The sequence below is a fragment of the Lysinibacillus sp. Bpr_S20 genome, assembly GCF_023337835.1.
Classification (GTDB): Bacteria; Bacillota; Bacilli; order Bacillales_A; family Planococcaceae; genus Lysinibacillus.
In genome coordinates this window covers 57,672-115,342 of the sequence record NZ_JALNLQ010000012.1, presented here as the reverse complement: position 1 = coordinate 115,342, position 57,671 = coordinate 57,672, and the positions used below count along the sequence as shown (strand labels likewise).

Here is a 57,671-nt window from a genome sequence, read left to right as displayed (position 1 = left end):
CAATGCTGGTCTAGTCGCAGGGGGATCATTGCTTGTCGATTATATTTTAACCGTTGCGGTAAGTGTGTCTGCTGGGACAGATGCTATTACTTCGGCATTTCCAAGTTTGCATCCCTATAACGTGGTAATCGCTGTGTTTTTTGTGATTTGTTTAACGATTTTAAACCTACGTGGAGTTACAGAATCTGCTTCCATTTTAGCGTATCCAGTTTATTTATTTGTAATTGTGATGTTGATGTTAATCGGGGTAGGGATTTATAACGTAGTAACAGGGCAAGTTCCTGCACAGTTGCACCCAAAGGTTGGTACACCAGTTGCAGGTATCAGTCTATTTATCTTATTAAAAGCATTTGCATCGGGAAGCTCAGCTTTGACTGGTGTTGAAGCAATCTCAAATGCTATTCCTAATTTTAGAGATCCAGCGCCGAAAAATGCGTCTAAAACGTTATTGGCCATGGGTAGTATTTTAGCAGTGCTATTTATAGGTATTGTGAGCCTAGCTTATTTTTATGGAGTTGCTCCAAATGGGAAAGAAACGGTTGTTTCACAAATAGCGGAGGCAAGTGTAGGTCGTAATATCTTTTATTATATCGTGCAAGGAACAACAGCGATGATATTAGTGCTTGCTGCGAATACAGGTTATTCAGCCTTTCCTTTACTGGCTGTCAACTTATCGAAGGACGGTTTTATCCCAAGAATATTCCAGATTCGTGGGGATCGACTTGGTTATTCCAATGGCATAATGATGCTTGGTTTAGCTGCCATTGTTTTAATCATGTTATTTGATGGAACAACAGAGCATTTGATTCCACTTTATGCAGTTGGTGTATTTATTCCGTTTACTTTAGCGCAGGCTGGAATGATGAGAAAATGGTGGCGTGAAAAACCAAAAGGTTGGCTTGCTAAATTTACAATCAATACGGTTGGAGCGATCATTTCCTTTATTGTAGCGATGATGTTTTTTGTGACAAAATTGCCGCAGGTATGGCCAGTGTTTATCTTTTTACCAATTATTATTTGGACGTTTCACCGTATTAAACAGCATTATAAAACAGTTGGTGAACAACTTAGATTAGATTATGAGGAATTACCGGATGTTGAGGGGAATGTTTTCATTGTACCTGTTGCTGGTATGACGAAAGTAGTCGAAAACACATTGCATTATGCGCAGTCATTAAACGTTGATAAAATTATTGCCTTTTACGTAGCCTTCGATCAAGCAGATGCCAAAGCGTTTGAGGAGAAATGGAAAGCTTGGCAGCCAAATATACGGCTTGTCACATACTATTCGCCCTATCGAAGTATTACGCAGCCGTTGATGAAGTTTATTGATAAGGTTGAACATCAATGTATAAAATCAGGCTACCAAGTAACAGTGATCATTCCACAGTTTTTACCGAAAAAAGGGTGGCATCATATGTTACACAATCAATCGAGTTTATTAATTCGTACATCGCTGTTATTTCACAAAAATATCGTCATTATGACAGTGCCATTCCATTTATCAAAATAATGACTAGCAAGCTCGAAAATTGTCTGATATAATCATAACGTAATTGTAAAACACGAACGTTTGCAATTGAAATTTACTAGAATGACAGTAAATTCCGAAAAAATAGACTTTACTATGTGTAAGATATAGGCACATACCGAATAAAGTACCATTTTTGGAAATGACGCCAAGGCGTGATAAATATTAGGAATTTCTTTAATGGTTCAACACCAAAAGTTGAGAATGACTTTTGTTAAAATGTATACTATGTAAATTAGTTGATTGGAGTGAAGGCTGGGCGACTCCTTGGGGATTAGCGATAGGGGAACGAAGGCTAAGAACATCACATCCTGTGATAACGCCTTCGTGACCAACCTCGTGTTGGCCCGAGACCCTGGAGCGAGCATAGCGAGTGAAGCGGCTCATCGGACGCCCCCAGGAAGCTCTGCTCTGCGCGAAAGCGAAGCGTCAGCGGCAAAGCGCCCAGTCGGAACGGAAATCAACCACACGTTTTGGTGATGATACAGTTTAATACTATTTCACTCATATAATAGCAAGAATACGGCTTGCAAGTTTCTACCGATTTACCGTAAATAAATCGACTATGGGTAGCAATGCTTTAGAAGACTGCATATCGTATGTTTTCTATTCGTTTCGACGTTTTTACGCTGAATGCTTTGCTCCACTCGTAGATGATTGGAATCAAAGTATTCAGCGTTTTTTATTACTTGCATTACTTCTGGCTTTTGCCTGCATCGGAATGTAAGTCGCTCATAATGAGTTATTACTATAAGAAAGAAGGATAACAAGAAAATGAAGTTATTACACGAAAAAATTATGCAAGAGGGTAAAGTTTTATCTTCATCTGTATTAAAAGTAGATTCATTCTTAAATCATCAAATTGACCCAATGCTTATGAAGGAAATAGGCCATGAGTTTGCAAACCGTTTCTCTGATCAAGTCATTACAAAGATATTAACAATTGAATCTTCAGGTATTGCGCCGTCTGTCATGCTAGGTCTTGAAATCGGTGCTCCTGTGGTGTTTGCACGTAAACGTAAATCATTAACACTATCAGATAATCTGTTCTCTTCAAAAGTACATTCTTTCACCAAGAATGAAACAAACGATATTTCAGTATCACGTAGTTTCTTAAATGAAGATGATAACATTTTAATTATCGACGATTTCTTAGCGAATGGGGAAGCTGTCAAAGGTTTGCTTGATATCGCCGCTCAAGCTGGTGCAAATGTTGTAGGTGTCGGCATTGTGATTGAAAAAGGCTTCCAAGACGGTGGGAAATTATTACGCCAGCAAGGGGTTCGCATAGAATCATTAGCAATTGTAGATTCTCTTGAGGATGGCAAAGTAACATTTGCTGCGGAGGCTAATGCGTAATGAATACCGTTAAATCGACGACGCTAGCTATTCAACATTTACTTGCGATGTATGCTGGAGCCATTTTAGTGCCACTGATTATCGGTGGAGCAATTGGCTTTGATTCAACACAAATGACGTATTTAGTAGCGATTGACATTATGATGTGTGGGATCGCAACGCTTTTACAAGTGTATTCAGGTAAGTTTATCGGTATTGGTTTGCCAGTAGTACTAGGCTGTACATTTACAGCAGTTAGTCCAATTATTGCAATCGGTACAAATCCTGAACAAGGTATTACTGATATTTATGGATCTATTATTGCATCAGGTATAATCGTTATGATTATTGCAGGCTTTTTCGGTAAGTTAGTAAAATTCTTCCCTCCAGTTGTTACAGGCTCGGTTGTGTCGATTATAGGTATCTCATTACTACCAGTAGCTTTAAACAATATGGCAGGTGGACAAGGGGCAGCAGATTTTGCATCTGGCTCTAATGTAACCTTAGCGTTTATTACATTGGTCGTTATTTTAGTCGTTTATCGATTTTCTACAGGCTTCGTCCGTGCAATTTCCATTTTAATCGGTTTAGTTGCGGGGACAATCCTAGGAGTATTTATGGGGAAGGTTGATTTTAGCCCAGTGTCAGATGCTGCCGTAGTACACATGGTGCAGCCATTCTACTTCGGGATGCCAACATTTAATGCATCTGCAATCATTACAATGACACTTGTAGCAATGGTTTCTTTAGTAGAATCATCAGGGGTTTATTTTGCGCTAAGTGATATTTGTAAGAAAAAATTAGATTCAAAAGATTTATCACGTGGGTACCGTTCAGAAGGTCTGGCCTCTGTGATTGGCGGTATTTTCAACGCTTTCCCATATACAACTTTCTCACAAAACGTGGGACTTACACGTATGTCGGGCGTAAAAGATCGCAAAGTCATTTACATCACAGGTGGTTTACTAGTAGCACTTGGTTTCCTACCAAAAGTCGCAGCGTTAACTACGATTATTCCAACACCAGTACTTGGTGCGGCAATGCTAGCGATGTTCGGTATGGTCATTACGCAAGGTATGGGCATGCTAGTACCTGTTATGAATGAATCAGCAGAAAACGCTATGATTGCTGCAATTGCAGTCAGCCTTGGTGTTGGTGTATCAGTTGTACCTGGAATTTTCGATGCACTACCAGAAAGCGTTTCTCTTTTAACATCTAACGGTATCGTCTGTGGTTCGGTTACAGCGATTATCCTTAATATTTTATTCAACATGATTGGGCCGAAGCATAAGGAAGACCCTATGCATGGGGAAGCTTAAAATAATTTAATACATTCATCAAAATATACAATATATTTTGATGAAAAGAACGTTGTCACCTCCTTTAATCTATTGATTTAGATTTGAGGAGGTGGCATTTTTTATGCGGGATACGATGGGCAATAAGGAAATATTTCGAAGTCGTTCGGAGATGGACGGCTTTTTTAATTCATTTGTCCTATGTTGAATTCTATTTGTAAGTGTAACCAAGCAAGGGTATAAATGGGTGGTTATAGTTCACCAGCAATAGCTAGTTGTCTCATTTATTTCATAATGTTATCCTATATAAAGGTAAAAATGGCTATTGTAAAGTATCTGTATATAGAATATTATGAAACTTGTGGAAAGGGAGGGTATAAATGAATTTAAAGACTGCTGAAGAAGTTATTAAAGAACTACAAGTAACTATGAAGTCACATATGTGTCAAGAAGAAAGAATGAAATTAGAAGTTTGGCTTAAAGAATATTACATAGATGAACTAATCAAAAAGAAAATACAATAAAATTTGGGGGCACTTCTTTTCGGAGTGTCTTTTTTATATCCATCACTGTCGGTCGTTCCTGACATTGATGGACCTTCTACAAAGTACTATCTAACGGTAGCAGCTATGGCTCTGTGACTATGGGGAAGCATACAAAATGTCATCTACTTCTATAGTAGGTGACATTTTTTTTAAAAAGTAAATGTTTAAATTCTTATTGTTGGGGAATGAAGGAAATAGCCGCATTTTAATTTCTTTGAGCAGATTTAGCCGAAATGTGACGAGGCATATTCGATTGGAATGCAGGTCGATATCACAACATATATTTAGAGTATATAAAACTACTTTTTGAAAGGTCTCTTACAAATGAAGAGTATATTTTTGATTGTAATACTTCAATTAGTTTATGTGCCTTTTTTAACGTTACGTACAATATTTTTAGTGAAAAACATTACGTTCCTTGCTGCCATATTCGGGATGCTGGAAATGCTAGTGTATGTATTTGGCCTTTCTCTTGTCTTTAATGGAGACCAAAGTATTTTAGCGATGGTTGTTTATGCTGCTGGTTTTGGTTTAGGTATTTTCCTCGGTGCTAACATTGAGCGGAAACTGGCCATTGGCTATGTCTATGCGACGATCAATACACAAAATAAGAATGAAGAGCTTGTAAAGTTTCTTCGTAATGAAGGATTTGCTGTGACAATCTATATTGGGGAAGGTAGAGATAGTAATCGCTATAAATATGAAATCTTAACAAAGAGAAACCGTGAGACGGAATTGTTCCAAATTGTTGAGCATTATGAACCGAATGCTTTTATTATTTCGTACGAGCCTAAATCATTTAAAGGTGGATTTTTGCTAGATCGAATGAAGGTAAAACACAAATAGTTGCCCCAAACATTGCCCTTTTGTTTATATGCAGAAGGGCATTTTTTTGTTCATCACCAAAAGTTGTGGATGACTTTGTTAAAACGTCTATTATGTAAATAAGTCGGAACGGAAATCAACCACACGTTTGATGATGATCCATTTTTTGTATTGTATTCACACAATTTATAGAGAAATTTAGCGACCAAGCTCGATAAAAAATAGTAGTACTATTACACCGACAGACGTGAACAATAACATGTTCAATTCGATTTTTTCATACTATAAAAACATGCTAAGTCTCGGAGGGGGGTTTTATGTATTTTTTTACGAAAGGCTTGGTCATTGTTATAGGAAGTGCCGCGGTATCATTAGGAATTAATTTATTCTTAACACCCTATCAAATTTTAGATGGGGGAGTTGTAGGGATAGCGCTTATTTTACACTATATATATAAGCTTAAAATAGGTTTAATGATCATCATTATTAGTATTCCAATCTTTGTGATTTCTTGGTATAAATACAGAGCTTATTTTTACAATAGTATACATGGATTAATCGCATCTTCACTTAGTATCGATTTATTAAAGCCCGTTCGGAATCTTATTCAGGTAGACGCTATCTATAGCGCTATATTTGGAGGGGTGCTTATGGGTTTTGGTGTGGGCTTGATGCTTAGATTTCAGACAAGCACTGGTGGTACAGATTTGATTGCACAATTTCTAAGTGATAAAACCGGAATTAATGTCGGGATACTTATTTTCGTGATAGATTCAATCGTCATCGTCATTGGGGGACTGCTTTTATCTTCTAATACATTATTGCTTTCGATTATTACAATTTTAGTAGTAGGAATTACGACAAGTATCATGACTAGTCGTGTTTAAAAAAATAGCTTCAGTAGGACTGAAACTATTTTGGAATTCGCTATCGAGAGCTTTTCATCATTCTTTTTTTAGGGTGTGCAGGCTTTACTTCTGCAATTAATATGGCGAGTAAAATCATGACAGCACCTACGACCATACGACTAGTTAATACCTCGTGTAAGAATATAACGGATAGTATCATGCCGAAGAAAGATTCTGTAGACAGGATAATTGCAGCCTTTGTAGCAGATGTATATTGGTTCGCAATATTTTGAAAAAGATAGGCGAGCGTAGTTGAAAAAATGGCTAAATAAATGATTGAATAGATAGCTTCTTTTTCAAGAGTGGTCGGGATATCGCCTTGACTGACTACGACCAAGATACCTAAAACAGATGCTGTGATAAATTGAATAATCGTGAGAGCAATGGCATCTTCCTTTTGTACAAAAAGGTTTGTGCAAAAAATATCAAAAGCGAAGGCGACGGCACATGCTAAGGAAAGTGCATCTCCAATATTCATTGTTAGCGAGCCTTGCAGAGAGAGCAAGCCGATACCAACAATAGCTATAATCGAACCGATAATCTCATAGCCATCTATACGGCGCTTGTAAACCGCAAACGCAATTAATGGGACAATAATGACATTGACAGCGGTTAAAAATGCATTTTTAGAGGGTGTCGTATATTGTAATCCTACTGTCTGAAGGGCAAAAGCAATATACAAAATGCTTCCTAATAAAATACCTTTCCAAATAACCGATTTTGAGGCATTTTTTAATCTAGCACCGAATAAGACCGTCAATATAATGGAAGCTAATAAGAATCTACCTGCCATTACTTGATAGGCTGTTAAATATTCCAATGCAATTGCCGTTATGACAAAACCGCTACCCCAAACGATTGCAGTGACTAATAGCATACCATCAGCTATGTATTGTTTCATTATTCTTCCTCCTAACTTCAATAGAATAGCATGAGATGGGAGAAAATAGGTTGATTTTAATTCTAAAAATTCAGGCGTTTTTTTGTACTTATTCCAAAGCTGTCATTCAACATTCGTTTTGCTATGTAATAAGTACAATTTAACGGCTGCAGCTATACGCTCATAAAAAACATAATCATTTTCTAAAGGTGCTACTAGCTGACGTATTTTTGACAGACGATAACGGATTGTGTTTGGATGACAGAAATGAGCAACGGCTACTTCTTTAATATTTCCTTGTTTTACGACATAGGTGATAGCGGTTTTCATTAAATCTGGATCAGCCTCTTCTATAAGTAGGGGACCGAGATAGCTATTTACATAGTCCATAGCAAATTTAGCGTCCTTACGATGCAATTCAATTAACAACCAATCGGAAGCAAGGTTCTCATAGTGACATATAGAAGTTGTGTTAATTTCAGCCATGATACGTGCATAAAAGGCTTCACGAACAGCAATAGGGAAGTCTGTTTGTGTTACGTGACAGCGGCTATAGCCAAAGGTCAATGAATCCGTTGAAATTGCATACATCGTTAGCCATTCATTGAGAAGTTTTTCAAATCGAAAATGTTGGGATGGATGGGTCATTACAATAAAGAGGCTCTTTTTATAGGTACAAATCATCCCCAATTTCAATAGAGGCTCTAATTGAAAAAAAGATTGCATCCATTGATTATTTACGTGATCTTGCAATTGAATATTAGCAACAAATACATATTTTTCAAAAGGTTTATTGATTTGCTGTAAAATTGACTGTATCTGCTCAGCAGTTAGTTCTTCCTCCATAAGGCGTCGCATGATTGTATCTAAAAAGAATGAATAATCCTGCGTTTTTGCATAGGCCATCGTTTCTAAAATAATCTTTTCAAAAAATTCATCTCCGCCAAATCGCAATATCGGGAAATTTTGTTCATCTGCATAAGCGATTACTTCCTCTGGTAAATCCTTATAAATAACAGGTTTATAAGCTAGAGCGCTTGCGCCTAGTTCAATAAGGTTTTTCACGGCATTCCATAAATATTCAGGTGTTTGCTTTGCGAATAATAAACTGCTTAAAACAACACTATTCGGTGAAAAAACCGTTTCTCTCACCGTTTGGATATCAGGTGAAAATTCGAAGTCTAGAATTTCCACATTTTGAACGGGTTTATGTAATCCATTGCGACCAGCAACGACAGTAAAATCTTTTGTAATAGGCAATTGTAAAAAGTTCTCTACGTTCATTAGGCTATCAAACAACCTTTCTTGTAATTGAGCTTTTACTTCTATGACTTATTATAACTGATAAAACACAGTGAAATAGCGATAAGGCAATTCGAATCGTTGATCAATTAGCCAATTAAAAAGAATCTGCTGAAGTTCTACAGACAAAGTCCGGAAAGCAAGCAGATTCTTTCACTTTTATCAAATTTAGATGTTAGCGAAAATATTAGGTTTTCTATTTTTCATCGGATTCGTTTGTTCAATAGCGTAACCAACGTTAAGAATACGACCTTCTTTAAAGGCTGGACCAATGATTTGCAGGCCTACTGGTAAATTATCTTTAAAGCCACAAGGAACGGAAAGGGCAGGTAACCCTGTTAAGTTACTCGGGCCTGTAAAACGAATGATATTATCAATTAAATCAACTTTTTCACCATTTAAATAGGCAAAGTCATCACCAATAGTACTTGCCACTACAGGTAATGTAGGCGTAATAAGTACATCAACCTGCTTAAAAATCTGTGTGAACTCTTGTTTTATTTGTCGTCGTACCTGTTGAGCTTGTAGGTAATCAACGGCAGAAGGTAATTCACCTAGCTCAAATAACAGACGAATATCATCTCCGAAATCCTGTGGTCTTTTCTGTAAATCAGAATGATGGATAGCAGCTGCCTCCGAAAGGGAAGTAACGAGCTCTGCCCATTCTGCATATTGCAAGGATGGGATGCGAACGATTTCAACCTTGGCTCCTTGATTTACTAAGCTTTGAATACTTGCTCGAACAGCCTTTTCTACATCTGAATCAACGCGGTTAAAGAAATATTCTTCGTTGATGCCGATGACTAAGTCCTTCACATTGCCTGAAATTTGCTGTACATAATTTTCTGTTGGCACGTCTGTACAAGTAGGGTCTCTATGGTCAAATCCAGAAATAACCTCAAGTAAGCCAGCTGCGTCTTTTACTGTCTTTGTCATTGGACCTATATGGTCTAAGCTCCAAGCAAGAGGGTAGCAGCCATATTTACTGACACGTCCATGAGTAGGCTTTAAGCCGACAATCCCACAGGCTGATGAAGGGATTCGAATAGAGCCAGCTGTATCTGTACCTAATGATGCAACGCTTGCCCCTGCTGCAACTGCTGCGCCAGAGCCGCCACTAGAACCACCAGGAATTTTATCTAAGTCCCATGGATTGCGAACGGGTCCGTAATGAGGGTTATTATTCGTGATGCCCCATGCGTACTCATGCATGCTTAATTTACCTGTGAAAATAACACCGGCATGACGAAGCTTTTCTACAACCGTCGCATCATAATTTGAAACGAAGTCCTTATGAATCTTTGATGACATCGTTGTTATCTTATCTTTAAAGTACAAATTATCCTTTAGTGCCATAGGAATTCCGTGATACATTCCTCGATACTGTCCATTCAAGATTTCTTTTTCTACCAGTTGTGCTTGTGCTAAGGCTTCTTCACGATAAAAAGCCATATATGAATTAATTTTAGGCTGACTTTCTTCAGCAAAATCTAAAATTGCTTTCGTTAATTCGACAGGAGAGAGTTTTTTAGTTTCAAGTAAAGGTGCTAGCTCTTCAACAGATTTTAAGTGTAAATCAGTTGTCAATGTGGTCACCTCCAGGGATGCTACGGATAGCGATATCAGCATCATCAATAGCGATGCCTTCTAAATTACCACGAAGGGATTGCATACCTTCCCAACGTGCTTTTAGAAGTTCAAGGTGTTCAGATTTTGGTGTAATTCCTTTGTTCTCCAATAATTGTTGAATCGACAAACTCATTAACAGGATCCTCCCTTGAAAATAGTTTTTATCTAAATAGGTCTCCCTATAAAGAACAGATTTTTTATTATAAAAAATCATCGCCATAGAGTGGGATAAGCTCTGATGCTTCCCTGGAGTTGGAGATAATTAATTATTTCACGATAAAAATAATAAATTCTTGCAAAAGGTAATAAAATACTATTATTACAAGCATACACTATTTACAATATATATCAATGAATTGATTGAATATATAATTTATTGCGAAAAATATACTACTCTATCAAGTAATTAAGAGTACTTTTAATAGAGCGGTGTTAACTATTGAAAAGGAATTCTAGTGCTAGAGCCACCTCTTTTTACATATTATTCACAGTACATTTACAACCAAAGCGTACAATAGATCCTAATAACCAATTTAAGAGGTGCGAAAATGGAGTCTGTTGTGAGACAAAGCATAAAAACAAGTAATTTATTTTCTTATTTAAAGTATTTATACGGGCAGCATCAAAACAATACGCTCTATATAAAACGTTTAAAAGCATTGAAGCAAATTATGCAGGACAAGAATTTACATACTTATTTTCAGCCTATCGTCGATTTACAGACGAGGCAGACGCTTGGTTTCGAGGCACTAAACCGTCCGGAGCCTTCGGAATTGTTTAATAGCGTCGATCAGTTTTATGAATTTGTTGGGCAAACGGACTGTGTATTTTTATTTGAATGCTTTTGTCGTAATCTTTCATTACAGCGTTTTAAAGAACGACTGCATAGAGAATGGATAAACGAGAGTTTTTTAGTATTTGTCAATATACATCCTAATGTGTTACTAGATAAGAACTACCATAGTGGTGAAACCTTGCAGTTATTAAAGGAGCTTGGCATAAAACCACAGCAAGTAGTGTTTGAGCTAACTGAACGTAGTGCTGTGATAGATTTTGTAGAGTTTGAACGTGTATTATCACATTACCGATCACAGGGCTATCGAATTGCAGTGGATGATATGGGTTCAGGCTATAATAGCTTGAAAACACTTATTTATTTAAAGCCAGAGTTTATTAAACTAGACCGTTCCTTAATACAATTTATTGATAAAAACAGCGAGCAGCAGCAGCTTGTTACATTGCTGATGCGATACGCAGAGCAGGCTGAGACCAAAATTATTGCAGAGGGTATTGAACGTCAGGAAGAGCTTCATTATTTACATGATATTGGAATCCACTACGCGCAAGGTTATGCGATAGGGAAACCCGCAAAGGAAATACAATTGGGGAAAATAAGGATGGATGGCCATGAAGATAGGGGAAGTCATAGAAAACGTTCCTTGTATTGATGAATTCGTGAAAAATCAAGAGGTGGATTTACTGTTTACAAGTAATCCGTCATTACGTAGTGTGGTTGTTGTTCGAGATGACAAACCAATTGGGCATATTACACGTACACATTTCTATCAAAAAATTGGTACACGCTATGGCTATAATTTATTTATGGGACGGCATAATCAGCTTATTATTAAAGAGAATCCTTTAATGGTAGATCGCAATATACCAATAACAGAAGTCAGTACGTTAGCAATGTCTAGACCTCCAGAGGACTTATATGATGATGTGATTGTAACGAGAAATGACTTATATTATGGTGTAGTCAGTATTCGAGAGCTATTGTTAAAGCTCGTAGAGACACAAGTAGCTATTGCTAGTTTTTTAAATCCATTAAGTAGTCTTCCTGGCAATAAATTAATTGATGAAAAGCTAGAGGGAGCATTACAGCTATCACAATTTAGTTTAATATATTTTGATTTAGATCATTTTAAATCATACAATGACACGTACGGTTTTAATAAAGGAGACAAGATTTTACTGTATTTAACAGATATTTTGAAAAGAAATATAGATTGTACAGAAGATTTTTTAGGGCATATTGGTGGAGATGATTTTGTTGCAATTCTTCCGCATTATGAAGCTGCGCCAATCTGTCAAAGGATTATTGATGAGTTTGAAGCATGTATTTTAAGCTTTTATGATGTAGAGGATTTAACCCATTTACAAGTACGAAATAGGGCTGGTAAACTAGAGCCTTTTTCTTGTACTTCGCTATCCATTGCGGTTATTACTAATCAATATCAGCAATTTGAATCTGTTGATCAATTGTCGGATGCGGTGACACGTGTGAAAAAACAATGTAAAAGAATTTCGGGAAGCTGTTACCTTATTAATGACCATGAAAAAGAAATTTACCTCGTTCATTAAATGAAGTATTTCAGACTGTGGGCAAGCTCGTAATAACTTGAGCTTACCCACAGTCTTTTTTTATAACGGATCTTTCTACAACGGAGATGGGCTGAATTATGAAATTCGATTTTAAGGGCATAATCAAAAGAAATAAATCGCCTTACTTTAGGAAATTATTAATCTAAATAAAACATACTTGAATTATAGGGATTATAGGTATATAATTCGATTTACATTATAATTAAACTTCTTAGGAGGCTTTCAATTGTCAACATTACAAATTATTCTTAACGTTGCCGTTTTACTCGTGTTCGTTGGAATTTTATATTTTATGAATAAAAAGCACGTTAAGTTTTCAAATCGTGTTTTTACGGCTCTAGGCTTAGGTATTGTACTTGGTCTTGGACTGCATTTAATATATGGTATTGATTCGGATGTATTAGCAAAAACAACAAGTTGGTACAATATTATCGGTACTGGGTATGTTAAATTATTACAAATGGTTGCGATGCCATTAATTTTCATTTCCATCTTAATAGCCTTTACGAAAATGAAGGTAGGTAAAAACTTCGGTAAAATGGCCGCTCTTATTTTAGCTATTTTAATCGGCACAACCGCTGTATCAGCTGCTGTTGGTATTTTTTCAGCAACAGTGTTTCATTTAGATGCTTCCCATATTATGCAAGGTGCTGCTGAGGCAGAGCGCGGAGCATATTTAGAGGAAAAAACTTCTGGATTAACTGCACCGGATTTACCAACGCAAATTATTGAGTTATTCCCAGCAAATCCATTCTTAGATTTAACAGGTGCTCGTTCTACATCAACAATTGCTGTTGTCATTTTTTCAGCATTCTTAGGTTTTGCTTACTTACGTGTAGCACGTAAGGATGGAGATACTGCAGCTACTATTAAAAAAGGCTTGGATGCCATCTATGCATTAGTAATGGGCGTTGTAACAATTGTTTTACGTTTAACACCATATGGTATTTTAGCAATTATGGCACGTACAGTGGCAACATCTGATTTCGGGGCAATCTATAACTTAGGTAAGTTTGTTGTAGCGTCTTATGTAGCGTTATTTATTGTGTTATTAGTACACTTACTCATTCTTACTTTAAGTGGTTTAAATCCATTTACGTACTTAAAGAAAACTGCGGAAACATTATTGTTTGCCTTCACTTCACGTTCAAGTGCAGGTGCTTTGCCAATGAACATTAAAACACAAACAGGTCGTCTTGGCGTACCAGAGGGTATTGCAAACTTCTCGGGCTCATTTGGTTTATCTATCGGTCAAAATGGCTGTGCTGGTGTTTATCCTGCAATGCTAGCGATTATGATTGCACCGACAGTTGGGATTAATCCGCTTGATCCGGTGTTTATCATTACTGTTATTGCAGTTGTAGCTGTCAGCTCATTTGGTGTAGCTGGTGTCGGTGGTGGTGCGACATTCGCGGCCATTCTTGTATTATCAGCACTTGATTTACCGATTGCACTTGCGGGTATATTAATTTCCGTTGAGCCATTAATTGACATGGGCCGTACTGCTCTTAATGTAAGTGGTTCAATGACTGCAGGTGTGACAACAGCACGTATTACAAAAGAATTGGACACTGAAATGTACAACAATAAAGAATTAGGTGCCCAAGTATCGGACCTATAATAAAGCAGAGCTACTCTTAATTTTTAGAGTAGCTCTTTTTTCTATATTATTTTTACGTAAAAATCTTTGCCATTAATTAGTTCGTTAATTTCAATGTCATAATTAGTTTTATAGTAATTATAGATGCTTTGCGCTAATCCAGAGTGTCCATTTAAATAGGTTCCTTTTTTAATCTCCCTACGAGGATTATGAAAATCAAAATACAAGCGAGAATCGTGACACATTGAATCTAAAATAGCTCTAAACTCTTGTTCTTCAATATGAATTCCACGTGTATATCTGCACTCTCTTCGGTACGTATCGTGGGAAACATTCACCGGCGACGACTCAAGAACCATTTCGATTTTTTTACTCAAATGTTATCAGCTCCTTTTTAGAAATTAGCACTGAAGGGTAGAAAAGAAAATGTTTATATTCGTTAAAAGAAATACTATTTTTATACAAGTTGATTGAAGTGGAGGCTGGGCGACTCCTTGGGGATCAGCGATAGGGGAACGAAGGCTAAGAACATCACATCCTGTGATAACGCCTTCGTGACCAACCTCGTGTTGGCCCGAGACCCTGGAGCGAGCAGCGCGAGTGAAGCGGCTCATCGGACGCCCCCAGGAAAGCGCCCAGTCGGAACGGAAATCAACCACATGCTATTGTGATGATCCATAATATAGTTCAAGTATATAATTATCAGAAAATTATAGCAATTTTTTCTACCAATCTTGTTGCTGCATTTCTTCTGCTACTACTTGTAAATCATACGCAGTAATCATTAAAAGTGTATAGTCGTGTGTTTCCATATACTTTTCTGCAAGACGTTTCATATATTTAGGGGAGCCTTCATTCTCTTCATCATAAATAAGCAGCAGACCATCTGTGTTTTGGATAATGAATTTGTCTTTTTCGATAAATTGCCATGGAGCCTCGTATGGCTTTTTCGTTACGCTTGTTACAAAATCTGCTTGAGCTATTAATGCTTGATATTTTTCTTTTTTATGTTCTTGCCAATTTTTCTCTTGCTCTAAAAAAGGCGTGATAACAGAATATTTTAAGTGAGGAAACTCCTTTCGTAACATAAGAGTAACCTCGGCACCCCATGTTTCTACACCTTGCTGACCACTAATAATCACCCATTCTAACCCTTCATCGATTAATATACGTAGACGGTTTTCTAGTGCTTTCTTTATAATGGCAATACCAGGGTGCTTGTCATTAAAAATGCCTAATTCATGTGGTCTATAGCCAGTAATAATAATCCGCTGTAGCAAAAAAACGCCCCCTAAGCTGTATAGTATGTGTAGTCATAGTATACAGTAGGGGGCAAGTGAAAACGAATTCCAAGATAGTGTTGTATAGTTGTTCCCAAGTAAAGTTTATTGTGTTATGAAAAAGCAAATAGTGTTAAAACTACAGCTACGGCAGTACAGATTCCTAAGAACCACCATGTATCTGTAAAGTCCTCTTTGGAGTCACTATTCATGTAAAGTACTTCCTTTCTTTTTTACTTTAATCTGTCCGTTCCAAGACCAATTCGTCCATACACGCAATACAGTTTCAAATGGTCCGCGTTTAAATTTCTTGAAATAGGCAAGGCTGAAAACACATTGCAAGCTATATAAGGCGATTCCAAATAAAATACCGCCAAATACACCGAGCTTGCCGTATAAGCCTAGACCATATCCATAAAATACTGTTGTACAAATAATGGTTTGCATTAGATAATTGGTTAAAGATAGTTTACCGACACTCTCGAAGGCAGGAGCGAGACGTTGTACAGGGCGAGTTTTATATACTAAAGCTGCAAGGCAGACATAGCCAACTGCTAATAATTCAGATCCACCTGTTAATAACATTCCGGAAAAATTGCTTTCTATAAAACTAAGACTCTTACAAGCTAGCCCTATTGGAACAAGCAGAGCGCCGAGCTTATACCATTTCTTTTCGTCATCCATATTCATAAAAGCTTGCTTCTTCGCGAGCCCCATACCGAAAAGAGTCAATGAAGTGGTAACCATTGGTGCGAGGAAAATTAATAAGAAAATGACTAAACCTGCATCATCCATGCCAGGAGGTAGAGTATTTGCACGGAAATCATAAATGTCTAAGTAGCTTCCATTAGCGTATACATTGTCGGCTTTCTCAACAAAGGTTGCTATTTCTTGCTGTTCTTTTTTAGTTTTTTCAACGGAACCAAATGTTAAGCTGGTAATCAGTATTAAGAAGATGCCAGACCAAATAAATAAAGTTTTTGGTTTGCGATTAATAAATGGGATTAAACACAATATCATAAAGCCGTAGGAAAATAATATATCGCCTTCCCATAAAAGCGTTGAATGTAGTAAACCTAAGGCGATTAACCCAGTTGCACGGCGTAAAATGGACCATCGACTCTTATCTTTTTTTCTACGAATAGACTCTATAAGTTTAATAAGAGAGAAGCCGAATAAAATGGTGAAGATCGGCATAAAGGAACCTTCAATAAAGATTTTTACAAAGTACCAGGCTCCATTATCGAGGGCGGACAGATCTTTTAGTTCATCTTTGCCATACATGCCAAACTGGAAAATCAATAGATTTGCCATTAAGATGCCGAATAAGCTAAACCCACGCATTGTATCTATGAAGGTAACACGGTTAGTTGTCATTGCGTTTTATCTCCTTAATTGGTTATCTTATACATAGTGTATTTGGGAAAGCTTATGGTGAAATAATGGCTACCTTAAAGTAATCTTAAAAGAAGGTGATAGCATGCAAGACGCATCAATTTTAGTATTAGAGGACGAACATGCAATTGCAGAAATGATTGAAATTATCTTAAGAAAAGAAGGGTTTTTAAACATTACTCTCTGCAAATCTGTTCAAGAAGCAAAGAAGAAAATTGAAACGCAGGTTTTTGATTTTTATCTATTAGATATTATGCTCCCGGATGGTAGTGGACTTGATATGGCGAATATGATTCGAGAGCAAAGTGAAGCGCCTATATTCTTTTTAACTGCAAAAGGTAGTGATGCGGATAAGCTTCGTGGTTTTATGAATGGGGCTGACGATTATATTACGAAACCATTTAACCCACTTGAGCTTGTTGCAAGGGTCAAGGTCCAGCTTACAAGATATTTGAAGAAAAAGGATGTGCCTAAAAGTCATTTGTTTTCATGCAGTCGATTTACATTCGATATCGATGCGGCAGAGGTGACTGTAAATGGCACAAAGGAAATTATTAGCGGTAGGTTATTTTATTTATTGAAATATTTATGTGAAAATGCAGGGCAAGTGTTATCGAAGGAACAAATTTACGAACGCGTATGGGGTGACTGTTTGTTTGATGATAATACCGTAATGGTACATATTCGAAAACTGCGAGAAAAAATAGAAAAGAATCCAGGTAAGCCAACCTGCATTATTACTGTAAGGGGTATTGGTTATAAACTTGTTGGAGACGTTCAATCATGAAGCCAGCTAGAAGATTAACGCTTCGTTTTGTATCTTATTTCATCATATTTTATTTACTAATCATTTCTGGCTTTATTATTAGTTTTGTGTTTTTTGCTAGCTTTATTAATGGTCATGTCGGTGATGATATTCATATCATGTCTTCCTCTGAAATTAAAGATGATGCTATCGTTGAAAATGGGGAATCCATTAAAATTGCTGATTATTTAGTGGAGCGAGCTGAGGAGAACTTAGGGCAATTATATTTGTTCAATCGATCGATGGACATTGTTGATTACACAGGAGACAAATGTGAACTATGTAGCTTGACAGATAACGAAATAATGTCTCTTAAACGGCCAGGGATGCACACGTGGGCGATTCCTAAATACCATTTATTATTCCTCCCGGCTTTCCCCGTACAACCGCTTTTTGAAGAAGCGGTTCAGGATTGGAAGGAAAAAGGTGAGATTTCTTCAGAGCTACTCCAACGTTTACAGGATAAGAAGGCTTCTGTTGAAATCTATAATGAACAGTGGGATCGTGTAGAAGTCATTGGTGAGCGTTATAAAAAGTTAAATAAGCCTCAGTTGATAGAAGAAAAATACGATATTTTTGAGAATAAAGAACTTACACAAAATGTAGCGTTAGAGGATGGCTCGACATTTGTTGTACGGATGCCAAATCCAGCGTATAAGCCATTTGACGAGCCTTTTAATAAAGCGATGGTGCTATTCGTTTCCGTGTTCTTTGGTGGACATATTATTGTGTTAATAGGGATCCTCTTTTTATCGATTAGTATTTCCCGTCAATTTGTTCGTCCGCTTGTTTATGTAATATCTCGTATCGAGCGACTAACGCAATTTAACTACAGTAAAGAAAGGGATAAAAGTATCCATCATCGGAAGACAGGGAAGCTAAAGAGGAAGTTTAAATTATTCCAGCCTGTCGATGAATCGATTAATAACTTATCAGAACGTCTTTCCTCCAATGAAAGACAAATTAAGCATGCAGAGCAATTACGCGAGGAATGGATAACGGGCTTATCGCATGATTTAAAGACACCTTTAAGCTCGATTTATGGCTATTCAACAATGCTTGCTTCTGAGGATTATGAGTGGACGAAAGAAGAAATGCGCGTCTTTGCCACTACGATGCAGGAGAAGGCAACGTATATGGATGCCCTTATAGGAGACTTAACCTATACGTACCAACTGAAAAATAGAGCGATACAGCTTGAAAAAGTGTTGATACCACTCAATGTATGGTTACCTCAATTAGCTGATGAGCAAGTGTCTGTAAAGGTTTATGGGGATGTTATGCTTGAAGCGGACGAGCTTTTATTAAAGCGCATTTTAGATAATCTTATAACCAACGCTAAAAAATATACGCCTGAAGGTACAAAGGTAAACGTAGAAGCGCAAAATGTAGGCCAGGAGATCATGCTAACCATTGCTGACCAAGGTCCTGGGATTCCTCAGGAGGAGCTCGATAACCTTTTTGAGCGATATTATCGTGGTACTAATACAACGGACGATACAACGGGTACAGGTCTAGGATTGGCTATTACTAAGCAGTTAATTGATCTACATAACGGTACCATTAGTGTTCAATCAGGAGCGGAAGGTACAGTCTTTGTAATGAAATTTAAATGTAAGTAGCAGTTTCTGGCCTAAAAGTTGGGGTATTTTTTGAAGATTTATCAGAATTAAATCTCGTTTTATCGGAAAAATTTCAGTTTTTATCGACTAGGGCGATTCATCGGACGCCCCAGTGCGAAAGCAAAGCTCTCAGTCGGAACGGAAATCAACTCCACGTTATGGCTGATGGCTAGTTTTTGATTGAAGAAGTAAAGTAAAACACTGTTATTTAGGGCAGTACAAGTGATGAAACATTCACCTTGTACTGCCTTTTTTGCGCTATTTGAGTATTAGAGTGTAATTTTTTAGGGGATTACCCCTATATGAACGGCTCACTCTTAAACCTATTATTAAGGTGTAAAAGTTGTATACGAAAGACAGCATGATAAGGAGGATATACACATGAAGACTTCTTTTAAAGTAGTCATCGTTGGAGGAGGAACTGCTGGTATTTCGGTAGCGGCACGCTTACTCCGTCAATCTCATTCGCTTCAAGGGGAGATTGCCATCATAGATCCTGCAGAAAAACATTATTATCAACCACTTTGGACATTGGTGGGAGGTGGTGCAGCAAATAAGTGGGACTCTGAACGTGAGATGCTTTCTGTTATCCCAGAAGGAGCTGTTTGGTTAAAAGAGGCTGTTAGTAGTTTTGACCCCAATCAAAATCAGGTAATAACACTAGATGGTACAACATACACGTATGACTTTTTAGTAGTTGCTGGTGGGATAGAAATTGACTGGGGAGCTATTAAAGGGCTGAAAGAGGCGTTGGGGACTAAAAGTGTATGTAGTAATTATTCTTTTAAACATGTGGATTATACATGGGATACGATCCGCAATTTTAAAGAAGGAACTGCATTGTTTACACATCCAAACTCTCCGGTAAAATGTGGCGGTGCTCCACAAAAAATTATGCATTTAGCAGAGGACCATTTTAATAAAGTCAATGTTCGTGACAATATTAATGTTATTTTTGGCTCGGCCAATCCAGCTATTTTCGATGTTTTGAAATATCGTGAAGCGCTTGAAAAAGTTATAGAGCGGAAAAATATTGATGCTCGATTCCGTCGTAATTTGATTGAAATTAAGGCTGATGAAAAAATAGCTATTTTTGAAAATTTAGATACGGGCACAGTTGAAGAAATTAAATACGACATGATTCATGTGACACCTTATATGTGTTCACCCGAGTTTATACGAACAAGTGCATTAGCAGACGAATGTGGCTGGGTAGATGTTGATAAATTTACTTTGCAGCATAAAAAGTATGGCAATGTGTTTGGAATAGGTGACAATGCCAATCTACCAACATCTAAAACGGGGGCAGCTATACGCAAGCAAGCTCCTATCGTTGCACAAAATCTTATTGCTTTAATGAGACAACAGCCAATGACGCAAATGTATGATGGCTACTCTTCTTGCCCAATTGTAACAGGCTACAACAAACTGATATTGGCGGAGTTTGACTACAGTAAAGAGCCTGTCGAATCTATGCCTTTCAACCAGGCAGTAGAAAGATCCAGTATGTATTTCATGAAGAAGGATTTACTACCTGTTATGTACTGGGATGGAATGTTGAAGGGCACTATGTAATTACGAATGAAGGGAGGCGACAGGCGTGGCTAATGCAACGATAAGCATGAGCGAGGAATTATTTCAAATACTCGAAACGCTTGAAAAACCAGATGTTCGACACTCTTTACAGCGATTGTTAGAAAAATTACCGAATGTAGAGCAAACGATAGAATCAGCAGAAAATGTAGTGGATTTTGGAAAAACGGTGCTAACGGATGAAAAGATAATAAATCGATACGAGCAATTTGTCTCTACGTATAACGTAGGCTCAGAAACGATAACGGCTATTGTACAGCTAATGGAGAAATTGCCAAAGCTTGTTCAAATCATTCATCAGTTAGAAAACATTATTGATTTTGTCACAGTAGTACTTCAGGATAAGCAAACAACAGACTATACAATGAATAATTTAAAGGGCTATGTCGATCCATATGTTAAAAAAGGAAAGACAGGTTTGGATTTCTTGAAAATGGTACAGCAAAGAGCAGAAGAAAAGCCTCAGCATATTAATGTTTTTTCAATTGTTAAATGGATGAAAGATCCTTCTGTTCAAAAATCACTTAATTATGTCCAATCTGCATTAGATATTTTAAAAGAAAAAAACTAATTATAAAGGGGAGTTTTACACATGTTATTACGATATTTTTACGATGAAAAATTAGCACACGCTTCTTATGTTGTGGGATGTCAGGCGAAAGGTGAAATGGTCATTATTGACCCGATGCGTAATATTGAGCCCTATCTTGCATTAGCAGAAAAAGAAAAGATGCAAATTGTTGGTGCGTTAGAAACGCATATCCATGCCGATTTTGTAGCTGGGTCTCGTGAGTTAGCAGACCGTGTTGGAACAACGATGTATATTTCTGACGAAGGGGATGCTGATTGGAAGTATCAAAACCTTGAAGGAATTCCTCATCAATTATTAAAAGATGGTGATGAATTTACTATAGGTAATCTTATTTTTAAAGTTATGCATACACCAGGACATACACCAGAAAGTATTTCTTTCTTATTAACAGATCGTGGCGGCGTAGCAAATAAACCAATGGGGATTTTTACAGGTGACTTTGTTTTTGTAGGTGATATCGGACGCCCTGATTTGTTAGAAAAGGCTGCTGGTATTCAGGGTACATCACTATCTGGTGCAAAAGCGATGTTTAAATCATTAGAACGTTTTAAGGCTTTACCAGATTACATGCAAATATGGCCAGCTCATGGAGCAGGAAGTGCTTGTGGTAAAGCATTAGGAGCTGTGCCTTCTTCGACGGTGGGGTATGAGAAGCAATTCAACTGGGCTATGCAATTTGATGATGAACAAAAATTTATTGACGCGTTACTAGAGGGTCAACCGGAGCCTCCTTATTATTTCGCTGTTATGAAGCGTGTTAATAAAGTAGGGATAGAACTTCTTAAGAATTTACCACCAGTAAAGGCAGTGTCCAACTATGAAGAGATTACTCAACTTCTTGCAGATGGAACGCAAGTGATTGATACTAGACCGGCTGAAGATTTCTCACAAGAATTTATCGCAGGTACACTAAACATCCCTTACAATAATTCATTAACCAATTGGGCTGGTTGGCTAGTAGATTATACAAAACCATTATATTTATTGATTAATCCTTCTCAACTAGATGATATTTTAATAGCATTACGTTCTATCGGTATAGACAATGTTGTTGGCTATGGAGACGTGACAAAAATATTGGAAGAGGCTAATTCTCTAGAAAGTTATGAAAATATAACTCCTTTAGAAGCGAAATCATTAATTGAAAGTGAACAAGTTCATGTGCTTGATGTGCGCAATCAAACAGAATTTGATGCAGGGCATATTGAAAATGCTCAACATATTATGGTTGGTACACTAGCTAAACGTTTAGATGAATTGCAAATAACTAAAAAAATTATTGTTCAATGTCAAGGCGGTGCTCGTTCTGCAATTGCTGTAAGTGTACTAAAAGCAAATGGCATTCACGACGTTGTAAATTTAACGGGTGGCTATATGGCTTGGCAACAAGAGGCAGTGACTAAATAAATGAGGTTGTTTTCTAAAAGAAAAATAGCATACTAGTAAGCCTAGTCTGCTATTTTTTCTTCGTTTAGTGCTTTATAGAGGCATCTTAGGAGGAAATTCTTATTTTTAATTAAAGGTTTTAATAAGGTGTTATGACACTTATACATAGTCGTCAGTAGAAAGCAAAACGGATTTAGACAACCTTTTTTCTCGGTAAAAGGGGTTAAAAAATGATTATTGTAAGTTTGAGTATATTCCTTCTTATTGTTGGTAGAATTATTTATAAACGACGTATCCCGGTACGTCAAATACAGAAGTGTTTACTACAAGAGTTGAATGCGGGAATGGCGATAGTGGATGTACGTGATTATAATGACTCTTATAAATCACCTACACCAAATGCATTAAATTTACCAATAGCTTATTTAGTACGTCATATACATGAACTACCAAAAAAACCCCTTCATATTATTGCATCAACACAGCTAGAAAAAAATATGAGTGTTCGTATCATTCGGAAAGCAGGGCATGAAGTGAGGAGTTATAGCTTGATAGAAGAAAAAGTATAGGGTCAAGTATGCTGATTGGTAACAAGTAAACTTAAAGGGAGGCTTTATGTCTTTTTTAACTTCTTTCAGCTGAAGTTTCCCACTTCTAGGTGGTGAGTTGAATGCAGTTTTAAGTCACTTTTCAGCGGGTGTCCAAACATCCGCTGAAATAAAGGAACTCAGTCTAAGAACGCCACGTCCTGTGGCAACGACTGAGTGACCAACATCGTGTTGGCCTAAAGCCTCCGGCGGATGTCACGGAATCGGAGAGGAGTTCTTTGTGCAAGCACAAAGCCGATTCCGGACGCAATTATGCCGAGGCATAATTGATCTAGGAGTGTGTTTAAATTGGAGAAAGAACAGCTGAAAAATAAATATTTACAGCAAATATTTCAATATATTCAAGATGGCATTATCATAATGAATCACAACCGTGAAATTTTAATGATGAATCCCTCGGCGAAGCGGTTAACGGGATGGAAATTAGGAGAGCGAGTGCCATTTTGTTCATTTTGTGAAAACCGTCAAAAGTCTCCAAAAGAACATACATGTTATTTAATAGAGCATAATGAGGTTCCCTACTTTTTATCGAAAATGCCGACGTATCATGGCAGTAAGATAGATGTTGAAATGAGTACGGCACTGATGTATACAGACGGTAAAACAAACGAGCAAGAGTTTCTTCTTGTTTTGCGCGATCAAACTCTTCAACTAAAGGAAGAAGAGGCTCGGATTTCGAAGCTTATTATTAAAAAGCTAATTGAGGCCAAGGAGGAAGAACATAAAAGGCTTGCGCAGGAATTACATGATGGCGTAGGTCAATCATTATATACAATATCTGTTGCTCTACAAGCGATTGAATCTTATGTCAAAGACAATGAAAAGCTAAATACTTATATTGAAGAAGTACGCAATGAGCTAGAGCAAGTAATGAGTGATATTAAATTGTATTCCTATCAGCTTCGCCCCCATAGCATAGATCAGTTAGGGATTTCGCCTACATTAGACACCCTTGTCGATTCAGTGCAAAAGGTACATCCTAATATTGCGATAACGTTAGAAACAGATTTTGAAGAACGGTGTCATCCTTCTGTAGAAATCAATATTTATCGCGTCGTGCAGGAGGCTTTACACAATATTATTAAATATGCGAAGGCCTCTAAGGTCGTCATACGACTCGAAAAGAAAGCTTCGAATTTATCACTCTATATAGAAGATAATGGCGTAGGGTTTGATCTGCAGTACGTGAAAAAAGAAGGACTCGGTTTAAAGCATATGGAGGAGCGAATTACACTGTTAGGTGGATCTTTTAATATTAATTCGGCTCACAATAAAGGTACTCAAATTAGCATTCAAGTACCTAATTGGAAGGATGACTTTAGATGATTCGTGTTTTAGTAGTAGATGATCATGTGCTAATCCGTAAAGGGATTGTTCTTTTATTGGAAAATTATATAGATATAGAGGTTGTAGGTGAAGCGGGTGATGGAGCAGAGGCCATCATTCAGGCAACTTCATTAAACCCAGATGTCATTTTAATGGACGTATCCATTCCGAATGGGTTAGATGGATTTACGGCTACTCAAGAAATTCATAAGCAAATGCCTAACGTGAAAATTATTATGTTAACAATGCACAATGAAGTTGCTTATATTCAAAAAGCGATTGCTGTTGAAGCCAATGGCTATATTTTAAAAAATAGTCAAGGTGGAATTCTATACGAGGCTATCCATGCTGTATATAGTGGTCGCATATATTACAACGTAGGTATTCCTCAAGAACAGCTGGATAAATTATTTGAACATAAGGGGCATGAAGATCAATGCATTTTAACTGTGCGTGAGCAGGAGATAATGAGGTTAACAGTTCTAGGGTATACGAATATCCAAATTGCTGGGCAGCTATATATTAGTAGTAAAACGGTTGAAAATCATAAATCAAATATTATGCAAAAGCTCAATTTAAGTAATAAAGCTGAGCTTATTCAGTATGGGCTAACAAATAACTATATGTAACAACTTGTTACTGTGCAGTATGTAATTGAAATATGTCTCTTCTGCAACATTAACATTCCGGCTAGGCGCTTTGTATGCAAGAAAAGCGACAGCTACAATTAAGCTAAGGTGAAATTGAAGGATACACATTTTTAAAATTATTCCTTTGCCAACAAGCTAAGATCACTTGAAATATGAGTGATCTTTTTTTGTTTTTTAGGAATAATTTTTAATATTGTCACAGTGAGTAAGCTAATAGTGGAAAACCCCTATATGTCTGAAATTGCAGCAGGACTATACTGAAAGCACATAAATAAAAGGAGATGCAAGCACAGTGGATATAACATTTATAATTGTGATTTTCCTGATTGGATTCGTTGGATCCTTTGTGTCCGGTATGTTGGGGATAGGCGGTTCAATCATTAAATACCCAATGCTGCTATATATACCACCACTCTTTGGCTTAGCGGCATTTTCCGCACATGAAGTTTCAGGTATTAGTGCGGTACAAGTGTTTTTTGCTTCGATTGCAGGGGTTTGGGCGTATCGAAAAGGTGGATATCTTAATAAGCCCCTCATTCTTTATATGGGGGGAGCCATTTTAGCTGGTAGCTTTGTTGGGAGCTACGGATCACAGTTTTTGTCTGAAAGTGGTGTGAATGTCGTATACGGGATTTTAGCCTTGATTGCAGCTGTGATGATGTTTATTCCTAAGAAACAAATTGATGATAAGCCGATGAATGAAGTAACTTTCAACAAGCCGTTAGCCGCTATTTTAGCATTTATTGTTGGGATTGGCTCAGGGATCGTTGGTGCTGCAGGTGGTTTCTTGCTTGTTCCGATTATGCTTGTAGTACTTGGGATCCCAACGCGCATGACGATTGCTACTAGTTTGGCCATTACGTTTATCTCTTCAATCGGCGGAACAATCGGTAAGTTAATGACAGGGCAAGTCGAATACTATTCCGCAGGTATTATGATAGTGGCAAGTTTACTGGCGGCGCCTCTAGGGGCAAAAGTAGGTAAAAAAATGAATACGAAAATTTTGCAAAGTATATTAGCCGTACTCATCTTAGCGACGGCGATTAAAATTTGGGTTGATTTATTATGATGAAAAAACAAAAAGTGGTTGCCTATAAATCACATGAAAGAAAGCTAATAATTATAAGTTTTTTAGTAGCGGGGATAATGTTTCTTTCAATCATTGGAAGAATTTTTGGTACCTAGGAGATGAAATAAAATGAATGATTCAGCTGTAATGTGGAGTCGGGCCTTAACGGAGTTAACATTATCATTCCATATCGTTTACGCAACAATTGGCGTCGGTATACCTTTGATGATTATGATTGCTCAATGGGTGGGATTAAAAAATAATGACGAACACTATTTATTACTCGCAAGAAGATGGGCAAGAGGGTTTGTGATTACTGTGGCAATCGGGGTTGTCACTGGTACTGCCATTGGATTGCAGCTATCACTACTATGGCCAAACTTTATGGAGTTGGCTGGTCAGGTGATCGCATTACCATTGTTTATGGAAACATTTGCGTTCTTTGTTGAAGCAATTTTCTTAGGGCTTTATTTATATACATGGGATCGATTTAAAAATCCGAAGCGACATCTATTATTATTGGTCCCAGTAGCGATTGGTGCTTCTATGTCGGCTGTTTTTATTACGATTGTGAATGCCTTTATGAATGCACCGCAGGGCTTTGACCTTGTAGATGGAGAGCTTGTAAATATCCAACCTGTATTAGCGATGCTAAATCCTGCAATGCCAACGAAGGTAGCGCATGTATTAGTAACATCTTATATGACGGCAGCATTTTTATTAGCTTCTATTGCAGCTTATCGTATGCTGCGAGGGTCGAAGCATGTGTATCATAAAAAAGCATTACATCTTTTACTGAAACTTGGACTAGTATTTTCGCTAGCAGCACTCATTGTAGGTGATTTTTCTGGGAAGTATTTAGCGGAATATCAACCTGAGAAATTAGCTGCTGCTGAATGGCATTTTGAAACAAAAGAGGATGCTTCGCTTGTGTTATTTGGAGTATTAGATGGGGAAGAAGTAAAATATGCTATCAAAGTACCGTACGCATTGAGCGTATTGGCGCATAATAATCCTTTCGCAGAAGTAAAAGGTTTAGATCAATTTCCTGAGGACGAACAGCCGCCACTTTATATCCATTATTTGTTTGACATCATGGTAGTTATCGGAACTTTCCTAATTGTCGTTGCAGCTATTTATGTGCTAGGTAAGTTGCGAGGGTGGAAGTTTATTTCTTCAAAAAGTTTTAAGAGAATAGTATTGGCAGGTGGACCGCTATCGCTTATTGCTGTTGAGGCAGGATGGTGGTTTGCGGAAGTAGGGCGTCAACCTTGGATTCTTCGTGGTTATATGAAAACGGCGGAAGGTGCTACAACAAGTGGTCAAGTCGATACTATGCTAATACTATTTGCAGGGCTGTACATTATTTTAGCAATAGGGAGTATCGTAGTGCTTATTCGTATGTTCCGTAACAATCCGATTGAACGTGAGATTGAAGAACATAAACAAGTGGAAGGATGTGCAGGGCAATGAGCTTAGAAATATTAGGAATTTCGGTATTGTGGTTATTTCTATTCGGCTATGTCATTGTTGCGTCCATAGACTTTGGAGCGGGCTTCTTTAATGCTTATAGTGTCTTAATAAGTAAAGATCATATATTAGCAAATGTGATTAAGCGCTATTTATCTCCGGTGTGGGAAATTACGAATGTCTTCCTTGTATTTTTCTTTGTTGGAACGGTAGGTTTCTTTCCTCAAACGGCATATTATTATGGCACAATTTTGCTAGTGCCAGTCAGTATCTCATTAATATTAATTGCAATTAGAGGGAGTTATTATGCATTTGAATCCTACAGTGGAAAAGGCGGTCATATCGGATATACAATGATGTACGGAATTACTGGTTTATTTATACCTGCATCCCTTTCTATTGTATTGACGATATCTGAGGGAGGGTTCGTAAAAATTGTAAATGACGAACCGCATTTACAATTTGCAAAACTTTTCACCAATCCGTTAACGTGGTCTATTGTGCTATTAAGTATAGTGGCAGTTTTATATATTTCAGCTGTTTTCTTAACATGGTATGGAAAAAGAGCACAAGATGAACATGCTTCTAATTTAATGAGAAAGTATGCACTCGGTTGGTCTTTGCCGCTCATAATAAGTGTAATAGGGATTATGGTGGAGTTAAAGGGACATGTGCCCGAGCATTACGAAAATATGTTAGATCTGTGGTGGCTTTTCGCCATTTCAGGTGTGCTATTTCTTATAACGCTAGTTCTTCTATTTAAAAAGAAAAACTATGGCATAGCTGTCTTTTTAATGGTTGCCCAATTTGGATTTGCATTTTTCGGCTATGGTATTTCGCATTATCCGTATTTACTGTATCCGTATATCTCAGTCTATGATAGCTTTACAAATGAAACAATGGCAATTGCATTAGTGATAGCGTTTGTTGGAGGATTAGTTCTACTCATACCTTCACTATATTTAGTAATGAAATGGTTTGTGTTTGATCGTGATTATGCTTGCGGTAAACACGATCACCATGTATAGGGGGAACTATAATGAATCAATTTATTATTTTGTATGCACCTTTTCTCGTAGTAGCTATTAGCATTATGATTGGCTTTTGGATAGGACCGAAAGATCGTCAAATTAAATAGATTACAGACGCTAATCCTAAGGAGTCTGTTTTATCGTATAAATTAATTAAATAGGATAGAAGTTCAAAAAAGGAGCTATATGGAAAGTCTGAGTGATTGACTTTCTATATAGCCCCTTTTGTTTATCTGTTATTTTACTTCATGCAGCGCTCTGATGGTCGCTCGATTTTTACATAGCGCCACAAGCTATTAGCGATATCACGTGCCTCTTCTGCGTGTTCGGTTCCAACGAATGCTTTACGGAAAGGTGTAAGAAGTGATTCGATGATAAAGAGCTTTGGCTTTTCGCGCTGTAGTTCCTCTAATAAGAATTCTACATATTCTAAGCCTTCTGCTGTTTCATTCTTAGGCAATCCTTTTTTAAAGCCTGTTAATTGCTCGATGACCGTCGCCTTGTCTACAGTTTTATAGTTCGCGACGTTTTGTATCGTGTTGATCATTTCCGTACTAATGAGGATTTCTTTTGATTCAAGCATAACGGGTATAATTACGCTAATATTGCGTAATGCTACACGTACAATGGCTTCGCGATTTATATATTTATAATCAGCAATTAAGACAGCACGTATTGATAGGTTAATCATACCAAGTGTCTGCACAGCACATTCGTAGCTAATTGGACTAACTTCTTCTCCGAAAACTTGTACAAGTCGATTAGCAAGCCACTCCAGTTCTTGTAAATGATAGTTTAAAATAATTTTTTTCAGTTCATTATCACGAGAATGGAAAACCGATTCAAAAATTTGAATTAAATTATGTTCTCGATTGACATACATGAGTACTGCAACTTGTTGGGTTAATACTTCCAAATCAGTAGGGTCCTTGCCATAAAGAAGTTCGTGGCGGCGATTACTGGCCTCCTCGCGCCCTTCATCTAATATGGCGATTAAGCATTCATTTTTAGAAGAAAAATGATTATAAAATGTACCCTTTGAAATTTTAGCTGCACTAATGATGTCGTTAATCGATGCATCCACGAATCCTTTTTCAATAAAAAGAGCACGGGCAGCAGTAATGATTTGTCTTTTTCTTTTGTTCATAACCTCACCTTTTTTAAAATATTATACTCTTATTCTATATCTAAAACGCCTATATATCAATGTTTTAAAAATTTATAGACTTAATTCTTGAAAAAAGTAGACTGCGAGTATAAAATAAGTTTTATCGAAAAAAACAAGAAAGAATTGAGGGATATAAATGAATAGTGGTCAAACACTGAAAAAGCCCCCCTATGGAATGATTTCAATTTTATTTGTGGGTGCTTTTGTTGCTTTTCTTAATAACACATTGTTAAATGTTGCATTACCAACAATCATGAAAGATTTTGATATAACGTATTCAACAGTACAATGGCTTGCAACAGGTTATATGCTTGTAAGTGGTATTTTAGTACCTGCTTCAGCATTCTTCGTAACACGCTTTAAAAATAGACATTTATTTATTGTAGCGATGTCAGTCTTTACAATCGGTACGATTATGGCTGGATTTGCACCTAACTTCGGTACACTTTTAGCAGGTCGTATGGTGCAAGCAGCAGGTGCTGCAAGTATGTCACCACTTTTAATGAACGTAATGCTGATTAGTTTCCCAAAAGAAAAACGCGGTGCAGCAATGGGGATTTTCGGTTTAGTTATGATTTCCGCGCCAGCGATAGGTCCTACATTATCTGGATATATTGTTGAGCACCATGATTGGCGTATGCTATTCCAAATGATTATTCCATTTGCTGTAATTAGTTTATTATTTGGTATTTGGAAATTAGAAAACGTGATGGAAACACGTGAAGTTCATTTGGATTTCCCTTCAGTCCTATTATCAACAATAGCGTTCGGTGGTATTCTATATGGTTTCAGTACTGCAGGGGATAAGGGCTGGTCAAGTCCTTGGGTATACGGCACAATTTCAGTTGGCCTTCTTGCTTTAATTATCTTCATATTTAAACAACTACGTATGGATCAACCTTTACTTGAATTACGTATTTATAAATATCCAATGTTTGCACTTGGATCTGCTATCTCGGTTATCGTATCAATGGCTATGTTCTCTGGGATGATTTTAACACCTGCTTATGTACAATCGATTCGTGGAATTGATCCATTTAAAGCGGGCTTAATGATGCTTCCAGGGGCACTTGTAATGGGGATTATGTCGCCGATTACAGGGAAACTTTTTGATAAATTTGGACCTCGTGTATTAGCGATAATTGGTTTAGCGATTACAACAATTGCAACATTCGGTTTAACAAAGTTAGAGTTAGATTCAAGCTATACATTTATCGTGTCTATGTACACAATTCGTATGTTCGGTATGTCAATGGTTATGATGCCAATTATGACAAATGGTTTAAATCAATTACCACAAATGATGAACCCACATGGTACTGCCATTAATAATACTTTACAGCAAGTGGCTGGGGCGATTGGTAGTGCTGTAATGGTAACGCTTATGAATAACCGTACAAAAGCAAAAGCGGAAGAATTAATTGCAGACGCAAAAGCTAATGCAGCGCAATCAGGTGTTGCCCCAACGCCAGAACAAATGCAACAAATGCAGGATCAGATTACGCAAAATGCTTTATTAGAAGGTATTACACATTCATTCTTCATAGCAGCTTGTATTACAGTTCTTGCACTAGTGCTTGCGTTCTTCTTAAAACGCGTTAAAGTTGAAAGCGCAGCAGCTTCTATGGATTTAAAAAAACCAACTAAATAAATTTGATGTTTAGACCTGTTAGTGGAATTTTTCCTTCTAACAGGTTTTTTTAAATAAAAGCAATGAGGTGGTTTGGGCATAACTAAAAAATGTAGTATTACACGAACGATTGCGGGGAAGTTTAAATAGACCAAATAAAAGACATTTTAAAGATTCGAGATGGCTCATCAACAAACGTTGTGCCCGGGAACGTTTTGGTGTAATGTACCTTAAAACTCGAAAACATTGTATTTTTTTTACAGTAGGGACAAAAAAGCAAGCTTAACTACGATATATAGTTACAAAATCAATGAATTTTGAAAAGATTGTCGAAATTGTGATTTAGCTCATTGAAATAATATGTAAACAGTCTTATAATGGAGTTTGTAATGTCACCAAGACAAGATAAGGATGGAATTATAATGCACTTTTTGCAAAATAAAGTTAACATTGTAATAACAAGTTATACGAATTGCTATCCAGCTCTTGAGACTGGTGATTTGTAAGATATACGCGCTGTAACGACTGTTAAGAAGTGCCTTAATGGTCTTTTTTACATGGAAGCAATAAAATTAAAATAGTAATAGTGATGGCAAAGGAGAGTTCAAAATGTCAGAAACGAAAAACCAAACACAGTCTGAACAATTAACTGTGAGTCAAGAACAACTGGATGTGCTAGATCAATTATTAAAGCCTGAGGTTCAGGAATCACTTACAACTTTAGTTGAGCAATTACCTAAGTTAACTGAAATGATGACGCTATTAACAAAATCATATGAGTTTGCTCAAGCTGTTGCAACGGATGAAGTGCTTAAAAATGATACTGTTGGTGCTGTAACAGAAATGGCAGGCCCTGTAGTAGGATCGGCTAAAAACCTTGCAGCTACTGCAATTGAAGCGAAAGATCGCGCTTCTGAAAGCCAAGAAGTAATTGGCTTATTTGGTCTTATGAAAATGTTAAAGGACCCACAAGTTCAAGGTGTTTTCCGTTTTGTTAATGCTTTCTTACAAGTAAGCGCTGAACGTAAAGCTAAATAAGACTTGACTCGAGATATATTCAAAACGTAAGGACGGAGGATTAATTAATCATGTCAAAAGAAATCGTCATCTTAGGTGCTGGTTACGCTGGCGTTTTAACTGCATTAACAGCACGTAAGTATTTATCAGCTGATGAAGCTAAAATTACTGTAGTAAACCAATTCCCAACACACCAAATCATCACTGAACTTCATCGTTTAGCTGGTGGTACTATTGCAGAAGGTGCTGTTGCTTTACCACTTAAAAAAATCTTTAAAGGTTTAGATATTGATTTACAAATTGCTAAAGTAACAAAATTCAATGTAGACACTAAAAAAGTGGACCTAGACAATGGTTATACTTTAAATTACGATACTTTAGTTGTATCTTTAGGTAGCCAAACTGGATTCTTCGGTATCCCTGGATTAGAAGAAAACTCTATGGTACTTAAATCAGTGGACGAAGCAAACAAAATTAACAAACACATCGAAGATCGTATTAAAGCATATGCACAAACAAAAGACGAAGCAGATGCTACGATTGTTATCGGTGGTGGCGGTTTAACAGGTGTAGAGCTTGTTGGTGAAATCGTGGACAACTTCCCGAAAATCGCGGCAAAACACGGTGTTAACTTTGCTGATCTTAAAATCAAACTTGTTGAAGCTGGTCCAAAAATCTTACCAGTACTTCCAGATGCACTTATCCAACGTGCTACTGAAAGCTTAACAAAACGTGGCGTTGAATTCATTACAGGTACTCCTGTAACAGGCGTTGATGGAAATGTCATCTCTCTGAAAGATCGCGAACCAATCGTTGCTAATACGCTTATTTGGACAGGTGGGGTAGCTCCACTTCCAATCGTAGGTGAGTCTGGTCTTGCGGCAGACCGCGGTAAAGCTACAATTAACGAGTTCTTACAATCTACATCTCACGATGATGTATTCGTAATCGGTGACGCATCTGTTGCATTACCAGCTGATGGTGGACGTCCACTATACGCACCAACTGCTCAAGTTGCATGGCAAATGGGTGAGTGCGCTGGTTACAACTTATTCGCACAATACAAAAACCAAGAGATGAAGCCTTTCTCTGCTATTAACTCTGGTACACTTGCAAGCTTAGGCCGTAAAGACGCTGTTGCGACGATCGGTGCTAGCAACACAGAACTTAAAGGTCTTCCTGCAACTCTTATGAAAGAAGCGTCAAACATTCGCTATCTTACACACATTAAAGCGCTATTCGGCTTAGCGTATTAATATTTTTTTAGGGCATGAAACAATAGAAATATTGTATTCATGTCCTTTTTTTAATGGAGCGACGGGAAGAAGAGCAGAGTAATGGGAAGAAATTAAAACGAAGGATAGAAAATTCAGAGCGATAGAAGGAAGTCAGAGCGACGGAAAGAATAGTCAGAGCGACGGATGAAAGAGGCAGGGCGACGGAAGGAAGAGCCGAAGCGACGGAAAGAAATCAGAGCAATGGATAGAACAGTCGAAGTGACGGAAGAAAGAGGCAGGGCGACGGAAAGAAGTCAGAGCGACGGATAGAACAGTCGAAGTGACGGATGAAAGAAGCAGGGCGACGGAAAGAATAGTCAGAGCGACGGAAGGAAATCAGAGCGACGGAAAGAACAGTCGAAGTGACGGAAGAAAGAAGCAGGGCGACGGAAAGAATAGTCAGAGCGACGGAAGGAATAGTCAGAGCGACGGATGAAAGAGGCAGGGCGACGGAAGGAAGAGCCGAAGCGACGGAAAGAAATCAGAGCGATGGATAGAACAGTCGAAGTGACGGAAGAAAGAGGTAGGGCGACGGAAAGAATATTCAAAGTGACGGAAAAAAGTCAGCCTGATGGATAGAGAGGCCGAAATTGCGGATAGAATGGTCAAAAACGTTGATAGAATGGCCAAAGTCATGGATAGAATAGCCAAAACGACAAAAAAGGGTCAGTCTGATGGATAGAAAAGCAAAAATAGCGGATAGAATGGTCAAAAACGTGGATAGAAAGGCCAAAAACGTGGATAGAATGGTCAAAGTCGTGGATAGAATCGCCAAAGCAATGGAAGGAAGTCAGAGCGGCAGAAGGAATAGTAGAGCGACGGAAAGAATAGTCAGAGCGACGGATGAAAGAGGCAGGGCGACGGAAGGAAGAGCTGAAGCGACGGAAAAAAAGTCAGTCTGATGGATAGAAAAGCGAAAATAGCGGATAGAATGGTCAAAGAAGTCAGAGCGACGGAAAGAAGATTCAGAGCGACGGATAGAACAGTCGAAGTGACGGATGAAAGAGGCAGGGCGACGGAAGGAAGAGCCAAAGCGACGGAAGGAAATCAGAGCGACGGATAGAACAGTCGAAGTGACGGAAGAAAGAAGCAGGGCGACGGAAAGAATAGTCAGAGCGACGGAAGGAATAGTCAGAGCGACGGATGAAAGAGGCAGGGCGACGGAAGGAAGAGCCGAAGCGACGGAAAGAAATCAGAGCGACGGATAGAACAGTCGAAGTGACGGATGAAAGAGGTAGGGCGACGGAAAGAACATTCAAAGCGACGGAAAAAAGTCAGCCTGATGGATAGAAAGGCTGAAATTGCGGATAGAATGGTCAAAAGCGTGAATAGAAAGGCCAAAAACGTGGATAGAATGGTCAAAGTCATGGATAGAATCGCCAAAACGACAAAAAAAGTCAGCCTGATGGATAGAAAGGCCGAAATTGCGGATAGAAAGGCCAAAAACGTGGATAGAACCACCAAAATCGTGGATAGCCCCGACAAAGCCACGAAAGATAGAATCGCCAAAGTGACAAACAGAGCTATCGATACGAGATCAGCATACATTATGTCTTATCCAAACATTTATGTAGCACCTCTTATAAAAGAGGCGCTACTATTTTTATATCTTTATTGCTTCCGATATCGAAGCGATAGCATCGAAATCTCTTTTACTCATTGAGGTCAGAAAAACATTCCGATAAATTCGGAAATGATTTCGACATTATTGAAGATAAGCTTTAAGCGCTGTAAATAGAGACTGACAAATGATGATTGACGTTACCGTATTAGTAGCTATTTCAAGAGAATGGTCAGCATTTTCTACAATAGCAAGCTCGTGGGAAGAAAGCTGATCTAATCTTTCTTTAGAGTAGTGAGGATCAGCCGTACCGATTGCTAGAAAGGCCTGCTTTCCAAGCAAATTTTCCATCACATGATCAAGTGATAACAGGGGTGTCAAAAGCACATAACGAGAAGGAATAGAAGAAGACTGCTGCATATAAAAATCTGTGATAGGCAGTGTTCCGAGTGATTTTCCAATGTATACAGCTTCTGTATAAGGTTTTGTGCTTAAAATATATTCCACAATAGGATTAGCTGCATTATAAACCATTTCTGAAATAGCTTTTGGCTCTTGTTCAAATTGCTTCGAATCAAATGTATAGCATACTTGTACTACATCATAGCCAAGCTCCAGCATTAGCTCAGTAGAATAATAAAGAAGTGGTTTTTCATACGTATAGCCTTTGCCAGAGAACATAAAGCACACCTTATCACTTTCTTTATCAAAGTAATTGTATGGTATATCGTTGTGCTGTTTTTTTACTGCTTTTATTTTCATCATAATTCCTCCTTGTCATACCAAATTGTTGAAAGATTGATGTGCCCTAAGTGGTTGAAGTCCAATTTTAAAATATCCTGGGCAAAGGGTATAGCATCGAGATGTGTAAATAATGGTATCAAAATAGCTTCTTCAATTAAATAGTGCTCTAAAGAATCGAAAAGGAACGGCCATTCTTCGATTGTTGCTAATTTAAATTTTTCAAAGATATTGATAAAATAAGCATCTTCTTTGCATACTTTGTAAATTGGAGAAACTGGGCTGAAAGCGGTATGCAATTTTTGAAAAGCACTATTTACAGTTGTGACATTCGTATAAACAAATGCATCGTACTTAAGAGGCTGAAGGCTATCTTTAATATATTGAGATAGTTTTAAGGATTCTATTTGTGGGTGATAGCCATATTTCGATAAAGATGAAAATAAGTGTTGACCGAGATTGATTTTATTTTTAGGTACACCGATATTTAAAACCTCTTTTTTATATAGCGGGGAGATATTTTTACTAAAACTACTTAAATGATTTTGTAAGGCAGAATCATTTTCAATAACTTTATATAAATGTTTATGTATTATGTTTTTAATATATTGCCTTTGTGCTTTAGTTGAACAAGCTTCTTTATTTTTATTTAAAATAACTGCACAAACCCCGTTTTGGATATTAATTTTTTTATGATTAATGTCATTGGAGAAATTAGTTTGATAAAACGAATTAGATCCTTTTGGAAGTATGTTTAATTCTACCGTATGTAATAATGCTTTCATGCCAAAATAATTGTCATATGCCTCCAAAACAATTTGATGGGGTGTATGTTTTGATATAGCAAATGAACCTGTTCCGAAAACTACATTATCTACAATTTTATAGATACTTGCTTGGATATCTGTTAGTAAGTGTAGTGCGTATGTGCAAGTCTCCGAAAAAATAAAATCAATTGTCCACATATCAACAATGGTAATTTCTCGAATAGGCTGCCATAAAGGAAGGTGTAGTAATTGGCGTAAACACCAAGCTACATCACGTGCTGTTAGTAAATCGCCATTGTGGAATGCAACATTCTTCCGTAAATAAAGACGCAATGTTACGCCATTAATTTTCCAATGGTGCGCAAGGGAAGGGATGATAATACCATTTGCATCTGCTTCAACTAAACGATTTGTTAAATTGGATAGAAGTGCGGCACTATAAACATCGTTTACTTGATTCGGTTGTAAAGTATGAATAGGATGGTAGATTGGCACAATCAAATGCTCATTATATAGGATATTGTTTTTTATATTTTGTTGATATAGATGCTTAAATATCACTGCTAAAGAATCCGTTAAATTAGGAAATGCGAATAATTCTTCCCAATCCAACATCGTCATTGTTGAGAGATGAGATTTAAGCTTATCCACAATAATTTGTTCAATATCTCCTTGCCATTGGATTTTGGATAAGTGTCCACGTCCATTCCCGGCGTTATAAATAAGCCAATTGTGTTGCTGAAACAATTTAAGATAACGATTTAGTTGTTTAGGACTTATTTTTAATATAGTTGCTAATTGTTGATGATGAAAATTGTTGCCTTTCTGTTGGCAATAGAGTGTGAGTAAATAAAATAGTGTTTTATTTTTTGATAGAAAGGTGGACATTTAATATCTCCTTTTGTCTCTTTTTGTGAAAATTGTTTTATTTTATAATCTAACTATAACAAAGGGGGAGAAAATATGAAGGCTGTGATTATTAATGAGTTTGGTACTTCTGATGTTTTAAAGTACGTAGAATGTCCAAAGCCTACTATTTCAGCAGGGGAAGTATTAATACGTACGACTTATACGAGTGTGAATTTTGCTGATATTAAAAATAGAACAGGTAATAAGGCAAAAGCAAATTTTCCGATGATCCTCGGTTTAGATGTAGCTGGTGTAGTTGAAGCGGTTTTTGATGAATGTAGTACTTTTAAAGTTGGAGATATCGTAATTGCATTCCCGAAGAATGGTGCCTATGCAGAATATGTGGTGGCGAAAGAGCAGCTTGTCTTCAAAGTTCCGAATGATGTCTCTTTGGAAAAGGTAGCTGCTGTGCCGACAGTTTTGTTTTTATCCTATCTCTTAACACATCAAATTGCTCCAATTAGTACAAACGATAGCGTCTTGATTCATGCTGCAACTGGTGGGGTAGGGACAATGCTGATTCAGATGGCGAAAAAGCTAGGTGCCAAAAATATTATTGGCACAGTTAGTGATAGGAAGAAGGCGCCAATTGCCTTTGAACTAGGCGCACACCATGTACTGACATACGATGATTTTAGTGCTCAAGTCAATGAATATACGGAAGGCCATGGTGTAAACATAATATTTGACTCCATTGCTGGAAATATTACGGAAGAAAGCTTGAACTGTTTAGCTCTGTATGGAACGCTAGTGCAATTTGGAAATAGTGGCGATAAGGCGGGAAATATAAAAACATCGGATTTACATAGTAGCTGCCGCAATGTGAAAGGCTTTAGCTTAGGAACGACTCGAGCTTCCAAGCCAGAAATGCTACATCAAGTTGCTCAGGAGATGTTTACCTTATTAAAGGATGAAAGCTTCCAAGTACCAATTGCTGAAATTTTTGCATTAGAGGACATGCAGAAAGCGCATGATTTGATGGAAAGTCGCCAGCATCAAGGGAAAATTTTAATTAAAATATAGAATGAACACCCCCTGTTAGTGATCACTATACAGGGGGTGTTTCTACTTTAGTGCTTGTAGTTGTGCCACGTAACTGTAATTCTGCGAAAGAGCTTACCCAATTAGTAAAGAATTTATTATTTCATCGACAATAAACGAGGATTTCCTTTTAATAGTTACCAAAATGAGGTATCATTATATGGATTTTTGTCTTTCTTTGACTGATTCTGACATATATTATAGTTCGACTTTTTACTAAAATAGTATATTTGGCTAAATTAAAATGGGTCATTAATTTTGATAGCTCTTCACCTGTTAAAATTAGTTGATTTTCGTTCAGACTGGACGGCTCAGAAAAAGCCAATCGTAACAGAAATCAACCACATATTATAATGGTGAACCATAGTATTTCATTAAGTAAAGGAATGGCTATTAGGGGAGTGGTGCAATGCTTTTTAATTCCTTTGAATTTATTTTTCTATTTTTACCAATAACATTTATTATTTATTTTTTATTAAATCGTTTCAGGAACCAGCAATATGCGATTTATTGGTTGGTACTGAGCTCTTTATTTTTTTATGGCTATTTTAAGTTAACTTATTTAGCCATCATCACTATTTCAATTGTTGTGAACTTTGCTTTAAGTCGGGTGATTAATACTAATAATCGTTGGAGAAAAACGTATATGATTATTGGGGTCGCCTTCAATATTTTAATTCTTTGTTACTATAAATATACTGATTTCTTTATTGAAAATATAAATAGTTTACTGGGTACAAATATTGCGCTGTTGCACTTATTGCTACCATTAGGACTTAGTTTTATCACATTTCAACAGATTGCTTTTATTGTTGATAGTTATCGTGATGGAACAGCTCATTATAAATTTAGTCATTATGCGCTGTTCATTTTGTTTTTCCCGCAATTAATTGCAGGACCAATTGTTCAGCATGATGAGATGCTTCCACAGTATGATACGAAGGAAAATCGTAAAGTTATTCATGAACATGTTGCACGAGGCATATTTATTTTTGCTATTGGTTTAGTTAAGAAGGTTGTTATTGCTGATACGGTTGGTATATGGGCGAATGAAGGCTTTGCGAATTATAGTAACTTAAGTTTTGTAGAGGCTTGGATTACGTCATTATCGTATACAGTGCAACTTTATTATGATTTTAGTGGGTATTCTGATATGGCGATTGGTTTAGCATTATTATTTAATATTAAACTGCCCGTCAATTTCTATTCTCCTTATAAAGCACGTAATATTCAAGAGTTTTGGAAAAAATGGCATATGACATTGAACAGGTTTTTAACTACATATGTATATTTCCCGTTAGGTGGTAGCCGTAAAGGTGCTTTTAGAACCTATATAAATATATTAATTATTTTCTTCATCAGTGGATTTTGGCATGGTGCCGGTTGGAATTTCATTTTATGGGGGCTTCTTCACGGCTTTGCGTCTGTCGTAGTGAGACTTTTTAGTAAAACAGGTATTAAGCTTCCGTATTTACTTTCATGGTTTATGACTTTCCAATTTGTTAATATCGCTTGGGTCTATTTCCGTGCAACAAGTATGGAGCAAGCGAACACCATTATAGCCAAAATGTTTACGCCAGATATGACAGCTATTAATAATTTCTTTACGGAGCCGCATACGAGTTTTGCTCAAGCGGAAGCATTTAATATTTTGGGGCTATCATTAAGTGATCCATTAGTGATTGTTGTAGGACTGTTAATCGCACTTGTTATTGCATTTACGACCTTAAATTCTATTCAATTAATGGATAAGATGAAATTTAATTGGGGAGCAATCATTTATACACAATGTATGATTGCACTAGTGCTAGTATCGATTTATTATATGCAAAAAAATAGTATATTCTTATATTTTAATTTCTAAATAAAGGTGTGAATGAACTTGGATCCGAAAAAATGGTTAGTAAAATTGTTTGCCACATCTTTCATCGTAATAGGATTACCTGTTTTCGGAATTATGGGTTTCAATTATTATATTGACCCTCTTTGGAATTACACACATGCAAATGATTTTAATGACTATCAGCTTGGCTTTGATGAAAGACAATTAAAAACAAATTATATGAATAGCCATGATTTTAACTATGATAGTTTGTTAATTGGAACGAGCAGGATTACGTATCTTGATGAGAGAGCCTTTACCAAAGAAAATGTTTATAACTATTCATTGAGCGGGCTGCATATAGAAGAATATTTGCCTTATATGCAATATGCTGAAAAGAAAAATGGTAAGCCGTTTAAGAGGATTTTTATGGAGTTATATGTTGATTCAGCGAATGCTGAAAAATCGAATGCTTTGAATCCTCCGCAAACTTATTTTGAGACGTCTGAGGCACCGTTTTATGCAATAAAATCACTGTTTTCAGAAAGCACGATGCATTATGCTCTTTTTAATTATGATATTTCAAAAGCAAATCATTATGACGGCGCTCGTAGTTACACGCGTCATAATATTGCTCAAACGACGTACTCCAATGATGATATGGAGCAGGAATGGCAAGAATTCAAGAAAAAATTTAAAGCGGAGACAGCCAAGCCTTTTGTGTATGATACCGACTATCGAAAAAGGCTCCAAGCTATAAAAGATGCATTCCCAAATTCAGAACTAGTAATTTTTACAGAGTTAATGCCTGCAAAACGGCTGCAAACCATTTTGCATAACGATGATCGTTACGAGGCTTATAGTAGATGGATGAACGATATGGTGGATGTTTTTGGTACCGTATATAGCTTCCATGGTGTGAATGACGTAACAACAAATGAGAATAACTTTTTTGATTGGTTGCATTACTATCCAAACGTTGGAGATTTAATCATAAAATCTTTAGAGAGTAGGGATGAACCCTCAAATATTATGCAGGATGTAAATAGAGGGAATCTTGATGAATACCTTAAAAATGTAGTAGTAGATATTAATATTGATTAAACGATTCTAAAGATGACTCCGATTTGTACTGTCGGGTCATCTTTTTTAAGTTTTTAACTTGAAATTATTTTGGTGTGGATGATTGCCAAACTATTGCAAGTAACGCGACGCCTTCATTGATTTGCTCAATGGTTAGCCCACCATAGCCTATAATGACGATAGCATGTTTTGAGGCTTGCTGATAGGAGGTTGAACATGGGTAGACTTTGATTCCTACCTCCTGGGCAAGCCTTATGGCATCCTGTTCAGAAAGCCTTTTTGGTAACTTCATAACAATGTGTAACCCAGATTTTTCACCAATTACTTCGAATTCCTTAGAAAAGTTTGCCTCAATCGCTGCTAGTAACGCTTGTTGCTTTTTACGATAAATAGTGCGCATTTTGGCTAAATGCTTATCGAATAAACCTTGAGCAATAAAATCAGCTAACACAAGCTGATCGATTTTGGAAACAACAGATTTTTGTTCTTGATTGAAAAGCATAAATTCTTCGACTAACGATTTGGGCAAAATCATGTAGCTTATGCGCAGCGCTGGGATTAGTGTTTTGGAAAAGGTTCCGAAATAAATAACGCGTTGAAGCTGGTCCATTTTTGCTAAAGAGGGAATAGGGAGCCCCTTATAACGAAATTCGGAATCATAGTCATCCTCAATAATATATGCCTTCGCTGAATTAGCCCATTGCAGAAGTTCTGCACGCCGTTCAACAGGCATGACCATCCCAAGCGGAAACTGGTGTGCAGGTGTTGTGTATAACATGTGGATGGACTCTTTCGGTATGGTTACCCCTAAGTTATCAACAGGAATAGCATGGGTTGTTAATCCACACTGTTGCGATGTTGCACGTACTCTTTTAAAGCCAGGCTCCTCTAAGCCAACGTGTGCTTTTTGGCCAAAAAAGTGACAGAGAGCTTGAAGCTGATTTTGTGTACCACTATAAACAAACACCTGTGATGCTTCACAAGTAACGCCTCTTGATCGTTCAACATAGCGAGCAATTTCCGTACGCAATATAGCCTCTCCTTGCCAAGGACTTGTTGTTAAATTATCCACATTGAAGTGCTTTTTCAACAGCTTATACCAGATCGAAAGTGGAAAAGCTTCCTTATCCACATGTCCGTTATTAAAATCAAAGGTTGTAGTATATGTAGTTGATGATAGAGCTGTGGATAGGTGCTGTTTTCGCTGCTGTCCCCATTCCAATTCAAAAGTCGCGATAAAATAGCCAGAGCGTTCCTTACTATAAATATAACCTTCAGCTAGTAATTGTTCATAAGCTTCCTTAACTGTATGGACACTTACATCAAGCGTTTTAGCAAGGGTTCTTTTAGAAGGTAATTGCTCATGGGCCAGTAGTTTCTTACTTAAAATTGCTTGTTTTAAATCCTCGTAGATTTGCACGTATTTCGGTGTATCTCCAGTAAATGAAATCGATAACTCCAAAACATTGCACCTCCTGGTACGGTGAGTTTTTTGTGAATTGGTTCTATCTATCATATCAAAAATGCCGTTAAATATTAAAAAGGAGGGACACAAAATGAATTTTATAGCATTAGAAAATGAGGCAGTATTTCTGAAGCCATTAGAGCAGGAGGATAAGCAAGGGTTATTTGAGGCTGGTAGATATCCAGAGATTTGGTCACACATGCCCACAACAATAGAGAAGATGGTCGATGTGAATAACTTTGTGGACAAAGCATTAGAAAAAAAACATGAAAAAACGGAGTTCCCATTTGTAATTGTGGATAAAAAATCTGGACAAATCATTGGGTCGACTCGGTTTATGGACATTGAAGAAACGCATAAACGACTTGAAATAGGTACTACATGGATTACACCTGCTTTTTGGCGCACGGCCATAAATACGAATTGCAAATATTTATTATTACAATACTGCTTTGAGGTACTTAATCTACAACGTGTGCAAATTAAAACAGACCACGAAAATTTACGGTCTCAAGAGGCGATTGAACGTTTAGGAGCAACAAAGGAGGGGGTCTTACGAAACCATATGGTGCGGAAGGATGGTACAACACGCCATACTGTGATGTACAGCATTACTCTGCAAGAATGGCCACAAGTGAAAAAACATTTGCAGCAGTTGCTAGTCGGCGCAGCTGAGAAATTGGGATAAAGAAATTATTATATAAAAAAAGAATGGTCATTAGTCGACCATTCTTTTTTTATAGATAAATCCAGTTACAATCCAAGCTACTAGTGACCATGCGATGATAGTAGCGATTGGAATAATAACATCCATTGTAGTGTATGTGCCTTCTAAAGACTCTGCTAATAACACTAATTGAGAACTTGGTAACCACTCTGCGATTTTTAAAATAGGAAAGTTAGATGAAAATGCCAGGGCAGAAGGACCAAACGGGAAAATAAAGATAACAGGTAGAATGATAAGAGATCCTTCCATAACTGTTTTGGCGAATAATCCACATAATGTCCCTATTGCAATATAGAACACAGTCGAAAGTATTAAAGTAATAGCTAAGATGAAAAGATTAGCTGGGCTATAGCCAACAATGTAAATAGTCAATGCTACAACTACCATTGTAAGTATAAGGACAAACAAGCTTTTACCAATTAAAATATCGCCAAGTGAAGCAGGGGAAAGCATTAGACTACGAAGCGTATTTTTTTCTTTCTCCTCTGCAATTAGACAGCATTGTACATAGGCAGTCACCATAGAAAATGCAATATTTATTGTAATGAAATAGGCGGCGATAGTAGTTGAGCCCGATTTATTAATAAAAAATGCCATAACAAGTGGCATAAGTACCATAACTGATACCGCATAGTTCCGTGAAAATTCCTTATAATCCTTCATTAAAATAGCCTGAATACGTGTCATTGAAATGTTCATACTAAATCACTCCCTGTTATTTGCATAAAAATATTACCTAGTGTAGGCTCGTTCGTATAAATACGAGAAACTTCGTTAGATTGCATCCAATGAAACAGTTTTTCTGCATCCTGTTTTCCATTTTGAATGACCTCACTAGTACCATTTTTTAATTCAACTGTAATCGATTCATCGCCAAACTCTTTTTTCAAATCCTTTGGCGCACCAATCGCTCGAATCTTCCCTTTATGTAAGAAGGCTACACGATCACAAAGTATTTCTGCTTCACTCATATCGTGGGTCGTTAAAAATATTGTTGTACCCATCTCGTTTAATTTGCGCAAGCCGTTATATATATGCTGTGTATTAACAGGATCGAGTGCTGAAGTTGGCTCATCTAAAAATAATAGTTCTGGTTTATGCATGATGGCACGTGCAAGCGTAACACGTTGCATCATTCCTTTAGAAAGCTGACTAATTTTCTTTTTACGATCACCATATAAGTTAACAAAATCTAACGCCTCTTTTACGGATGATTTAGGCAATTGATATAAATTACTGAATAGTAATAAATTTTCCTCGATTGAAAGACGTGTATATAGTCCGCTATTATCTGTTAAAATACCGAAGCGTTTACGATTGTTACTTTGTTTCATCTCATTTGCTGGGCGACCAAACAGTAAAACGTCGCCATCCGTTTTTTCACTTTGTGCTGTTAATATTTTAATAGTAGTAGTTTTTCCGGAGCCGCTAGGTCCAAGAAAGCCGAATATTTCCCCTTTTTGAATAGTAAAGGAAACATCCTGTAATGCTGTTTCCTTATTAAATGTTTTTTTCAAATGCTGAACATCGATTACTGCGTTCATTTGAAAACCTCCCTGTGTTGTTGTTGATATCTACACTATAAGGGACAATAAGGATCTCAACATTAAAATACAGGTGAAAGGCAGTAAAATGATCGTTAGTGGAGAAATAGTTTAGCTGACAGGAGTCGTTTATTTCCTGGGAAATCTACTAAATTCCGAGTATTTCCTTTAAATCAGCGAGTTTATTTTTCGACAAAGGTACGACGGTCTTTTCATTGCTATTTAGGGCTAGGCTGTAGCTATTGCGAGTCCATGTAATGATTTCCCGTACCTTTTGTAAGTTAACGATATAAGAGCGATGACTTCTAAAGAAGCCGAACGGTGTCAATTTTTGCTCAAGTTCATTTAGTGACAATGTACATGGATAGGATTCACCTGTAACATACAGTGAAACAACCCCCTCAACACTTTCGATATAATCGATTTCGGGAGGATTAAATAAAATGATTTTATCGTTCTTCTTTGTTGGGATTTTATCAAGTCGAATCGGTGCACTTTCAAGAGAGGGGGGCGCAAGTTCTGCCTCATCTTCGTTCACATCTAATGCATGTAAGCCCATTGCATCTAGTCTATGTATTTCTGTACTCGAAACGATTAAATCCTCAAAATTGTTAGATAGTAAAATGACTGTTTTATTTTGCTTTTGAAGGACATCCAATAATTGAATCACTTTTTGTTTGGAGAATTCATCCATATTTTGGAATGGCTCTTCTAAAACTTGTATCGATTCCTGATTAAGATATGTATGAATCAATTTTAAACGTTGCTTTTCTCCATTTGAAAGTTTGCTGATTTTAATGTTCTTTTGCTCCATTAAAGCAAATAATGTTAATAGATCCTCTAGCTTTTTAGAAGAAGCATTGAAAAGCTTTATGCAAAATTTGATATATTCCCGAACTGTTAGTCGCTCATACAAGGCATTTTCACGATAATATGTATACGTATTGCTTTGCTTCGAAAACCACTGTATTAATGTATGTATTTTTGACACATCAGTGTGGATGCCAATAATAATGCCAGGTTGCATGGATAGGTGAAAGTTTGGATAAATTACATTTCCTCCTTCTATATAAGGATCAATAATAATGCTTTCATTTTGGTTCATTGTTTTGTCCTCCTTGACAGGTCTTAATTTCGAAAAATTGCGAGATTTCAGCATGTGCCTGTGAATAACTTTCATCACAATAGTTTGAATTATTGAAGTCCATAAAACCGTGCTGACCTGGATATTGTCTCGTATGAACAGACGGTAATGCATCGAGTGTTTTCTTTAATTCATGGACGTTAAAATTTTTCTCATGACTTGGTAAAATAACAAGTGTCGGACAAGAGGGGATTATATCCATATATTGACGAATGCGTGATCCATAAACGCAAACGATTCCTTGTAATGGTAGTATTGATAGTCTCCAAGCTAATGTTGCGCCCACACTAAATCCAATTAACATTATTTCATCATAATGAGTCCTAGCTTCCAATATTTTTTCGGTCAGTTTTTCGAGAGGAGCATCAAATCCAACTTCGTTTATGAAATATTCATAGGCGTCCTGTTCTTGTTCGTATGGAAATGTTTTCCTCCCTGAATATAAAGAAATGCATTCAACAGTAGTGTTGACGTTACTGAATGTTTCAGCTTGCAATTTTATAAAATCGTTGACGCCATAAATCTCATGTAAAATAAATACTTTTCTCTTCATTTTTACCTCTTTCATTTTTTAATAGTGTATCAAAGAATAATCCTATCGTATAAAATTTTTGTATTTCAAAAAGCACTCAAAAGTAAAAAAATCCGCGCAGACTTATGTGATCTTGATTTGACCACAGAAATCGAGGCGGAGTTTTCCGTTGATATATCCCTTTATTTCATAACTTTAGACATAAAACCCTTCATTTCCAGACTAAGCGTATTAAGCTCATCAATAATTTCACTAAAGTCCTGAACAAGTTGGGCTTGTTCGTTGGTGGCACCATTTATTTGAGTCATGTTTTGTTTTAAATTTTCAAGATTATGATTGATGCTTCGAAGTGAGGATTCAATGTGATCAGTAGCAGTAGTTGTTTCTGTAGAAAGTTTGCGAACTTCTTGCGCTACTATATTAAATCCGGCACCATGTTGGCCCGCTCGTGCTGCTTCGATTGATGCATTTAATCCGAGTAAATTGGTTTGACGAGAAATATTTTTTATTAAATCGGTAATGCCGTTTGTTTTTTCAGCGTCCTCTAAAGCAAATTGTGTTTGTTTATTGATTTCCTCACTAGTTGCGGCTAGTTCCTCTGAATTAGAGGCAATTGTATGTACTTTATCCTGTAGGTTTTGAATAATATCATTCATGGTAAGAATATATTTTTCCATTTGGAGAGAATGATCAATAGGTAATCCAAAGGCTAGCGCCCCTACAATATGCCCATTTTCACGAACGGGAAAAGAGAATCCGTTAAAATCTATACCATAAACCTCTTTTGGTACAGGTGAATCAGTGCTTTTCCCTTTAAGCGGGAGACGTAAAATGGCATCATCTGGATTAATTTTTTGCCCGTTTTTATAACCAGCATCTAATCGTTTCCCAGCTAAATAAACAACAATACTTTCACTCTCTTTGTCTACTAATGCCATCATGGCCTCACCCTTCATAGCTAAATGAATGTAAGGCAATGACTTTGATAATGCTTCAATAATATTCATAATGACCTCCTTGGTATATGTAAACTTCGTTCAATGGGGTATAAAATCTCTCATTTATATAAACGTTATTTTTTGGAAAGTAATGCTTCTTTAATTGTATGAAAAAAGGAAGAGAATAAAAAGACTATCTTAATACCATTATTCTTTAAAAAAGTACGAAAATAAGGTCCTATATGTTTAATTTGTTTAAAAGGTTGGATTTACATGGTAACAAATATTGCAGGTTCAGTAATCATGGTGCATACGCAATAGAACTTTACAGAAAATAATACGGTATTACAACATAGATAATACTATGTAAAATGGTTGATTGGAGTGTAGGCTGGGCGACTCCTTGGGGATCAGCGATAGGGGAACGAAGGCTAAGAACATTACATCCTGTGATAACGCCTTCGTGACCAACCTCGGTGCTGCTGCCGCTACGTTAGCACTACGCTTTCGCGCAAAAAACATCTGTTGGCCCGAGACCCTGGAGCGAGCAACGCGAGTGAAGCGGCTCATCGGACGCCCCCAGGAAGCTTTGCTCTGTGCGAAAGCGAAGCGGCAGCAACAATGTTTTATCTGTAGCGAAAGCGAAGCGCCAGCTACAAAGCGCCCAGCCGGAACGGAAATCAACTATTCGTTTTGCAGGAGTATACTTTAGCTATTTAATTTTTCTTTCGCAAAACCTTAACATAGCTTTCTCTTTTTTGGACAACCTAAACTAGAAATAATAGCATGAGGTGATGATCATGAGAATAGAAAGGTCGTCCGAATGGGAAGAAGGCTTTATCAATAAACTGAATGAACTTGGAAAATGGGATAGCTGGACATTGTACAAGATGAATTATGAAATTGTAAAAATGAAATTAATTACTGATTTCACAGGTTTACAGGCGACAAAGTATTTACCAAATTTAACACCGCTTAAGCATCAGTTGGAAGCAGCGGAAACAGTTATTGAACGTATGAATGGTAAAGCGATTTTAGCTGATGAAGTGGGTCTTGGTAAAACAATTGAAGCAGGTTTGGTTTTAAAAGAATATTTGATTCGTGGCCTTGTTAAGAGAGCATTAATATTAGCTCCGGCCTCGCTTATTAATCAATGGGTTGAAGAATTAAATATAAAGTTCCATATTCCGGCAGTAGCTTATAAAAAAAATGTTCAGATTGAGCGCCATGATGTCCTTATTATGAGTATGGATACGGCGAAGAAAAGTCCTCATAAAGAGCGTATTTATGAGCAGAATTACGACATGATTATTATCGATGAGGCCCATAAATTAAAAAATCATAAAACCCAAATTTACGAATTCGTGCAAGGCTTAAAGAAAAAGTTTTGTTTACTATTAACAGCCACACCGATTCAAAACGATGTTTTTGAATTATTTTATCTTATTTCTTTACTTAAGCCTGGTCATCTTGGCAATTATGATACATTTCAATCTGCATTTTCGGCAAGTAAGCATGATTTAGAGCATAATGATTATTTAAAGGAATTAGTGAATCAGGTGATGGTGAGGAATAGGCGGGAGGACACGGGTATTGAATGGACGAATCGCCGTGTTCAAATTGTTCCTATCCAGTTCACTAAGGAAGAAGAGGAAGTTTATAATCTGCTCGGAACGCTTCAAAATACAGGCTCTTTTTCAATGATTACATTGCAGAAGGAAATGTGTAGTAGTAAAGAGGCTACAGCTTTAACATTATCTAAAATGATGGAAGACAATGCACAATCACAAGAAATTGAAGATATATTAGTAAAATTAATGGCCTTAGAAGTGAATTCAAAGGCGAAAAAGACACTTGAAATAGTTGAACAGGCCAAAGATAAAGTGATTATTTTTACAGAATATAGAGCTACTCAAATTTATTTGCAATGGTACTTACATGCTAACGGTATAACGAGTGTCCTGTTCAACGGTAAATATAATAAAAGCAAACGGGATTATATGAAGCATCTTTTTAAGGAAAGGGCACAGGTTTTAATCGCAACTGAGGCAGGCGGAGAGGGGATAAACCTTCAGTTTTGCCATCATGTTATTAACTATGATTTGCCCTGGAACCCTATGAAGCTAGAGCAACGGATTGGTCGTGTGCATCGATTAGGGCAAGAGCATGATGTTCATATTTATAATTTGGCTATTGCCAATACGATTGAAGAGAATATTTTAGCATTACTTCATACGAAAATTGATGTTTTTGAAAAGGTAGTCGGCGATTTAGATGCGATTCTATCTAATTTTAAAGAATCTGTATAGTGTAAGGGAGAAGGACCCATGTATCCACAGCAAGTTCATAGTTATTTACGACAATTTTTTAATGAAAATGGTTGCCCTATTATAAGTGAAGAAGAACATTATCTTACAGTACAATTAACAGCTGATATCGATAAAAGAATTATGAATCGCCCTTTTTATTGGCAATACGTAGAAGCGACAAATAGTGAGGCAAATCCAGCTCAAGTAACTTTCATTACAAATCAGACAGCATCAACTGGGAATCTTTATGGTGAAGCTATTCATTTCGGCTCACCGAGAATGAACCAGCTTTTTCAAGCGACAAGGGAGCTAGGAGCGTATGTTCAGCTTTTTGAGAAGGTAGATAACGCAATAGGGCAAGTTATCCTTACGCCATGGCTAGGTGTTAATTTTAAAGTGTCGTATTGCTGCGACCAAACGAAAGAAATGCTTTATTCATTTGGCATAAACTTGCTAACGGGCATCATCAAAGAGGAATTTCAGGAGACGATATGTGCATCTGAATTTGACACTGTTCCAGCAGACAATGCTTTTCATGTTCAATTTATCATCAAGCCCCTTAGAGCACTCGAAAGATTACACGCTACTATTGAAAAGATTATTGAACAAGATGACCATTCATGGGCTACTGAAGCAAAAAAACGATGGCAACGGGATCAGCGAGTGCTCGATTATTTTTATGAAGAGGAAGAAGACAAACCAGAATGCTATGAAATTGAAAAGAAGGCATTAGAGGAACAATACGATACAAAGATTAAAATAGAGATTATTAATGGTGGATTATTTTATCTTTATTGAGCTTATTTTTTTGTAGTGAAAGTGATGTAGCTAAAAATAAGGTAAGAGGGTGAGCGATTGTAATTTCCCTTAAGTGAATGGGAAACCGATTGATGAAAATGGAAGTGAATTTTTTGGCTAAACATTATTGAAATCAAAAAAAGTTGACCAAAGGAGAGGGAATCATCTTTAGTCAACTTTTGGTTTTACTAAATAAACTTCATTTTTATTGATAGTTTTGCATTAGATATAGAATTATTTTTTGAAAAACTCTAATTCCTTTACTACTCTGAACTCCTTAGGTATTTCAATTAATCTTAAATGGGGGACACACCATTTCTTAAAATCTGGAGTCTTTATTCCCGCTTTTTTTAATTTTATTAAAGCTATAGGAATTGCTCCCAATCTTTTATCTTCTTCAAAAGTTATTTTAACTTCGTCCACATCAGGATGTGAGAGTATAACCTTTCTTATAATACCAGGATATAAATTTTCACCTGCACACTTAAAAGTATTTTTTTTTCTTTCAATGAATGTATATTCTTTTGTATTCACATTCTTTTTAAAGTAATCACCAGTTAAAAGCCAATTATTATAAAATTCACTTTCCTTAATTATTTGTCCATCTTTTAAGTAACCTAGCATTGCTGTAGGAGTATCAATAATTAACTCTCCAATTTCATAGTCCTCGGTTATTTGAATATCCTTCAAATCAAGTCTTATGTTTCTCATTGGGAACCCAATAGAATTTGGATTATTTTGAATGTTCAGATTGTTTGTCGCGACACGCGGTCCTGCCTCCGATAAACCATATGTTAGATAGATTTCTCCTTCAAACTTTTCTTTTAATGAATTTATATCTTCTAGATCTGCTGATTCTCCGCCAATAGTAATTTTATTAAGGGTATATGGAATCGAAATATTAGTTTTTAATATTTTCTTTAAAACTCCAGGCGTCAGAGAAGCAAGGGTAACCTGATGTTTTAAACAATATTGCTCCCAGGTACTTGGATAAAAAGGGTGTTCGGGTATTATTATGTTTTTCCCTTTTAATAGGGCACCGAAAATTCCGGCTATTAAACCATAAGAGAAAAAGAAGGGTAAAGTAGCTATATACGTACCTTTTTCATCTTCAATTTCATTTATAGCGTCCATATGGAGTAAAGCATTTAACATAGCATTACTATTGCTATGCACGACTGATTTTGGAAACCCAGTACTTCCGGAAGTTGTTATTATTATGCAATGCTTTAATTTTTCGTTAACAAATGTTTCCGATGTATAAGTTAATAAGTTATATCCCCCAATAAAATCATTTTCCAATAATGTGGAATCGAAAGACGGAAAAAACGTGTTCTTTAAGGTAGTGTATATAGCTGCTGGTTTCACATTTTGACAGATGTGGTCATAGCTCTCTTTTGATAAAAGGTTAGAAACAGGTACTGGTACAGCCCCCATTTTCATTAAACTTATAATATTAATTATTAAATTGCTGTTACTAGGCATTGCTAAGAGTACTGTATTTCCGGGCTTTATTCCAATATCATTCCATTTTTGTGATTGATATTCAATTTTTTGGATTAACTCGCTGTAGCTAAGTATATTAGGATTTACACCTGAATAATCTTTAACATAGGAATTAAATGTAAAAGCATGTTGTATCCAATCATTAATACAGTATTTATCTTTTATTTCCATATAAACCAACCTTTATTTGGATAATTTAATTATTACTTTATTAAGTGATTTTATGAATTTATCTTTCTTTTCGGCACTATAAAAATAGTTGTACAAGTCGTAAGCTTCATTTAAATATGAAGAAATTTGAATAGGTATTGAATCAACGCTAGAACTAATACTTTTTTTCGAAGAGGGATCAGCTTTGACATTAATATCAATTTTAATTGATTGAGCTTCTCTTTTATTTGAAATTCTAAAGAAAATAGCGGAGCCCCAGTCACCTTTATTATTTATATCAACTTGTCCAACCATCATGTTATCAGCATCATTGCGGTAGATATAGTTTGAAGAAATCAGAATACAATCGGCAATATTCATTTTTTCCCCAGATAAAACCATAGTTGGTCCATTTAATTTGGTTGCAAGGGCAGATAATCCAGCAGACATATTATAGCCAGATACAGAATACATAGCAGGAGACGAGGAACCCTTTCTTACACGATTTGCGTAGTTATATGCAATTTGATGGTTTCCTGTTTTACTTCCAATTAGAATACCGGTTTTTTCTTTATTTATTGGCTTCTTTAATTTTTCATTTAATTTAACAACTGCAGATACTGCGAGGGCAGTTGAGTTATCAATTTTAGGAGTCAAGCCTTTTAAGGCACTTGGCTTAGTAATAATGTTATTAACTATATGATGTGATTCTAAAAATGTATCAGGGTCAAAACCAGATAATGTTACAAGTGTACAATCTGAAATATAGACAGAATTGTTCATATTATAATTACTCCTTATATAGTGAATTATTTCCATTTTCTTCTCTTAGAGTTGTCCATATATTCATTGAAATTATTAGTTCATTTTGTTTCGATAATAGAGAACAATAAGCTATTCCTATCTGCCCTTTCTTTTTAACTTCAGCGTGTAATAACAAATTTTTTCTATTATTTGATACTACATCTATGTAGTTTGAAGAATGGTATACTAGATTATTAAATTGTATTGGGAATGTGCTTTTATTATTAAATAGTTCAATACTACTAGCTCTGCATCCAATTTGTGCTAATCCTTCTAGTATAATAAAGAGGGGTACATGTATTGAAGAAGGAGAAGTTTTATACTGATCTGGATGAAACTCTGCTTGGTACTTTCCTTCTAATTTGTTAAGAGGACCACAAATTTTTAAATACATAAATAATCTTCACCTCCTAAGATAAAGAACCCGTTTCAGACCAAGTACCCATAATATTATAGCCTGCATCTACATATGAAACTTGACCTGTAGTGCATTCAGATAAATTACTTGCATAATATAAAACTGTTTTTGCTACATCTTCTTGTGTCACATTTTTCTTTAGAGGACTTTGCATGGCTCTTTTTTCTACCATTTCTCTGAAGTTAGGTAAACCAAAAGCTGCCAGAGTTCTAATAGGCCCTGCTGATACTACGTTTACTCTGATTTGTTCTTCACCAAGTTCGCTAGCAAGGTATTTACTAGTAGTTTCCAATGCGGATTTAGCAATCCCTAATAAATTGTATCCAGCACAAACTCTATTAGCGCCTAAATAGGAAAGAGCAACTATTGATGAGCCTTCTCTAAGATAAGGTCTTGCATGTTTACAAAAAGAAATAAGGGAATAAGCACTAATATCTAATGTTTCCAGAAATCCTTTTCTGCTAGTATTTATGACACCATTAGCTAATTCTTCTCCGTTGGCGTATGCCACAGCGTGGATAATGAAGTCTATTTGTCCGTATTTTTCACCAAACTCGTCAAATACACTTTTCACTTGTTCTTCATTTTGTACATCACACATACGTACGAAATCTGAATTTACACTATTAGCTAATTTTTCAATCCACTTTTTTTCGCGTCTATATGTAAATCCTATTGTAGCCCCTTCTTCATGAAACAGTTTCGCAATTCCCCAAGCAATCGAACGATGATTTATTACTCCAGTTATAATTCCTTTTTTTCCTTCTAAAAGTCCCATATTTACAATCCTTTCTTATGATAAATGACCGCCACCACCAACAGGTAATGTGGCACCTATAAGTAATGGTTTACGACTTAATAATAGAATTACTGCCTCAGCGATTTCTTCTGATTTAGTAAACCGTCTAATAGGTATTTGTTTCAATAATTCTTTTCTTGTTTTGAGATCTAAATGATCTTTAATTAAATCGGTCTCAACAAAACCTGGTGCAATTACATTGACAGCGATGTTAAATCGTGCCATTTCTAGTGCCAAATTTTCACTAAATCTGTTAATAGCTATTTTTGAGGTTCCATAAAATGCATTCCCGATTCGTACATTATCGCTTGCCAGTGAAGAAATATTAATAATATCTCCTTTTCTGGCTTTAATCATATAAGGCAAAATGGATCGGCAAAAATTAAAACAACCACCTAGATTAGTATCTAACGTTTCTTTGAAATCAACCCAATCACTATCTTTAACTAAGCTATCACGAGTAATACCAGCGTTATTTATAAGAACGGTTATGGGATTATTTTCATCACATATTGTTTTTAAGTATTCATTTACCTCATATGGGGAACAACCATTTACTTTATCCCCTTGGCATCTATTTGGATGTTCAGTTTCGAGTGATTTAGCTTCTTTTTCTGAATTTAAAAAGGTGAAATTTACAAAGTATCCTTCTTCAATTAATTGTTTAACAATAACTCTTCCAATACCTCTACTGCCTCCTGTAACGAGAGCTCTTTTAGAATTCATATTAATCACACCGCCTTTATCATCATTTGTCCATTACAAACTAAATCACCATTAAAGTATTCATTTACTTGAAATGAAAATTTATATATTTTATTTTCTATATTTTTTAAATTTATTTCTACTTTGAGTAAGTCTCCTGGTAGGCAAGCTTTTCGAAATTTAGCTGTTTTTATTTCTATTGGCACTGTATTTAAATGTTTATAATTGGAATTTTGTATAAGAGATTCTAATGAAGATGCAACAGTGTTCATAATCATTGATCCAGGATATATACTCATATCAGGGAAATGTTCTTCAAAAATAGGTTCATTAAAAGATAAAAATTTAAGAGATATTATTCTTTTATCTCTAACTAATTCAATTTCTCGATCGATTGGATAATTACGATTTTGCATGCGATCTATCCTTTTCTAGATAGTTTTTAAATACATTTATTAAACACTTTTTAGTTAGGGGAGGGGGGATGTTTTCTAAACCTATGGATTCAATTAATTTAGAATTATCATATGTTAAATTGACACCTAAGAATTTGTTATTATCTTTGTTCATAGTATTAAAAACTTTATTAAACCCTTCTTTACCCTCTCCAAAACCTATCTTTAAGTTTCCTACAGAGAGTTCTTCAAAAATGAGAAAGTGTTCTTTTGCTGTTAAAAGATTTTGATTACACGCATGAAATATCTCTTGCATTTTTGTTTTTGAAACTTTTCGATTCCTTAAAAAAGTACATAAGTTTATTAAATGGTCGATATGAATAACAGGAAATTTTTTGTTAGGATCAATATCCAAATAAAAAGTCATATTTTTATTGATAAAACGTTTCAATATATGCAAGTAAGAATAATAACCATACTTAGTGTTATTTACCCATCCGCTATTACTATCTCCAATTACACTACCAGGTCGAAGAATTGTTAAAGGTATATTTGTTTTTGAGGATTCATTCCATAACATGTACTCTGCCAACACTTTAGATGCTGTATATGGATTCACGGATTCAAAATCTGTTAGAAGTTCTTCTGGAACTTGTTTTTCAATACCATTAAATTCCCCTAATCCTGCTGTACCAGTTGAAGAAATATAATAGTATCTTCCACATTTTTTTAACTGGCTCATTATATTTGTAGAGATAACGGCATTAAATTTTATGGATTCAGAGAGTTCTGAAAAATCGTAACTCATATGTGCTGCAATATGCCAAACTTCATCTACTTCTAATTCCTTTAAACATTCTTTTATAGCTTCTACATCTGTTAAACATTTGCAGAGTGCTACTTTTATTTTTCGTTCTACATCTAACTGCATTCCATATTCCGCCAATACTAAGTTTACTGCAGTTATGGCGCGATTTTTTGCTGTTTCTGAATCAGTTAAATAAATTAATTCAATATCAGGTTCCTCTATGAATTTTGCGGCTAATGCACTTCCAATAAAGCCTGTAATACCGGTTATTAAAATAGTTTTCATGATTTTATATCTCCTTATTGATATTGGTAAAAACTAGACAAGCATTTGCTCCACCAAATCCATAAGTTACACTGGCAGTGATTAGATTTTTACCATCAATACGTAATGGTTCTCCTATTACAAGGTTTTTATTTTCCCATTCAGCAGAATATTTTTTTAAACCTGCTGTAGGTGGGGCAGTCTTTTTATTTAACGCCAATATGGCAATAATCGCTTCAATGGCGCCAGTTGCGCCCAATGTATGTCCAAAAGCTGATTTA

Annotated in this window: 56 protein-coding genes and 1 riboswitch (2 of these 57 cut by a window edge); of the genes, 32 read left to right on the top strand and 24 right to left on the bottom strand. The window is 36.5% G+C overall.

The genetic code is table 11. The features are described 5' to 3' along the window. The 6 genes from MWJ95_RS21670 to MWJ95_RS21645 all read left to right on the top strand — a co-directional run. Positions 1-1,513, top strand: partial view of an APC family permease gene (locus MWJ95_RS21670; RefSeq protein WP_249107221.1) — the 3' portion only. Its footprint begins 311 nt before the window's first position; only the last 1,513 of its 1,824 coding nucleotides appear in the window; its start codon lies off the left edge, out of view; the stop codon is at positions 1,511-1,513. 502 nt (positions 1,514-2,015) lie between these two features. After that, a riboswitch (purine riboswitch) is annotated at positions 2,016-2,117 on the top strand. 188 nt (positions 2,118-2,305) lie between these two features. Next, positions 2,306-2,890, top strand: coding sequence for a xanthine phosphoribosyltransferase (locus tag MWJ95_RS21665; protein ID WP_249075647.1), 585 nt, complete (start codon positions 2,306-2,308; stop codon positions 2,888-2,890). Beyond that, on the top strand, positions 2,890-4,188 hold the full coding sequence (locus tag MWJ95_RS21660; protein ID WP_249107220.1) for a nucleobase:cation symporter-2 family protein: 1,299 nt from the start codon (positions 2,890-2,892) through the stop codon (positions 4,186-4,188). Before MWJ95_RS21665 ends, MWJ95_RS21660 begins: the two co-directional genes overlap by 1 nt. 359 nt (positions 4,189-4,547) lie before the next feature. Continuing rightward, complete coding sequence (locus MWJ95_RS21655; protein ID WP_249075645.1) at positions 4,548-4,691, top strand: hypothetical protein; 144 nt, start codon at positions 4,548-4,550, stop codon at positions 4,689-4,691. A 345-nt stretch (positions 4,692-5,036) separates the two neighbouring features. Beyond that, positions 5,037-5,558 carry a DUF2179 domain-containing protein gene (locus tag MWJ95_RS21650; RefSeq protein ID WP_249075644.1) on the top strand — a complete coding sequence of 174 codons (522 nt, stop codon included), beginning with the start codon at positions 5,037-5,039 and terminating at the stop codon, positions 5,556-5,558. Positions 5,559-5,854: 296 nt separating this feature from the next. After that, on the top strand, positions 5,855-6,424 hold the full coding sequence (locus MWJ95_RS21645) for a YitT family protein (RefSeq protein WP_249075643.1): 570 nt from the start codon (positions 5,855-5,857) through the stop codon (positions 6,422-6,424). 40 nt (positions 6,425-6,464) lie between these two features. Here MWJ95_RS21645 and MWJ95_RS21640 read toward each other — a convergent pair whose 3' ends face one another. The 4 genes from MWJ95_RS21640 to MWJ95_RS21625 form a co-directional block, all read right to left on the bottom strand. Beyond that, positions 6,465-7,346 (bottom strand): DMT family transporter, encoded by an 882-nt coding sequence (locus MWJ95_RS21640; RefSeq protein WP_249075642.1) that lies wholly within the window; start codon positions 7,344-7,346, stop codon positions 6,465-6,467. A gap of 102 nt (positions 7,347-7,448) precedes the next feature. Then, positions 7,449-8,609, bottom strand: coding sequence for a PucR family transcriptional regulator (locus tag MWJ95_RS21635; protein ID WP_249075641.1), 1,161 nt, complete (start codon positions 8,607-8,609; stop codon positions 7,449-7,451). A 186-nt stretch (positions 8,610-8,795) separates the two neighbouring features. After that, positions 8,796-10,214, bottom strand: a complete 1,419-nt coding sequence (locus MWJ95_RS21630) for an amidase (protein WP_249075640.1) — start codon at positions 10,212-10,214, stop codon at positions 8,796-8,798. Continuing rightward, a complete protein-coding gene (locus tag MWJ95_RS21625; RefSeq protein ID WP_249075639.1) occupies positions 10,204-10,389 on the bottom strand; it encodes a hypothetical protein in 186 nt (61 codons plus the stop codon). The genes MWJ95_RS21630 and MWJ95_RS21625 overlap by 11 nt, the downstream gene beginning before the upstream one ends. A gap of 415 nt (positions 10,390-10,804) precedes the next feature. Between MWJ95_RS21625 and MWJ95_RS21620 the strand changes: the two genes are divergently transcribed. From MWJ95_RS21620 to MWJ95_RS21610, 3 genes are all read left to right on the top strand, one after another. Beyond that, a complete protein-coding gene (locus MWJ95_RS21620) occupies positions 10,805-11,704 on the top strand; it encodes an EAL domain-containing protein (protein WP_249075638.1) in 900 nt (299 codons plus the stop codon). Next, positions 11,664-12,620 (top strand): GGDEF domain-containing protein, encoded by a 957-nt coding sequence (locus tag MWJ95_RS21615; protein WP_249075637.1) that lies wholly within the window; start codon positions 11,664-11,666, stop codon positions 12,618-12,620. The genes MWJ95_RS21620 and MWJ95_RS21615 overlap by 41 nt, the downstream gene beginning before the upstream one ends. A 313-nt stretch (positions 12,621-12,933) precedes the next feature. Further along, on the top strand, positions 12,934-14,262 hold the full coding sequence (locus MWJ95_RS21610; protein WP_283164816.1) for an L-cystine transporter: 1,329 nt from the start codon (positions 12,934-12,936) through the stop codon (positions 14,260-14,262). Between the two features lie 41 nt (positions 14,263-14,303). On the opposite strand, the gene MWJ95_RS21605 is transcribed toward MWJ95_RS21610, so the two are convergent. The 3 genes from MWJ95_RS21605 to MWJ95_RS21595 all read right to left on the bottom strand — a co-directional run bounded on the left by MWJ95_RS21605 (position 14,304) and on the right by MWJ95_RS21595 (position 16,898). Beyond that, the gene (locus MWJ95_RS21605) at positions 14,304-14,618 is read right to left on the bottom strand and encodes a hypothetical protein (protein ID WP_249075635.1); all 315 of its coding nucleotides are present in this window, start codon (positions 14,616-14,618) and stop codon (positions 14,304-14,306) included. 348 nt (positions 14,619-14,966) lie between these two features. Next, positions 14,967-15,521, bottom strand: a complete 555-nt coding sequence (locus MWJ95_RS21600) for an SLOG family protein (RefSeq protein WP_249075634.1) — start codon at positions 15,519-15,521, stop codon at positions 14,967-14,969. A gap of 204 nt (positions 15,522-15,725) precedes the next feature. Further along, a complete protein-coding gene (locus tag MWJ95_RS21595; RefSeq protein WP_249107219.1) occupies positions 15,726-16,898 on the bottom strand; it encodes a DUF418 domain-containing protein in 1,173 nt (390 codons plus the stop codon). Positions 16,899-17,001: 103 nt separating this feature from the next. Between MWJ95_RS21595 and MWJ95_RS21590 the strand changes: the two genes are divergently transcribed. The 12 genes from MWJ95_RS21590 (at position 17,002) to cydS (ending at position 29,175) form a co-directional block, all read left to right on the top strand. Next, entirely contained in the window at positions 17,002-17,703 is a 702-nt protein-coding gene (locus MWJ95_RS21590; protein WP_249075632.1) for a response regulator transcription factor, read from the top strand. After that, complete coding sequence (locus MWJ95_RS21585; RefSeq protein WP_249075631.1) at positions 17,700-19,343, top strand: sensor histidine kinase; 1,644 nt, start codon at positions 17,700-17,702, stop codon at positions 19,341-19,343. The genes MWJ95_RS21590 and MWJ95_RS21585 overlap by 4 nt, the downstream gene beginning before the upstream one ends. 381 nt (positions 19,344-19,724) lie before the next feature. After that, positions 19,725-20,918 carry an NAD(P)/FAD-dependent oxidoreductase gene (locus MWJ95_RS21580; protein WP_249075630.1) on the top strand — a complete coding sequence of 398 codons (1,194 nt, stop codon included), beginning with the start codon at positions 19,725-19,727 and terminating at the stop codon, positions 20,916-20,918. Between the two features lie 25 nt (positions 20,919-20,943). Next, entirely contained in the window at positions 20,944-21,507 is a 564-nt protein-coding gene (locus MWJ95_RS21575; RefSeq protein ID WP_249107218.1) for a helical membrane plugin domain-containing protein, read from the top strand. Between the two features lie 21 nt (positions 21,508-21,528). Then, on the top strand, positions 21,529-22,935 hold the full coding sequence (locus tag MWJ95_RS21570) for an MBL fold metallo-hydrolase (protein ID WP_249107217.1): 1,407 nt from the start codon (positions 21,529-21,531) through the stop codon (positions 22,933-22,935). A gap of 209 nt (positions 22,936-23,144) precedes the next feature. After that, positions 23,145-23,483 carry a rhodanese-like domain-containing protein gene (locus tag MWJ95_RS21565; RefSeq protein WP_249075627.1) on the top strand — a complete coding sequence of 113 codons (339 nt, stop codon included), beginning with the start codon at positions 23,145-23,147 and terminating at the stop codon, positions 23,481-23,483. Between the two features lie 327 nt (positions 23,484-23,810). Next, entirely contained in the window at positions 23,811-24,848 is a 1,038-nt protein-coding gene (locus MWJ95_RS21560; protein WP_249107216.1) for a PAS domain-containing sensor histidine kinase, read from the top strand. Continuing rightward, the gene (locus MWJ95_RS21555) at positions 24,845-25,477 is read left to right on the top strand and encodes a response regulator (RefSeq protein ID WP_249075625.1); all 633 of its coding nucleotides are present in this window, start codon (positions 24,845-24,847) and stop codon (positions 25,475-25,477) included. Before MWJ95_RS21560 ends, MWJ95_RS21555 begins: the two co-directional genes overlap by 4 nt. 313 nt (positions 25,478-25,790) lie before the next feature. Further along, positions 25,791-26,567, top strand: a complete 777-nt coding sequence (locus tag MWJ95_RS21550) for a sulfite exporter TauE/SafE family protein (RefSeq protein WP_249075624.1) — start codon at positions 25,791-25,793, stop codon at positions 26,565-26,567. A gap of 129 nt (positions 26,568-26,696) precedes the next feature. Further along, a complete protein-coding gene (locus MWJ95_RS21545; protein ID WP_249075623.1) occupies positions 26,697-28,040 on the top strand; it encodes a cytochrome ubiquinol oxidase subunit I in 1,344 nt (447 codons plus the stop codon). Beyond that, on the top strand, positions 28,037-29,065 hold the full coding sequence (locus MWJ95_RS21540; RefSeq protein WP_249075622.1) for a cytochrome d ubiquinol oxidase subunit II: 1,029 nt from the start codon (positions 28,037-28,039) through the stop codon (positions 29,063-29,065). The genes MWJ95_RS21545 and MWJ95_RS21540 overlap by 4 nt, the downstream gene beginning before the upstream one ends. A gap of 11 nt (positions 29,066-29,076) precedes the next feature. Beyond that, entirely contained in the window at positions 29,077-29,175 is a 99-nt protein-coding gene (gene cydS, locus MWJ95_RS24760; RefSeq protein WP_374110256.1) for a cytochrome bd oxidase small subunit CydS family protein, read from the top strand. Between the two features lie 134 nt (positions 29,176-29,309). Here the strand turns inward: cydS and MWJ95_RS21535 are convergent, their stop codons facing one another. Further along, positions 29,310-30,215 carry a TetR/AcrR family transcriptional regulator gene (locus tag MWJ95_RS21535; RefSeq protein WP_249075621.1) on the bottom strand — a complete coding sequence of 302 codons (906 nt, stop codon included), beginning with the start codon at positions 30,213-30,215 and terminating at the stop codon, positions 29,310-29,312. 157 nt (positions 30,216-30,372) lie between these two features. Between MWJ95_RS21535 and MWJ95_RS21530 the strand changes: the two genes are divergently transcribed. The 5 genes from MWJ95_RS21530 (at position 30,373) to MWJ95_RS21510 (ending at position 35,823) form a co-directional block, all read left to right on the top strand. Next, a complete protein-coding gene (locus tag MWJ95_RS21530; RefSeq protein ID WP_249075620.1) occupies positions 30,373-31,887 on the top strand; it encodes a DHA2 family efflux MFS transporter permease subunit in 1,515 nt (504 codons plus the stop codon). 588 nt (positions 31,888-32,475) lie between these two features. Further along, complete coding sequence (locus tag MWJ95_RS21525) at positions 32,476-32,904, top strand: helical membrane plugin domain-containing protein (protein ID WP_049667242.1); 429 nt, start codon at positions 32,476-32,478, stop codon at positions 32,902-32,904. Positions 32,905-32,954: 50 nt separating this feature from the next. Then, positions 32,955-34,139, top strand: a complete 1,185-nt coding sequence (locus MWJ95_RS21520; protein ID WP_249075619.1) for an NAD(P)/FAD-dependent oxidoreductase — start codon at positions 32,955-32,957, stop codon at positions 34,137-34,139. 695 nt (positions 34,140-34,834) lie between these two features. Next, positions 34,835-35,062: a hypothetical protein gene (locus MWJ95_RS21515; RefSeq protein ID WP_249107215.1), complete on the top strand. Its 228-nt coding sequence runs from the start codon at positions 34,835-34,837 to the stop codon at positions 35,060-35,062. Positions 35,063-35,385: 323 nt separating this feature from the next. Continuing rightward, positions 35,386-35,823 carry a hypothetical protein gene (locus MWJ95_RS21510; RefSeq protein ID WP_249107214.1) on the top strand — a complete coding sequence of 146 codons (438 nt, stop codon included), beginning with the start codon at positions 35,386-35,388 and terminating at the stop codon, positions 35,821-35,823. Between the two features lie 42 nt (positions 35,824-35,865). On the opposite strand, the gene MWJ95_RS21505 is transcribed toward MWJ95_RS21510, so the two are convergent. Further along, entirely contained in the window at positions 35,866-36,486 is a 621-nt protein-coding gene (locus tag MWJ95_RS21505; RefSeq protein WP_249107213.1) for a hypothetical protein, read from the bottom strand. Beyond that, complete coding sequence (locus MWJ95_RS21500) at positions 36,483-38,117, bottom strand: ABC transporter substrate-binding protein (RefSeq protein WP_249107212.1); 1,635 nt, start codon at positions 38,115-38,117, stop codon at positions 36,483-36,485. The genes MWJ95_RS21505 and MWJ95_RS21500 overlap by 4 nt, the downstream gene beginning before the upstream one ends. 75 nt (positions 38,118-38,192) lie before the next feature. On the opposite strand from MWJ95_RS21500, the gene MWJ95_RS21495 reads away from it, so the two are divergent. The 3 genes from MWJ95_RS21495 to MWJ95_RS21485 all read left to right on the top strand — a co-directional run bounded on the left by MWJ95_RS21495 (position 38,193) and on the right by MWJ95_RS21485 (position 42,105). Beyond that, positions 38,193-39,161 carry a quinone oxidoreductase family protein gene (locus MWJ95_RS21495; RefSeq protein WP_249107211.1) on the top strand — a complete coding sequence of 323 codons (969 nt, stop codon included), beginning with the start codon at positions 38,193-38,195 and terminating at the stop codon, positions 39,159-39,161. A gap of 427 nt (positions 39,162-39,588) precedes the next feature. Further along, positions 39,589-41,043 (top strand): MBOAT family O-acyltransferase, encoded by a 1,455-nt coding sequence (locus MWJ95_RS21490; RefSeq protein WP_249107210.1) that lies wholly within the window; start codon positions 39,589-39,591, stop codon positions 41,041-41,043. 18 nt (positions 41,044-41,061) lie between these two features. Further along, positions 41,062-42,105: a hypothetical protein gene (locus MWJ95_RS21485; RefSeq protein WP_249075610.1), complete on the top strand. Its 1,044-nt coding sequence runs from the start codon at positions 41,062-41,064 to the stop codon at positions 42,103-42,105. 64 nt (positions 42,106-42,169) lie between these two features. Here MWJ95_RS21485 and pdxR read toward each other — a convergent pair whose 3' ends face one another. Further along, complete coding sequence (gene pdxR / locus MWJ95_RS21480) at positions 42,170-43,546, bottom strand: MocR-like pyridoxine biosynthesis transcription factor PdxR (protein ID WP_249107209.1); 1,377 nt, start codon at positions 43,544-43,546, stop codon at positions 42,170-42,172. A 94-nt stretch (positions 43,547-43,640) separates the two neighbouring features. On the opposite strand from pdxR, the gene MWJ95_RS21475 reads away from it, so the two are divergent. Beyond that, a complete protein-coding gene (locus MWJ95_RS21475) occupies positions 43,641-44,237 on the top strand; it encodes a GNAT family N-acetyltransferase (RefSeq protein ID WP_249107208.1) in 597 nt (198 codons plus the stop codon). A 30-nt stretch (positions 44,238-44,267) separates the two neighbouring features. Here MWJ95_RS21475 and MWJ95_RS21470 read toward each other — a convergent pair whose 3' ends face one another. The 5 genes from MWJ95_RS21470 to MWJ95_RS21450 all read right to left on the bottom strand — a co-directional run bounded on the left by MWJ95_RS21470 (position 44,268) and on the right by MWJ95_RS21450 (position 48,503). After that, the gene (locus MWJ95_RS21470; protein WP_249107207.1) at positions 44,268-44,975 is read right to left on the bottom strand and encodes an ABC transporter permease; all 708 of its coding nucleotides are present in this window, start codon (positions 44,973-44,975) and stop codon (positions 44,268-44,270) included. After that, on the bottom strand, positions 44,972-45,820 hold the full coding sequence (locus MWJ95_RS21465; protein ID WP_249075606.1) for an ABC transporter ATP-binding protein: 849 nt from the start codon (positions 45,818-45,820) through the stop codon (positions 44,972-44,974). Before MWJ95_RS21465 ends, MWJ95_RS21470 begins: the two co-directional genes overlap by 4 nt. A 148-nt stretch (positions 45,821-45,968) precedes the next feature. Continuing rightward, the gene (locus MWJ95_RS21460) at positions 45,969-46,925 is read right to left on the bottom strand and encodes a LytTR family transcriptional regulator DNA-binding domain-containing protein (RefSeq protein WP_249107206.1); all 957 of its coding nucleotides are present in this window, start codon (positions 46,923-46,925) and stop codon (positions 45,969-45,971) included. Further along, entirely contained in the window at positions 46,912-47,517 is a 606-nt protein-coding gene (locus MWJ95_RS21455; RefSeq protein ID WP_249107205.1) for a dienelactone hydrolase family protein, read from the bottom strand. Before MWJ95_RS21455 ends, MWJ95_RS21460 begins: the two co-directional genes overlap by 14 nt. 161 nt (positions 47,518-47,678) lie before the next feature. Then, positions 47,679-48,503, bottom strand: coding sequence for a methyl-accepting chemotaxis protein (locus tag MWJ95_RS21450; protein WP_249075603.1), 825 nt, complete (start codon positions 48,501-48,503; stop codon positions 47,679-47,681). A 725-nt stretch (positions 48,504-49,228) separates the two neighbouring features. Between MWJ95_RS21450 and MWJ95_RS21445 the strand changes: the two genes are divergently transcribed. Next, entirely contained in the window at positions 49,229-50,743 is a 1,515-nt protein-coding gene (locus MWJ95_RS21445) for a DEAD/DEAH box helicase (protein WP_249075602.1), read from the top strand. 18 nt (positions 50,744-50,761) lie between these two features. Beyond that, positions 50,762-51,541, top strand: a complete 780-nt coding sequence (locus MWJ95_RS21440; RefSeq protein ID WP_249107204.1) for a YqhG family protein — start codon at positions 50,762-50,764, stop codon at positions 51,539-51,541. 234 nt (positions 51,542-51,775) lie between these two features. Here MWJ95_RS21440 and MWJ95_RS21435 read toward each other — a convergent pair whose 3' ends face one another. The 8 genes in view from MWJ95_RS21435 to MWJ95_RS21400 are tightly spaced (at most 16 nt apart) and all read right to left on the bottom strand, a layout consistent with a single transcriptional unit that may run on beyond the window. After that, positions 51,776-53,218 carry a class I adenylate-forming enzyme family protein gene (locus tag MWJ95_RS21435; protein WP_249107203.1) on the bottom strand — a complete coding sequence of 481 codons (1,443 nt, stop codon included), beginning with the start codon at positions 53,216-53,218 and terminating at the stop codon, positions 51,776-51,778. A gap of 12 nt (positions 53,219-53,230) precedes the next feature. Next, positions 53,231-53,980 (bottom strand): hypothetical protein, encoded by a 750-nt coding sequence (locus MWJ95_RS21430; protein ID WP_249107202.1) that lies wholly within the window; start codon positions 53,978-53,980, stop codon positions 53,231-53,233. 7 nt (positions 53,981-53,987) lie between these two features. Beyond that, positions 53,988-54,395 carry a hypothetical protein gene (locus MWJ95_RS21425; protein ID WP_249107201.1) on the bottom strand — a complete coding sequence of 136 codons (408 nt, stop codon included), beginning with the start codon at positions 54,393-54,395 and terminating at the stop codon, positions 53,988-53,990. 16 nt (positions 54,396-54,411) lie between these two features. Continuing rightward, the gene (locus MWJ95_RS21420) at positions 54,412-55,197 is read right to left on the bottom strand and encodes an enoyl-ACP reductase FabI (protein WP_249107200.1); all 786 of its coding nucleotides are present in this window, start codon (positions 55,195-55,197) and stop codon (positions 54,412-54,414) included. Positions 55,198-55,212: 15 nt separating this feature from the next. Further along, positions 55,213-55,944: an SDR family NAD(P)-dependent oxidoreductase gene (locus tag MWJ95_RS21415; RefSeq protein WP_249107199.1), complete on the bottom strand. Its 732-nt coding sequence runs from the start codon at positions 55,942-55,944 to the stop codon at positions 55,213-55,215. A 5-nt stretch (positions 55,945-55,949) separates the two neighbouring features. Next, positions 55,950-56,339: a 3-hydroxyacyl-ACP dehydratase FabZ family protein gene (locus tag MWJ95_RS21410; RefSeq protein ID WP_249107198.1), complete on the bottom strand. Its 390-nt coding sequence runs from the start codon at positions 56,337-56,339 to the stop codon at positions 55,950-55,952. Further along, complete coding sequence (locus MWJ95_RS21405; protein WP_249107197.1) at positions 56,326-57,411, bottom strand: SDR family oxidoreductase; 1,086 nt, start codon at positions 57,409-57,411, stop codon at positions 56,326-56,328. The genes MWJ95_RS21410 and MWJ95_RS21405 overlap by 14 nt, the downstream gene beginning before the upstream one ends. A 4-nt stretch (positions 57,412-57,415) precedes the next feature. Further along, positions 57,416-57,671, bottom strand: partial view of a beta-ketoacyl-[acyl-carrier-protein] synthase family protein gene (locus MWJ95_RS21400; protein ID WP_249107196.1) — the end only. It continues 902 nt past the right edge of the window; only the last 256 of its 1,158 coding nucleotides appear in the window; its start codon lies beyond the right edge, outside the window — the gene reads right to left on this strand; the stop codon is at positions 57,416-57,418.

Excerpts from the sequence above, each read along its gene's own strand:
- MWJ95_RS21665 (WP_249075647.1), top strand. The coding sequence starts at position 2,306 with ATGAAGTTATTACACGAAAAAATTATGCAAGAGGGTAAAGTTTTATCT.
- MWJ95_RS21660 (WP_249107220.1), top strand. The coding sequence starts at position 2,890 with ATGAATACCGTTAAATCGACGACGCTAGCTATTCAACATTTACTTGCG.
- MWJ95_RS21655 (WP_249075645.1), top strand. The coding sequence starts at position 4,548 with ATGAATTTAAAGACTGCTGAAGAAGTTATTAAAGAACTACAAGTAACT.
- MWJ95_RS21650 (WP_249075644.1), top strand. The coding sequence starts at position 5,037 with ATGAAGAGTATATTTTTGATTGTAATACTTCAATTAGTTTATGTGCCT.
- MWJ95_RS21645 (WP_249075643.1), top strand. The coding sequence starts at position 5,855 with ATGTATTTTTTTACGAAAGGCTTGGTCATTGTTATAGGAAGTGCCGCG.
- MWJ95_RS21640 (WP_249075642.1), bottom strand. The coding sequence starts at position 7,346 with ATGAAACAATACATAGCTGATGGTATGCTATTAGTCACTGCAATCGTT.
- MWJ95_RS21635 (WP_249075641.1), bottom strand. The coding sequence starts at position 8,609 with ATGAACGTAGAGAACTTTTTACAATTGCCTATTACAAAAGATTTTACT.
- MWJ95_RS21625 (WP_249075639.1), bottom strand. The coding sequence starts at position 10,389 with ATGAGTTTGTCGATTCAACAATTATTGGAGAACAAAGGAATTACACCA.
- MWJ95_RS21620 (WP_249075638.1), top strand. The coding sequence starts at position 10,805 with ATGGAGTCTGTTGTGAGACAAAGCATAAAAACAAGTAATTTATTTTCT.
- MWJ95_RS21615 (WP_249075637.1), top strand. The coding sequence starts at position 11,664 with ATGAAGATAGGGGAAGTCATAGAAAACGTTCCTTGTATTGATGAATTC.
- MWJ95_RS21610 (WP_283164816.1), top strand. The coding sequence starts at position 12,934 with ATGAATAAAAAGCACGTTAAGTTTTCAAATCGTGTTTTTACGGCTCTA.
- MWJ95_RS21595 (WP_249107219.1), bottom strand. The coding sequence starts at position 16,898 with ATGACAACTAACCGTGTTACCTTCATAGATACAATGCGTGGGTTTAGC.
- MWJ95_RS21590 (WP_249075632.1), top strand. The coding sequence starts at position 17,002 with ATGCAAGACGCATCAATTTTAGTATTAGAGGACGAACATGCAATTGCA.
- MWJ95_RS21585 (WP_249075631.1), top strand. The coding sequence starts at position 17,700 with ATGAAGCCAGCTAGAAGATTAACGCTTCGTTTTGTATCTTATTTCATC.
- MWJ95_RS21580 (WP_249075630.1), top strand. The coding sequence starts at position 19,725 with ATGAAGACTTCTTTTAAAGTAGTCATCGTTGGAGGAGGAACTGCTGGT.
- MWJ95_RS21570 (WP_249107217.1), top strand. The coding sequence starts at position 21,529 with ATGTTATTACGATATTTTTACGATGAAAAATTAGCACACGCTTCTTAT.
- MWJ95_RS21565 (WP_249075627.1), top strand. The coding sequence starts at position 23,145 with ATGATTATTGTAAGTTTGAGTATATTCCTTCTTATTGTTGGTAGAATT.
- MWJ95_RS21555 (WP_249075625.1), top strand. The coding sequence starts at position 24,845 with ATGATTCGTGTTTTAGTAGTAGATGATCATGTGCTAATCCGTAAAGGG.
- MWJ95_RS21545 (WP_249075623.1), top strand. The coding sequence starts at position 26,697 with ATGAATGATTCAGCTGTAATGTGGAGTCGGGCCTTAACGGAGTTAACA.
- MWJ95_RS21540 (WP_249075622.1), top strand. The coding sequence starts at position 28,037 with ATGAGCTTAGAAATATTAGGAATTTCGGTATTGTGGTTATTTCTATTC.
- cydS (WP_374110256.1), top strand. The coding sequence starts at position 29,077 with ATGAATCAATTTATTATTTTGTATGCACCTTTTCTCGTAGTAGCTATT.
- MWJ95_RS21535 (WP_249075621.1), bottom strand. The coding sequence starts at position 30,215 with ATGAACAAAAGAAAAAGACAAATCATTACTGCTGCCCGTGCTCTTTTT.
- MWJ95_RS21530 (WP_249075620.1), top strand. The coding sequence starts at position 30,373 with ATGAATAGTGGTCAAACACTGAAAAAGCCCCCCTATGGAATGATTTCA.
- MWJ95_RS21525 (WP_049667242.1), top strand. The coding sequence starts at position 32,476 with ATGTCAGAAACGAAAAACCAAACACAGTCTGAACAATTAACTGTGAGT.
- MWJ95_RS21520 (WP_249075619.1), top strand. The coding sequence starts at position 32,955 with ATGTCAAAAGAAATCGTCATCTTAGGTGCTGGTTACGCTGGCGTTTTA.
- MWJ95_RS21515 (WP_249107215.1), top strand. The coding sequence starts at position 34,835 with ATGGATAGAAAAGCAAAAATAGCGGATAGAATGGTCAAAAACGTGGAT.
- MWJ95_RS21510 (WP_249107214.1), top strand. The coding sequence starts at position 35,386 with ATGAAAGAGGTAGGGCGACGGAAAGAACATTCAAAGCGACGGAAAAAA.
- MWJ95_RS21505 (WP_249107213.1), bottom strand. The coding sequence starts at position 36,486 with ATGATGAAAATAAAAGCAGTAAAAAAACAGCACAACGATATACCATAC.
- MWJ95_RS21500 (WP_249107212.1), bottom strand. The coding sequence starts at position 38,117 with ATGTCCACCTTTCTATCAAAAAATAAAACACTATTTTATTTACTCACA.
- MWJ95_RS21495 (WP_249107211.1), top strand. The coding sequence starts at position 38,193 with ATGAAGGCTGTGATTATTAATGAGTTTGGTACTTCTGATGTTTTAAAG.
- MWJ95_RS21490 (WP_249107210.1), top strand. The coding sequence starts at position 39,589 with ATGCTTTTTAATTCCTTTGAATTTATTTTTCTATTTTTACCAATAACA.
- MWJ95_RS21475 (WP_249107208.1), top strand. The coding sequence starts at position 43,641 with ATGAATTTTATAGCATTAGAAAATGAGGCAGTATTTCTGAAGCCATTA.
- MWJ95_RS21470 (WP_249107207.1), bottom strand. The coding sequence starts at position 44,975 with ATGAACATTTCAATGACACGTATTCAGGCTATTTTAATGAAGGATTAT.
- MWJ95_RS21465 (WP_249075606.1), bottom strand. The coding sequence starts at position 45,820 with ATGAACGCAGTAATCGATGTTCAGCATTTGAAAAAAACATTTAATAAG.
- MWJ95_RS21460 (WP_249107206.1), bottom strand. The coding sequence starts at position 46,925 with ATGAACCAAAATGAAAGCATTATTATTGATCCTTATATAGAAGGAGGA.
- MWJ95_RS21455 (WP_249107205.1), bottom strand. The coding sequence starts at position 47,517 with ATGAAGAGAAAAGTATTTATTTTACATGAGATTTATGGCGTCAACGAT.
- MWJ95_RS21450 (WP_249075603.1), bottom strand. The coding sequence starts at position 48,503 with ATGAATATTATTGAAGCATTATCAAAGTCATTGCCTTACATTCATTTA.
- MWJ95_RS21445 (WP_249075602.1), top strand. The coding sequence starts at position 49,229 with ATGATCATGAGAATAGAAAGGTCGTCCGAATGGGAAGAAGGCTTTATC.
- MWJ95_RS21440 (WP_249107204.1), top strand. The coding sequence starts at position 50,762 with ATGTATCCACAGCAAGTTCATAGTTATTTACGACAATTTTTTAATGAA.
- MWJ95_RS21435 (WP_249107203.1), bottom strand. The coding sequence starts at position 53,218 with ATGGAAATAAAAGATAAATACTGTATTAATGATTGGATACAACATGCT.
- MWJ95_RS21430 (WP_249107202.1), bottom strand. The coding sequence starts at position 53,980 with ATGAACAATTCTGTCTATATTTCAGATTGTACACTTGTAACATTATCT.
- MWJ95_RS21425 (WP_249107201.1), bottom strand. The coding sequence starts at position 54,395 with ATGTATTTAAAAATTTGTGGTCCTCTTAACAAATTAGAAGGAAAGTAC.
- MWJ95_RS21420 (WP_249107200.1), bottom strand. The coding sequence starts at position 55,197 with ATGGGACTTTTAGAAGGAAAAAAAGGAATTATAACTGGAGTAATAAAT.
- MWJ95_RS21415 (WP_249107199.1), bottom strand. The coding sequence starts at position 55,944 with ATGAATTCTAAAAGAGCTCTCGTTACAGGAGGCAGTAGAGGTATTGGA.
- MWJ95_RS21410 (WP_249107198.1), bottom strand. The coding sequence starts at position 56,339 with ATGCAAAATCGTAATTATCCAATCGATCGAGAAATTGAATTAGTTAGA.
- MWJ95_RS21405 (WP_249107197.1), bottom strand. The coding sequence starts at position 57,411 with ATGAAAACTATTTTAATAACCGGTATTACAGGCTTTATTGGAAGTGCA.